Origin of the sequence: Macrococcus sp. S115 (assembly GCF_030067655.1) — a bacterium.
GTDB classification, from domain to species: Bacteria; Bacillota; Bacilli; order Staphylococcales; family Staphylococcaceae; genus Macrococcoides; species Macrococcoides psychrotolerans.
Genome location: NZ_JASJES010000007.1, coordinates 57,322 through 112,695, shown reverse-complemented (window position 1 = coordinate 112,695; position 55,374 = coordinate 57,322). Strand labels below are relative to the sequence as shown.

General features: G+C 36.2%; 67 protein-coding genes and 2 riboswitches (2 of these 69 cut by a window edge). Of the genes, 29 read left to right on the top strand and 38 right to left on the bottom strand.

The features are described 5' to 3' along the window. Positions 1-975, bottom strand: the 5' portion of a protein-coding gene (locus tag QNJ52_RS09290) for an FAD/NAD(P)-binding protein (RefSeq protein ID WP_283722399.1). 477 nt of this gene lie to the left of the window's left edge; only the first 975 of its 1,452 coding nucleotides appear in the window; its start codon is at positions 973-975; the stop codon falls past the left edge of the window. A gap of 115 nt (positions 976-1,090) precedes the next feature. On the opposite strand from QNJ52_RS09290, the gene QNJ52_RS09285 reads away from it, so the two are divergent. Genes QNJ52_RS09285 through QNJ52_RS09265 form a run of 5 tightly spaced genes read left to right on the top strand, consistent with a single transcriptional unit; the run spans position 1,091 to position 5,260 of the window. Then, complete coding sequence (locus tag QNJ52_RS09285) at positions 1,091-2,221, top strand: betaine/proline/choline family ABC transporter ATP-binding protein (protein WP_219492814.1); 1,131 nt, start codon at positions 1,091-1,093, stop codon at positions 2,219-2,221. A gap of 1 nt (position 2,222) precedes the next feature. Continuing rightward, positions 2,223-2,867 (top strand): ABC transporter permease, encoded by a 645-nt coding sequence (locus QNJ52_RS09280; RefSeq protein WP_101141559.1) that lies wholly within the window; start codon positions 2,223-2,225, stop codon positions 2,865-2,867. Beyond that, complete coding sequence (locus QNJ52_RS09275) at positions 2,868-3,767, top strand: osmoprotectant ABC transporter substrate-binding protein (protein ID WP_219492816.1); 900 nt, start codon at positions 2,868-2,870, stop codon at positions 3,765-3,767. After that, positions 3,767-4,456, top strand: a complete 690-nt coding sequence (locus QNJ52_RS09270) for an ABC transporter permease (protein WP_283722398.1) — start codon at positions 3,767-3,769, stop codon at positions 4,454-4,456. Before QNJ52_RS09275 ends, QNJ52_RS09270 begins: the two co-directional genes overlap by 1 nt. Positions 4,457-4,477: 21 nt before the next feature. Beyond that, on the top strand, positions 4,478-5,260 hold the full coding sequence (locus QNJ52_RS09265; protein ID WP_283722397.1) for a hypothetical protein: 783 nt from the start codon (positions 4,478-4,480) through the stop codon (positions 5,258-5,260). 36 nt (positions 5,261-5,296) lie between these two features. On the opposite strand, the gene QNJ52_RS09260 is transcribed toward QNJ52_RS09265, so the two are convergent. Together QNJ52_RS09260 and QNJ52_RS09255 are read right to left on the bottom strand one after the other, a co-directional pair. Beyond that, positions 5,297-6,124: an N-acetylglucosaminidase gene (locus tag QNJ52_RS09260; RefSeq protein ID WP_283722396.1), complete on the bottom strand. Its 828-nt coding sequence runs from the start codon at positions 6,122-6,124 to the stop codon at positions 5,297-5,299. Continuing rightward, entirely contained in the window at positions 6,125-6,325 is a 201-nt protein-coding gene (locus QNJ52_RS09255) for a DUF6440 family protein (protein ID WP_219521079.1), read from the bottom strand. 160 nt (positions 6,326-6,485) lie between these two features. Between QNJ52_RS09255 and QNJ52_RS09250 the strand changes: the two genes are divergently transcribed. Next, positions 6,486-7,019 carry a GNAT family N-acetyltransferase gene (locus QNJ52_RS09250; protein ID WP_283722395.1) on the top strand — a complete coding sequence of 178 codons (534 nt, stop codon included), beginning with the start codon at positions 6,486-6,488 and terminating at the stop codon, positions 7,017-7,019. A 48-nt stretch (positions 7,020-7,067) separates the two neighbouring features. Here the strand turns inward: QNJ52_RS09250 and QNJ52_RS09245 are convergent, their stop codons facing one another. Then, positions 7,068-7,865 (bottom strand): thermonuclease family protein, encoded by a 798-nt coding sequence (locus QNJ52_RS09245; protein ID WP_283722394.1) that lies wholly within the window; start codon positions 7,863-7,865, stop codon positions 7,068-7,070. Positions 7,866-7,989: 124 nt separating this feature from the next. Here QNJ52_RS09245 and QNJ52_RS09240 point away from each other — a divergent pair, with 124 nt between their 5' ends. Both QNJ52_RS09240 and QNJ52_RS09235 read left to right on the top strand, forming a co-directional pair. Continuing rightward, positions 7,990-8,190: an ABC transporter gene (locus QNJ52_RS09240; protein ID WP_101144287.1), complete on the top strand. Its 201-nt coding sequence runs from the start codon at positions 7,990-7,992 to the stop codon at positions 8,188-8,190. Beyond that, on the top strand, positions 8,187-8,435 hold the full coding sequence (locus QNJ52_RS09235; RefSeq protein ID WP_283722393.1) for a hypothetical protein: 249 nt from the start codon (positions 8,187-8,189) through the stop codon (positions 8,433-8,435). Before QNJ52_RS09240 ends, QNJ52_RS09235 begins: the two co-directional genes overlap by 4 nt. A 122-nt stretch (positions 8,436-8,557) precedes the next feature. On the opposite strand, the gene QNJ52_RS09230 is transcribed toward QNJ52_RS09235, so the two are convergent. Beyond that, positions 8,558-9,088: a hypothetical protein gene (locus QNJ52_RS09230; protein ID WP_283722392.1), complete on the bottom strand. Its 531-nt coding sequence runs from the start codon at positions 9,086-9,088 to the stop codon at positions 8,558-8,560. Positions 9,089-9,186: 98 nt separating this feature from the next. Then, positions 9,187-9,288, top strand: a riboswitch (SAM riboswitch). Positions 9,289-9,361: 73 nt separating this feature from the next. Here QNJ52_RS09230 and QNJ52_RS09225 point away from each other — a divergent pair. Further along, positions 9,362-9,592: a hypothetical protein gene (locus tag QNJ52_RS09225; protein ID WP_283722391.1), complete on the top strand. Its 231-nt coding sequence runs from the start codon at positions 9,362-9,364 to the stop codon at positions 9,590-9,592. 70 nt (positions 9,593-9,662) lie between these two features. Here QNJ52_RS09225 and QNJ52_RS09220 read toward each other — a convergent pair whose 3' ends face one another. The 4 genes from QNJ52_RS09220 to QNJ52_RS09205 all read right to left on the bottom strand — a co-directional run bounded on the left by QNJ52_RS09220 (position 9,663) and on the right by QNJ52_RS09205 (position 13,204). Then, positions 9,663-10,973, bottom strand: a complete 1,311-nt coding sequence (locus tag QNJ52_RS09220) for a hemolysin family protein (RefSeq protein WP_283722390.1) — start codon at positions 10,971-10,973, stop codon at positions 9,663-9,665. A gap of 37 nt (positions 10,974-11,010) precedes the next feature. Further along, a complete protein-coding gene (locus tag QNJ52_RS09215) occupies positions 11,011-11,349 on the bottom strand; it encodes a MerR family transcriptional regulator (RefSeq protein WP_481817298.1) in 339 nt (112 codons plus the stop codon). Between the two features lie 301 nt (positions 11,350-11,650). Continuing rightward, a complete protein-coding gene (locus QNJ52_RS09210; RefSeq protein WP_283722388.1) occupies positions 11,651-12,802 on the bottom strand; it encodes a zinc-dependent alcohol dehydrogenase in 1,152 nt (383 codons plus the stop codon). Between the two features lie 180 nt (positions 12,803-12,982). After that, positions 12,983-13,204, bottom strand: coding sequence for a hypothetical protein (locus QNJ52_RS09205; protein ID WP_283722387.1), 222 nt, complete (start codon positions 13,202-13,204; stop codon positions 12,983-12,985). 305 nt (positions 13,205-13,509) lie between these two features. Between QNJ52_RS09205 and QNJ52_RS09200 the strand changes: the two genes are divergently transcribed. Together QNJ52_RS09200 and QNJ52_RS09195 are read left to right on the top strand one after the other, a co-directional pair. Continuing rightward, positions 13,510-13,989, top strand: a complete 480-nt coding sequence (locus tag QNJ52_RS09200) for a hypothetical protein (protein ID WP_283722386.1) — start codon at positions 13,510-13,512, stop codon at positions 13,987-13,989. Between the two features lie 9 nt (positions 13,990-13,998). After that, the gene (locus QNJ52_RS09195; protein WP_283722385.1) at positions 13,999-14,211 is read left to right on the top strand and encodes a helix-turn-helix domain-containing protein; all 213 of its coding nucleotides are present in this window, start codon (positions 13,999-14,001) and stop codon (positions 14,209-14,211) included. Positions 14,212-14,229: 18 nt separating this feature from the next. Here the strand turns inward: QNJ52_RS09195 and QNJ52_RS09190 are convergent, their stop codons facing one another. After that, positions 14,230-14,730, bottom strand: coding sequence for a DUF3885 domain-containing protein (locus tag QNJ52_RS09190; protein ID WP_283722384.1), 501 nt, complete (start codon positions 14,728-14,730; stop codon positions 14,230-14,232). Between the two features lie 227 nt (positions 14,731-14,957). On the opposite strand from QNJ52_RS09190, the gene QNJ52_RS09185 reads away from it, so the two are divergent. The 3 genes from QNJ52_RS09185 (at position 14,958) to QNJ52_RS09175 (ending at position 17,046) form a co-directional block, all read left to right on the top strand. Next, positions 14,958-15,539, top strand: coding sequence for a TetR/AcrR family transcriptional regulator (locus tag QNJ52_RS09185; protein WP_283722383.1), 582 nt, complete (start codon positions 14,958-14,960; stop codon positions 15,537-15,539). 5 nt (positions 15,540-15,544) lie between these two features. Beyond that, the gene (locus QNJ52_RS09180; protein WP_283722382.1) at positions 15,545-16,087 is read left to right on the top strand and encodes a hypothetical protein; all 543 of its coding nucleotides are present in this window, start codon (positions 15,545-15,547) and stop codon (positions 16,085-16,087) included. Positions 16,088-16,611: 524 nt separating this feature from the next. After that, complete coding sequence (locus QNJ52_RS09175) at positions 16,612-17,046, top strand: Hsp20/alpha crystallin family protein (protein WP_283711473.1); 435 nt, start codon at positions 16,612-16,614, stop codon at positions 17,044-17,046. 173 nt (positions 17,047-17,219) lie between these two features. Here QNJ52_RS09175 and QNJ52_RS09170 read toward each other — a convergent pair whose 3' ends face one another. Next, on the bottom strand, positions 17,220-17,456 hold the full coding sequence (locus QNJ52_RS09170; RefSeq protein ID WP_283722381.1) for a hypothetical protein: 237 nt from the start codon (positions 17,454-17,456) through the stop codon (positions 17,220-17,222). Between the two features lie 259 nt (positions 17,457-17,715). Between QNJ52_RS09170 and QNJ52_RS09165 the strand changes: the two genes are divergently transcribed. After that, the gene (locus tag QNJ52_RS09165) at positions 17,716-17,943 is read left to right on the top strand and encodes a helix-turn-helix domain-containing protein (protein WP_283722380.1); all 228 of its coding nucleotides are present in this window, start codon (positions 17,716-17,718) and stop codon (positions 17,941-17,943) included. Positions 17,944-18,052: 109 nt separating this feature from the next. Here the strand turns inward: QNJ52_RS09165 and QNJ52_RS09160 are convergent, their stop codons facing one another. The 3 genes from QNJ52_RS09160 to QNJ52_RS09150 form a co-directional block, all read right to left on the bottom strand. Further along, positions 18,053-18,286 (bottom strand): DUF3139 domain-containing protein, encoded by a 234-nt coding sequence (locus QNJ52_RS09160; protein ID WP_283722379.1) that lies wholly within the window; start codon positions 18,284-18,286, stop codon positions 18,053-18,055. Between the two features lie 377 nt (positions 18,287-18,663). After that, positions 18,664-19,512: an HNH endonuclease gene (locus QNJ52_RS09155; RefSeq protein WP_283722378.1), complete on the bottom strand. Its 849-nt coding sequence runs from the start codon at positions 19,510-19,512 to the stop codon at positions 18,664-18,666. A gap of 113 nt (positions 19,513-19,625) precedes the next feature. Beyond that, positions 19,626-20,033: a very short patch repair endonuclease gene (locus tag QNJ52_RS09150; RefSeq protein ID WP_283722377.1), complete on the bottom strand. Its 408-nt coding sequence runs from the start codon at positions 20,031-20,033 to the stop codon at positions 19,626-19,628. Positions 20,034-20,214: 181 nt separating this feature from the next. Between QNJ52_RS09150 and dcm the strand changes: the two genes are divergently transcribed. The 3 genes from dcm to QNJ52_RS09135 all read left to right on the top strand — a co-directional run bounded on the left by dcm (position 20,215) and on the right by QNJ52_RS09135 (position 23,577). Next, positions 20,215-21,456, top strand: a complete 1,242-nt coding sequence (dcm, locus tag QNJ52_RS09145; protein WP_283722376.1) for a DNA (cytosine-5-)-methyltransferase — start codon at positions 20,215-20,217, stop codon at positions 21,454-21,456. Between the two features lie 77 nt (positions 21,457-21,533). Further along, the gene (locus tag QNJ52_RS09140; RefSeq protein ID WP_283722375.1) at positions 21,534-22,211 is read left to right on the top strand and encodes a hypothetical protein; all 678 of its coding nucleotides are present in this window, start codon (positions 21,534-21,536) and stop codon (positions 22,209-22,211) included. Positions 22,212-22,242: 31 nt separating this feature from the next. Further along, positions 22,243-23,577 (top strand): Sau3AI family type II restriction endonuclease, encoded by a 1,335-nt coding sequence (locus QNJ52_RS09135; protein WP_283722374.1) that lies wholly within the window; start codon positions 22,243-22,245, stop codon positions 23,575-23,577. Positions 23,578-23,645: 68 nt separating this feature from the next. On the opposite strand, the gene QNJ52_RS09130 is transcribed toward QNJ52_RS09135, so the two are convergent. The 3 genes from QNJ52_RS09130 to QNJ52_RS09120 are packed head-to-tail and all read right to left on the bottom strand — an operon-like array spanning position 23,646 to position 28,186. Next, positions 23,646-26,216 carry an SNF2-related protein gene (locus QNJ52_RS09130; RefSeq protein ID WP_283722373.1) on the bottom strand — a complete coding sequence of 857 codons (2,571 nt, stop codon included), beginning with the start codon at positions 26,214-26,216 and terminating at the stop codon, positions 23,646-23,648. Beyond that, positions 26,216-27,487 (bottom strand): RNA polymerase subunit sigma-70, encoded by a 1,272-nt coding sequence (locus tag QNJ52_RS09125; protein WP_283722372.1) that lies wholly within the window; start codon positions 27,485-27,487, stop codon positions 26,216-26,218. Before QNJ52_RS09125 ends, QNJ52_RS09130 begins: the two co-directional genes overlap by 1 nt. 12 nt (positions 27,488-27,499) lie before the next feature. Continuing rightward, positions 27,500-28,186, bottom strand: coding sequence for a PDDEXK family nuclease (locus QNJ52_RS09120; RefSeq protein WP_283722371.1), 687 nt, complete (start codon positions 28,184-28,186; stop codon positions 27,500-27,502). A gap of 181 nt (positions 28,187-28,367) precedes the next feature. Between QNJ52_RS09120 and QNJ52_RS09115 the strand changes: the two genes are divergently transcribed. Beyond that, positions 28,368-29,153 carry a putative hydro-lyase gene (locus tag QNJ52_RS09115; protein WP_283722370.1) on the top strand — a complete coding sequence of 262 codons (786 nt, stop codon included), beginning with the start codon at positions 28,368-28,370 and terminating at the stop codon, positions 29,151-29,153. 77 nt (positions 29,154-29,230) lie between these two features. Here QNJ52_RS09115 and QNJ52_RS09110 read toward each other — a convergent pair whose 3' ends face one another. The 7 genes from QNJ52_RS09110 to fmdA form a co-directional block, all read right to left on the bottom strand. Then, a complete protein-coding gene (locus QNJ52_RS09110; protein ID WP_283722368.1) occupies positions 29,231-29,869 on the bottom strand; it encodes an ABC transporter ATP-binding protein in 639 nt (212 codons plus the stop codon). Then, the gene (locus QNJ52_RS09105) at positions 29,866-30,639 is read right to left on the bottom strand and encodes an ABC transporter permease (RefSeq protein ID WP_219521119.1); all 774 of its coding nucleotides are present in this window, start codon (positions 30,637-30,639) and stop codon (positions 29,866-29,868) included. The genes QNJ52_RS09110 and QNJ52_RS09105 overlap by 4 nt, the downstream gene beginning before the upstream one ends. Beyond that, positions 30,636-31,085 carry a nitrous oxide reductase accessory protein NosL gene (locus QNJ52_RS09100; RefSeq protein WP_283722367.1) on the bottom strand — a complete coding sequence of 150 codons (450 nt, stop codon included), beginning with the start codon at positions 31,083-31,085 and terminating at the stop codon, positions 30,636-30,638. Before QNJ52_RS09100 ends, QNJ52_RS09105 begins: the two co-directional genes overlap by 4 nt. Further along, positions 31,082-32,173: a right-handed parallel beta-helix repeat-containing protein gene (locus tag QNJ52_RS09095; RefSeq protein WP_283722366.1), complete on the bottom strand. Its 1,092-nt coding sequence runs from the start codon at positions 32,171-32,173 to the stop codon at positions 31,082-31,084. Before QNJ52_RS09095 ends, QNJ52_RS09100 begins: the two co-directional genes overlap by 4 nt. Then, positions 32,136-32,738, bottom strand: coding sequence for a nitrous oxide reductase accessory protein NosL (locus tag QNJ52_RS09090; protein ID WP_219492861.1), 603 nt, complete (start codon positions 32,736-32,738; stop codon positions 32,136-32,138). Before QNJ52_RS09090 ends, QNJ52_RS09095 begins: the two co-directional genes overlap by 38 nt. Before the next feature lie 289 nt (positions 32,739-33,027). After that, positions 33,028-33,297 carry an FmdB family zinc ribbon protein gene (locus tag QNJ52_RS09085; RefSeq protein WP_086039041.1) on the bottom strand — a complete coding sequence of 90 codons (270 nt, stop codon included), beginning with the start codon at positions 33,295-33,297 and terminating at the stop codon, positions 33,028-33,030. After that, positions 33,297-34,484, bottom strand: coding sequence for a formamidase (fmdA, locus tag QNJ52_RS09080; RefSeq protein WP_283722365.1), 1,188 nt, complete (start codon positions 34,482-34,484; stop codon positions 33,297-33,299). Before fmdA ends, QNJ52_RS09085 begins: the two co-directional genes overlap by 1 nt. A gap of 198 nt (positions 34,485-34,682) precedes the next feature. On the opposite strand from fmdA, the gene QNJ52_RS09075 reads away from it, so the two are divergent. The 3 genes from QNJ52_RS09075 to arsC are packed head-to-tail and all read left to right on the top strand — an operon-like array spanning position 34,683 to position 36,702. Continuing rightward, positions 34,683-35,000: an ArsR/SmtB family transcription factor gene (locus QNJ52_RS09075; RefSeq protein ID WP_101143039.1), complete on the top strand. Its 318-nt coding sequence runs from the start codon at positions 34,683-34,685 to the stop codon at positions 34,998-35,000. Next, positions 35,000-36,289 carry an arsenite efflux transporter membrane subunit ArsB gene (gene arsB, locus QNJ52_RS09070; protein WP_283722408.1) on the top strand — a complete coding sequence of 430 codons (1,290 nt, stop codon included), beginning with the start codon at positions 35,000-35,002 and terminating at the stop codon, positions 36,287-36,289. Before QNJ52_RS09075 ends, arsB begins: the two co-directional genes overlap by 1 nt. 17 nt (positions 36,290-36,306) lie before the next feature. Beyond that, positions 36,307-36,702 carry an arsenate reductase (thioredoxin) gene (arsC, locus tag QNJ52_RS09065; protein ID WP_283722364.1) on the top strand — a complete coding sequence of 132 codons (396 nt, stop codon included), beginning with the start codon at positions 36,307-36,309 and terminating at the stop codon, positions 36,700-36,702. A 58-nt stretch (positions 36,703-36,760) separates the two neighbouring features. Here arsC and QNJ52_RS09060 read toward each other — a convergent pair whose 3' ends face one another. The 9 genes from QNJ52_RS09060 to QNJ52_RS09020 all read right to left on the bottom strand — a co-directional run bounded on the left by QNJ52_RS09060 (position 36,761) and on the right by QNJ52_RS09020 (position 47,147). Further along, a complete protein-coding gene (locus QNJ52_RS09060; RefSeq protein WP_283722363.1) occupies positions 36,761-37,969 on the bottom strand; it encodes an NRAMP family divalent metal transporter in 1,209 nt (402 codons plus the stop codon). Positions 37,970-37,990: 21 nt separating this feature from the next. Further along, entirely contained in the window at positions 37,991-38,743 is a 753-nt protein-coding gene (locus QNJ52_RS09055; RefSeq protein WP_283722362.1) for a LamB/YcsF family protein, read from the bottom strand. Position 38,744: 1 nt separating this feature from the next. Beyond that, the gene (gene accC / locus QNJ52_RS09050) at positions 38,745-40,097 is read right to left on the bottom strand and encodes an acetyl-CoA carboxylase biotin carboxylase subunit (protein WP_283722361.1); all 1,353 of its coding nucleotides are present in this window, start codon (positions 40,095-40,097) and stop codon (positions 38,745-38,747) included. Between the two features lie 9 nt (positions 40,098-40,106). Then, the gene (locus tag QNJ52_RS09045; protein ID WP_120786861.1) at positions 40,107-40,538 is read right to left on the bottom strand and encodes an acetyl-CoA carboxylase biotin carboxyl carrier protein; all 432 of its coding nucleotides are present in this window, start codon (positions 40,536-40,538) and stop codon (positions 40,107-40,109) included. Between the two features lies 1 nt (position 40,539). Beyond that, positions 40,540-41,511: a 5-oxoprolinase subunit C family protein gene (locus QNJ52_RS09040; protein WP_219492871.1), complete on the bottom strand. Its 972-nt coding sequence runs from the start codon at positions 41,509-41,511 to the stop codon at positions 40,540-40,542. After that, complete coding sequence (pxpB, locus tag QNJ52_RS09035; RefSeq protein WP_283722360.1) at positions 41,508-42,218, bottom strand: 5-oxoprolinase subunit PxpB; 711 nt, start codon at positions 42,216-42,218, stop codon at positions 41,508-41,510. Before pxpB ends, QNJ52_RS09040 begins: the two co-directional genes overlap by 4 nt. Before the next feature lie 202 nt (positions 42,219-42,420). Next, positions 42,421-45,951, bottom strand: coding sequence for a S8 family serine peptidase (locus tag QNJ52_RS09030; protein WP_283722359.1), 3,531 nt, complete (start codon positions 45,949-45,951; stop codon positions 42,421-42,423). Positions 45,952-46,044: 93 nt separating this feature from the next. Next, complete coding sequence (locus QNJ52_RS09025; RefSeq protein WP_283722358.1) at positions 46,045-46,239, bottom strand: hypothetical protein; 195 nt, start codon at positions 46,237-46,239, stop codon at positions 46,045-46,047. Between the two features lie 197 nt (positions 46,240-46,436). Next, the gene (locus QNJ52_RS09020) at positions 46,437-47,147 is read right to left on the bottom strand and encodes a transaldolase (protein WP_099483776.1); all 711 of its coding nucleotides are present in this window, start codon (positions 47,145-47,147) and stop codon (positions 46,437-46,439) included. 134 nt (positions 47,148-47,281) lie between these two features. Between QNJ52_RS09020 and QNJ52_RS09015 the strand changes: the two genes are divergently transcribed. The 3 genes from QNJ52_RS09015 to QNJ52_RS09005 are packed head-to-tail and all read left to right on the top strand — an operon-like array spanning position 47,282 to position 48,281. Next, positions 47,282-47,578 (top strand): hypothetical protein, encoded by a 297-nt coding sequence (locus tag QNJ52_RS09015; RefSeq protein ID WP_099483777.1) that lies wholly within the window; start codon positions 47,282-47,284, stop codon positions 47,576-47,578. 38 nt (positions 47,579-47,616) lie between these two features. Continuing rightward, on the top strand, positions 47,617-47,952 hold the full coding sequence (locus QNJ52_RS09010) for a fluoride efflux transporter FluC (RefSeq protein ID WP_101140918.1): 336 nt from the start codon (positions 47,617-47,619) through the stop codon (positions 47,950-47,952). Then, complete coding sequence (locus QNJ52_RS09005) at positions 47,949-48,281, top strand: fluoride efflux transporter FluC (RefSeq protein WP_283722357.1); 333 nt, start codon at positions 47,949-47,951, stop codon at positions 48,279-48,281. Before QNJ52_RS09010 ends, QNJ52_RS09005 begins: the two co-directional genes overlap by 4 nt. A gap of 157 nt (positions 48,282-48,438) precedes the next feature. Here QNJ52_RS09005 and QNJ52_RS09000 read toward each other — a convergent pair whose 3' ends face one another. Next, a complete protein-coding gene (locus tag QNJ52_RS09000; protein ID WP_283722356.1) occupies positions 48,439-49,353 on the bottom strand; it encodes a nuclease-related domain-containing protein in 915 nt (304 codons plus the stop codon). A gap of 217 nt (positions 49,354-49,570) precedes the next feature. Here QNJ52_RS09000 and QNJ52_RS08995 point away from each other — a divergent pair, with 217 nt between their 5' ends. Continuing rightward, positions 49,571-49,732 (top strand): hypothetical protein, encoded by a 162-nt coding sequence (locus tag QNJ52_RS08995; RefSeq protein ID WP_283722355.1) that lies wholly within the window; start codon positions 49,571-49,573, stop codon positions 49,730-49,732. A 41-nt stretch (positions 49,733-49,773) separates the two neighbouring features. Here QNJ52_RS08995 and metK read toward each other — a convergent pair whose 3' ends face one another. Continuing rightward, a complete protein-coding gene (gene metK, locus QNJ52_RS08990) occupies positions 49,774-50,964 on the bottom strand; it encodes a methionine adenosyltransferase (RefSeq protein ID WP_219492882.1) in 1,191 nt (396 codons plus the stop codon). 91 nt (positions 50,965-51,055) lie between these two features. Beyond that, positions 51,056-51,166, bottom strand: a riboswitch (SAM riboswitch). 187 nt (positions 51,167-51,353) lie between these two features. Here metK and pckA point away from each other — a divergent pair. Further along, entirely contained in the window at positions 51,354-52,946 is a 1,593-nt protein-coding gene (pckA, locus tag QNJ52_RS08985; RefSeq protein WP_219492884.1) for a phosphoenolpyruvate carboxykinase (ATP), read from the top strand. A 50-nt stretch (positions 52,947-52,996) separates the two neighbouring features. Here the strand turns inward: pckA and QNJ52_RS08980 are convergent, their stop codons facing one another. Further along, on the bottom strand, positions 52,997-53,755 hold the full coding sequence (locus QNJ52_RS08980) for an alpha/beta hydrolase family protein (protein ID WP_219492886.1): 759 nt from the start codon (positions 53,753-53,755) through the stop codon (positions 52,997-52,999). Further along, positions 53,745-54,212 carry an RNA deprotection pyrophosphohydrolase gene (gene ytkD / locus QNJ52_RS08975; protein WP_283722354.1) on the bottom strand — a complete coding sequence of 156 codons (468 nt, stop codon included), beginning with the start codon at positions 54,210-54,212 and terminating at the stop codon, positions 53,745-53,747. Before ytkD ends, QNJ52_RS08980 begins: the two co-directional genes overlap by 11 nt. 37 nt (positions 54,213-54,249) lie before the next feature. Here ytkD and QNJ52_RS08970 point away from each other — a divergent pair, with 37 nt between their 5' ends. Beyond that, positions 54,250-55,008 (top strand): hypothetical protein, encoded by a 759-nt coding sequence (locus QNJ52_RS08970; protein ID WP_219492889.1) that lies wholly within the window; start codon positions 54,250-54,252, stop codon positions 55,006-55,008. 9 nt (positions 55,009-55,017) lie between these two features. Next, positions 55,018-55,242: a membrane protein insertion efficiency factor YidD gene (gene yidD, locus QNJ52_RS08965; RefSeq protein WP_219492891.1), complete on the top strand. Its 225-nt coding sequence runs from the start codon at positions 55,018-55,020 to the stop codon at positions 55,240-55,242. A 37-nt stretch (positions 55,243-55,279) separates the two neighbouring features. Here yidD and QNJ52_RS08960 read toward each other — a convergent pair whose 3' ends face one another. Beyond that, positions 55,280-55,374 carry the end of an enolase C-terminal domain-like protein gene (locus QNJ52_RS08960; protein ID WP_283722407.1) on the bottom strand. It continues 865 nt past the right edge of the window, so the window shows 95 of its 960 coding nt (coding positions 866-960); its start codon lies beyond the right edge, outside the window; it ends in the stop codon at positions 55,280-55,282.

Genomic DNA, 55,374 nt, shown 5'->3' with positions numbered 1-55,374 from the left:
TGCTGCTTTATCTTCTCGTGTCATAAATGGCCATATATACGATGCGATATGGACTATTTCAAGGACGAATGACTGCATCAGCCCGACCTCTTCTGGATGACTCAAGTCAAATTTTAATGCTCGTACTGGATTTGAACGATTAATACGTAGTTTCTCTACATCTAAGCCAAGTCCATCAAGCTCTTTTTTGAACCTTTCTACTAATTCCTCCAATGGAATATAACCATGATGCGCCACTTTAATTTTCTCAAGTTTCTTATGCGTTATATATTTAAACTTGACCTCCTGCATCTTACCACGGACCGACTGTACCTTACCATCACGGCTGATAAGTGCTAACTTGTTCGTACTATGTGCGATAAAGTAACGCACAATATCGAGACTCGAAAGGCCTGTCCCAATAACCGCATAATCTTTGTTCGCTTCAATGCTCTTCTCATGCAGTGGATACGGCCATTTATAATAGCCCGTTGTTCCTTCAAGCTGATAAGGATCCATCGGTCCAAACTGGCCTGGAGATAAAAATATAGCATCAAAATAATATTTCTCATGCTGAGTGGAAACGACATATTCCTGACTAATAAACTCAACATTTCGTGCATGGTCTGTTATAATAGATACGTTCTTCTTGTTCGCAAATTTCTCAAAGTGTTCTTGCATGTATTTACCGAATAATTGTCGAGAATAATAACGATTGGCTGAAGTGTTCTCCGCTTCATCGAGATGAATCTCTTTGTTTACGTTGCTTTTTTGGATCCAGTCGATGAAGTCTCGTTGCTTATTAGGTTTCATACTGATGAGATTTCCAGGATAATTCATCAGCAGTTCGGGGTCGTCGTACTGAAATGCACGTCCACTCCCCATATACTTCTTATCATCAAAAACTGTAATCTCAGCTCTCAGTTTTTTTTCTTTATGCAGATACTTCAACACAGATATGCCACCAACGCCTGCACCTATAATTGCAATTCTCATTATATCCACTCCCTTACCTATATATTATCAAAAAATTGGGTAAACAAACTTATAGTATATAATTTTTATATTTATATAAAACTTATTCACAAAAAATATTTTATGAGGTGAAGACATGTTAGAAATGAATAACGTCTCGAAAGTTTATAAAGGCGGTAAAAAAGCAGTATCAGATTTAAACATTTCAATCAAACAAGGAGAGTTTATCGCGTTCATCGGTACGAGCGGCTCTGGTAAGACAACTGCGATGCGTATGATCAACCGTATGATTGAGCCAACTAGCGGGACGATCACTCTGGACGGGAAGAATATCAAAGAACTGAACCCCGTACAGCTTCGCCGTAAAATCGGCTACGTCATCCAGCAGATTGGATTACTGCCTCATATGACTATTCGTGACAACATCACGCTTGTACCGAAATTGCTGAAATGGTCAGAAGTGGACAAGAACAAGAAAGCTGAAGAACTGATTCAGCTCGTCGATCTTCCATTATCCTATCTTGACCTCTATCCCTCTCAGCTCTCAGGTGGACAACAGCAACGTATCGGTGTCGTACGTGCACTTGCTGCAGATCAGGATATCATTCTGATGGACGAACCTTTTGGTGCACTGGATCCACTTACACGTGATACTTTGCAGGATCTAGTGAAAGAGCTACAGGTCAAATTCAATAAGACTTTCATCATGGTCACGCATGATATGGACGAGGCTATCAAATTAGCAGATCGCATCGTCATTATGAGTAATGGTGAAGTCGTACAGCTTGATACACCGAACAATATATTAAGACGTCCAGCAAATGATTTTGTGCGCGATTTCATCGGCGAAAACCGTCTGATCCAGACGACGCCTAACGTTAAAACAGTTGATGAAGCAATGGTCAAACCCATCTCTGTTACAGCTGAGAAGTCAATAGGTGAAGCGATACAGATTATGCGTGAGCGTCGTGTAGATACATTGCTCATCACAGACAATGATAATGTCTTAGTCGGCTACGTCGACATTGAAGACTTATCTGAAGCAGCAAAGAAATCATTAAGCCTGTCTCGCATCATGAACCATAATGTCTATTTCGTGCGTTCTGGTGTGTATCTTCAAGATACAGTGCGTACCATCCTTAAGCGTAATATTCGTCTTATCCCAGTGCTTGATAAGCACGATAGACTGCTCGGCGTCATTACTCGTGCCAACTTAGTAGATATCGTCTATGACACTATCTGGGGCGAAGAGTTAGAGGAGGTATAATATGTTAGCATTCTTACAGGAAAACCAGGCCGAACTACTCGAGAAGACGTGGGAGCATATCTCCATTTCACTGCTCAGCCTACTTGCAGCAATCATCGTTGCAGTACCGCTCGGCATTGTGCTGACAAAATCTGATAAGCTAGCAAAGGTTGTACTCTCTATAACGAGCGTGCTACAAACCGTACCTTCGCTAGCGATACTTGCGATGATGATCCCCTTCTTTGGGATAGGTACACTACCCGCTGTTATCGCACTGTTTCTCTATGTGCTGCTTCCGATACTCAATAACACTTATCTCGGCATACAGTCTGTTAACAAAAATGCACGAGAAGCAGGTCGTGCAATGGGCATGACTCAGAACCAGCTATTACGTATGGTTGAGCTACCGCTTGCAGTCCCGGTCATTATGAGCGGTATCAGACTTTCTGCTGTCTATGCCATTAGCTGGGCGACGCTTGCTTCATATATTGGCGCCGGGGGACTTGGAGACTTTATCTTTAATGGGCTCAATCTCTACCAGCCGAAACTGATTATCGCGGGTGCTGTCGTTGTAACACTTCTCGCGCTCGTTACAGACTTCGCATTAGCATATATAGAAAAGATTACGACCCCACGTGGATTAGTTGTGTCGAAGGGGGAAAAATAAATGAAGAAATTACTCATACTATTATCCTGTCTACTCGTGCTTAGCGGCTGTGGACAGAACACCCAAAAAGAAACTGTCAAGATCGCCTCAGTATATACGACCGAAAGTCAGATCCTTGCGAACATGATCAAGCTTCTTATAGAAAAAGAGACTGATCATCCTGTAGAACTGATCAATAACCTCGGTTCAGGAACAGTAGTACACCAGGCGATGATGCGTGGCGATGCAAACGTCTCTTCTGCCCGTTATACCGGCACAGATTTAACAGGTCCACTCGGTAAAGAGCCGATCACAGATCCAGACAAAGCAAGAAGTGTTGTCGTCAAAGGGTTTGAAGAAATGTTTGACCAGCACTACTTTGATTCTTACGGCTTCGAGAATACATACGCTTTCATGGTGACAAAAGAGACAGCGAAGAAGTATAACCTGAAGACGGTCAGTGATATGAAAAAAGTTGCACAAAACTTACGTGCTGGCGTAGATTCATCGTGGATGAAACGTAAAGGTGATGGGTTTGATGCATTCAAAAAAACTTATGGCTTTGACTTTAAAGACACTAAGCCGATGCAGATTGGACTTGTCTATGAGGCAGTGAATGCAGGCAAGATGGACGTCGTCCTTGGATATACAACGGATGGACGTATCCAGAGTTATAACCTTGTCGTACTAAAAGATGACCTGCAGTTCTTCCCGCCTTATGATGCGAATCCAGTGGCGACTAATGAACTGCTTAAGAAAGATCCAAAGATTAAAAAGCTGCTAGAATCGATGAAAGATCAGATTTCAACAGAACAAATGCAAAAGCTCAACTATGAAGTTGATAATAACCTGAAAGAACCTGCAGTAGTAGCAGAAGCCTACTTAAAATCACATAATTACTTCAAAGGAGGTGCGAAATAATGGAGAATCTTAATACATTCGAACAGTTCATCCATTACTTCCAGGATAATGCAGGATACGTCTTCCAGCTTTTTCTTGGGCACTTTCTAATCAGTATATACGGTGTACTGTTAGCAGCCATAGTAGGTATACCAATCGGTATATGGATCGCCAGACATAGACGTCTTGTAACACCTGTAATCTCGATTGCGAATATCATACAAACAATTCCTGCCATCGCTTTACTTGCACTACTCATGCTGGCGATGGGGCTTGGTAAGAAGACTGTGATTATGGCCGTATTCCTCTATGCCTTATTGCCTATTATTAAGAACACATATACAGGTCTCAAAGCGGTTGACGAACATATCGTCGATGCTGGCCGTGGCATGGGGATGACAAAACGCCAACTGCTGACCATGGTAGAGTTACCCCTCAGCCTCTCAGTCATCATCGCAGGTATCCGTATCGCGCTCGTTATCGCAATCGGAGTCACTGCTATCGGCTCATTTATCGGGGCACAAAGCTTAGGTGACATCATCATCCGCGGAACAAACGCCACAGATGGTACATCAATCATCCTAGCCGGTGCGTTACCGACTGCGCTGATGGCTGTGCTTGCAGACATTATACTGGGTCTTATCGAACGTAGACTGGACCCGACAAAACGCAAGAAATTAAGTCAGACTGCACCGAGTGCAGACGAATAATCATATCCCTTGGAGGTCTTTATGCAATTTAATAAAATTTTAGCTTCAATACTAATTTCATCAATAGTATTAACTGGATGTAATACAGAAGAAAAAAATGACTCTCAAAAAAACGAAGAAACAAAAAATACAAACCAATCATCAACACATTTGAATGCTTCTAATATAATAGAAAAAGCAAATGAAAAAGCAAAAACTATCAAGAGCTATAGAGTCGATAAACAAATCTCTATCCAATCTGGTAATGATAAGGAAACTCAATCAGAAAGCATGATAGTTGATAAAAATAACACAATAAAATTAACAAATAAAGTTGGATCAAAAAAACAAGATATTTACATTTTCGATGATAAATATATAGTTTCTCCAGATGGTCAAAACTACTTCGATGCTAGTGAATCTTTGGATGACAATTCAAAGAAACAACTAAAAAACCAAAAATTTGAAACTCAATTTAATTTTAATGGTTACGATGATGCTACAGCTAAAAGTACTAAGAATGGCTATGAAATCTCAAAGCATTATAAAAACTTTGATGGGTATAAAAAATTAATTAACAAGACTGGCTCGAACCCTATTTCAAAAAAAGATGAGAAAGACATTCAGTCTTATAGTGGAGTTATTAGTTTTACTTTTGATAAAGACTATAAATTATTAACCTCTAAAGTAAAAGATAATATTAAAAGTAAAGATAAAGAATTTGTTAAAATTCAAAGTGTCGATTATAGCAAACATAATAAGGTCAGTGATATAGAAATTCCAAAAGAAGCTAAAAATCCTCAAAAACTAGAGGTATCTAAATAATAATAAAAAGTGATCCAAATCTTCGAATGATTTGGATCACTTTTTATATTCATAAGTTGTAAAGTATTTTCCTTTAAGCTTCAGCTTCTTATAATCGTCTGCAATGCTGCGTGCATTATGATGTGCCCATCTGACGTCTGTTGCATACTGATGTTGTCCTGGATTTACAGGGTTAAAGCGCATACCATATAATGTGGCCTGTGCTTCATCATTTAAGAACTCTGTCTTGATAAACTTTGCCCCACCGACTATTGCTTTTTCTGGTGTGTCCCAACCATGTCTAAATGCATATTTAGCCGCTTCATTCACAGGATCATGGTCGTAGGCTCCGATACCAAAGAAATTATAATATTTCTTATTCCCTTTACCAACCCTTCCTTTGGCGTCAACAGCGACACCTTTGGCAAGCTTACTCTTACCCTTACCTGTTTCCAGTAGTGCATGGTTGATCAGATAGATTTCGTTAACATCATGCAGCCTGGAAGCTCTTGCGAAACTTGTTCCTTCGTTATTAAGAATCTCCTTGCCTTTTAACAGCTTATCCAATGTGGCGGGATGAATCTTCTGCGTCTTACTCAGATTTAAGAACTGATATTGCTGGGCGCTGTCTTCTGTTAATTTATCGATATTCATATACGTGTCAATCTGTTTACGTGTAGCAGCTTTCCATACGACTCCATTTGAATACATCGCCTGTGCTTTCATCTGTTTATCAAGTGCTTCTTTATAAGTATGCGACACATCAATGTGACGATTTTTAAGTGCATTGTCTTCTGTCTTCTCACTGATCATAAGCGCGATAAACCCTAAAATAATCGTAGCGCATAACCCCAGTCCAACTAATGATTTATTCTTATCATTCATCTATTTATAACCATCAGCAAGTAGCGGCTTCCCGTCTTTGTCGACCAATACTGTCATACCACCACTGTATCCCATCGCCGAAAATAGATATTGTACACCTGTCTGTTCATCGACGACAATATAATTAGACATCATCTTAGATGGTTTACCAGATGCAGCGTTATAGTTAGTAAATCGTTTTTCTTCTTTATTCCCAAACATATAAATCACCCTTTAATATTTAATTACTTTAGATTACCCTCTTAAAGGATAGAATAACATTTAACAGCGACACTGTAGCTATAAAATCTCTTATGTGATTACAAATTTACTTCTTCCTTTCTGTTAATGTATAATCATAAAAAAGAAGGAGGGATGTCAATTGCCAGAACTTCAGCTCGTAAAACCGTCAATTGAATACAAGACAGATATCATGCGATATCGTGCAGATTTCGCAGTAAATAATGAGATCATTCATGGCTCATCGTCACTTCATAATTTTGATACCTTTGATCACTGGTTTGAACGTATTCAAGATGAGGAGATTCTAGATCGACTCCCAGAAGGATTTGTACCTTCTACACAATTTCTATGTATCAATGAAGATCAGAAGATTGTGGGTATGATTCATATCAGACATTATTTAAATGACTATTTAAATAATGTCGGGGGGCATATCGGTTATTCAGTAAGACCGGATGAAAGACGACAAGGTATTGCAAAGTGGATGTTGCATCAAGCACTGCTATTCCTTCAAACTAAAGGAGTGAAGAAGGCTCTTGTGACTTGTGACCATAATAATATTGCTAGTAGGAACACCATTCTAGCTTGTCGTGGCGTCTACGAGAATAGCATACATGATACACATGATGATATTGATGTAGACCGTTACTGGATCAATCTACAAAAAATTTAACATTCATTAATATAACCCACAAAAAAAGCAATCCGCTCAGGATTGCTTTTAGTTATTCTTCATCCATGGCTGGTATGCCACGTTTGAGGCTTCACAAGCGAGCTTGTCTTTATCACGATCATGTTTCTTGTTATAAGAGATATGATGAATTGTCACGCCATATGGATAGTATTTTTTCATTGCCGTACAATTTTTAAATGTCTTCGGTGCACCTTTACGATATTTTGAAGTTGGATAGCCAGCTTTTGTTGCAGGCTGTTTCGCAACTGGTTTTGCAGCTGGCTTTGGTGCTGGTTTTGGTGCTTGTTTAACGACGGGCTTCTTCGGATTATAGATAAATCCTTCACCACGTGTATTCACATACCCAGGAATCGACCAGATACGAAGTTTCTTAGCCTTCGCAACCGACTCGGTTTTCTTAAGTGCATTTAGATAATACTTCTGAGAATAGACGTAGCCTATACGTGCATATCCTGAACGTACCATTTCATCATTGACTAAACGATTGTTGGCATATAGATATACAAGATGACGGCCATAACGGTCTGTCTTTTGATTGTTATCATACTGCATCGAAAGCTTCGCATAACGTAAGTAGCTATCCAAATACTTCCCCGCTTCTACCGCATATGGCTGGACAGGTTTCTTTGGATCCTTTGATTCAGGTGTATCAATAAGCAACAAACGTAGTGTGATTGCTTTGTTACCTTGCTTAACGCGTACAGTATCACCATCAACTACTGATACAAACTTCACCGGAATTTTCTTTGAAATGGCGTGTGATTGAGTAGCTGGGTAAAAAGAAAACAATAATAATAAAATAGTAAAAATTTTAATACGCTTCATTTTTTCCTCCAGAATAATTTATTTTACTATTATTATAATCAACCTGTACGAAAAAGATAGACTAAAATTTAATATTTTTTATTTTTTTGTTAAAATATAGAAAATACTGTTAGGAGGCTTCATAATGGCGATTAAAGTCTTATTCTTGTTCAACTTTATTATCATACCCATCGTTTGGGTCGCTGGCAGCTTGATATTTGCAGCGATAGGAAATAGAAGTTTATCAGAAGCATATGTCGATGGGCTCGGTGTATGTGCATTTTACTACTTCTTCTTAAGCGTGTTTGTATATATATTCTATATTAGAAAGAAGGTTCGGGAATGAATGAGGAGCAGAAGAAAAATAAAATTGAAGTGGTACAAAGTATATTCCTAGGGTTATTAGGACTTGGTTTAATAATTAAGATATTTATCCCTGTATTTGGATATGTTATGGACATTGCAGCAGTTGGTTTAGTGACTACACTGCTTTATAAAGCAACGCTGGAAAAACATACAGGTAAAGCCTTTTTATATTCATTGCTGTTAATTTTAATATTTATATTAATGTTTACGCAACGTATGAATTAAAATAACCATCCCATAAGTTATTCATGGGATGGTTATTTTTCACATATATCCACGCAATAATGCCAGACACGATACAGAGTACAATTATACTCTATGCGATAATAATTTAATTGTCTTATTCGTTACTCACCATACCACTCTGCTTCCGATATCACTTCATCGATATCGAAGTCTTGTGCATATTCTCGTTCAAACTCACGCTTGATCCATTCAATGACTGATGTATCTTCAGAGATGACATCAATATAGAATGGACTGAGTCTAATGAAAGTCTGCTCGTTATACAAATAACTGATAAATGGATGGTTTTCTTTAACTTTCGTATATTTGATATAGTTTACCACATCTGATTGACTCAGATGCTTAATATTCGCCATCATCATAACTAGATCATCGTGCTTCTGTTCTATGTTATATTCCTGATAATTTGTAATATTCATTACCGTCCATAACCTGAAATTACATTTATTGTAGGCACTTGATAAATATAATAGATTAACATCTCCACCAAAGATATGACCCACTAATCTTCGATATTTAAAATACGTTAAATGCGATTTGTAAAACCTCACGCGATGTTCATTCTTAAACTGCATGAACGGCGATAGCTGTTTATTTAAAATATCATATCCTGCACTAATAATAGATGACATGGTATTACTCCCTCCATTATAATCCATGTTTTAATAATATATATAATTTTCAACTTTAGCAAAGTATGTTATAATAAATATACAAAAAAATAGCTCGTATCTTATTTAGAGTAGGTGGAGGGACTTGGCCCTATGAAACCTCAGCAGCAGGCTTATGCACTGTGCTAATTCCAACAAGATGTAATCTTGAAAGATAAGAAGTTCTTAACAAAGCTCTTCTTACTTTAAGATGAGCTTATTTTTATTGTAATCATTTTATAAGGAGTGTTTTGTATGAGAACAAGAGCAGATGTATTAGCAGAATTAAACGAACAAAGACAGATTAAGCCGAACAGTTATTCGTCTAACATGATTAAGGTCCACAAGATCAGAGAACTGGAGCTCGAATTAGGTAAGATTGAGGCTGAGGCTAATTTTACTAAAGTACAAAACAAAGAACACGCGCAGCAGAAAAAGTTAGAGTTCGTTGTCGATGGCTTTAAGATTACTGTAGAACGTTGTTAAGTATAATACAATTAAAAAAGAAGGTATCTGAATTCATAATACCTTCTTTTTTAAATATTAAACTCCATCATTACGAATCAATAGGCATATCAGATTCGAACACTTCAATTTCCTCGATATGATTTCCATCTCTTTTAATAATTTTAAATAGATAGTTATCATGATAGATCTCTTCTTTACTTTCACTGATAAATGATAACATCCAGCCACCGATAGTGTCGACATTGTCTACATCAAATTGAACACCTAATAGTTTTTCTACATCACTTATTAATACACTTGAGTGTATCTTGTAATGATTGTCATCTATTTTGATTATCTTTTCTTTCTCATCAGCATCGAATTCATCACGTATTTCTCCGACCAGCTCTTCGATAATATCTTCTATAGTAACTAATCCACTTGTACCACCATACTCATCCATCAGAATTGCTAAGTGTACACGATTTGCTTTCATCTTATGCAGAAGTTTAGTTAAAGCTACTGTTTCAATTTCTCTCATCACTGGGTGCATGTAATCACTTAATTGCTTTTCTTGAACAAAATGAATATCTTGTAATGTTAAATCTATAAAATCTTTGATATGAACATCCCCTACAATATTGTCTTTATCAACTTCATATACTGGGTATCTTGTGTAACGTTCCTGCTGTATCAATTCAATAACGTCAATAATATTAGCGTTGATATCGAATGCAATAATTTCATTTCTTGGTGTCATCACTTCTCTAGCAACTTTATCATCAAATTCAAAAGCATTATTGATGACTTTTAATTCATTAATATTAATTTCGCCAGATTGATAACTATCGGCAAGTAACATCCGTAATTCTTCTTCAGTATGTGTTAATTCATGTTCACCAACTGGTTTTATACCAATTGCTTTCAATAATAATCTTGCTGATCCATTTAATAACCAGATAAACGGATAAAGTATTCTATAGAAGAACATAATCGGTTTACTGAATGCTAATGTCACTGCCTCAGCTTTCTGTATCGCAATCGTTTTCGGTGCCAGTTCACCAACAACTACATGTAAAAAAGTGGCGATAATAAATGCGGTCACTAAAGTAAAAATATGAATTAAATCAGTTGGTATTCCCATCATTTCAAACATAGGATGCAGGATAAATTCAAAGGTCTTCTCTCCAACCATACCTATACCTAATGCTGTAATTGTAATCCCTAACTGACAAGCACTTAAATATTCGTCTAAATGATTTACTACTTTACTAGCAGATAAAGCGCCTGGCTTGCCTTCATTAACAAGTTGATTTAATCTAGAATGTCTTACCTTGACGATTGCGAATTCTGTTGCAACGAAAAATGCTGTTAAAATAATCAGTATCGTAAAAATAATTAAATTTATAGTTGTTTCCAATAATATATTCTGTCAATAGACAGAATATTCACCTCCGTTAATTTTGTATAAATAAAAGTAATGCTTTAATTAAAGCTAAGTCTTTTTTAGCTAAAGATCTTGCTTCGGCTAAATCTTCTGACTGTGCAATATGCTTAATATCATGTTCTAATTGATTGATCTTTAACCTTAGATCTTGAATATCAATTACTTCATGTGATGTAAATTTATTTTTAATTTCATTTAGATGCATACCTTCTTGCTTAAGCTGCTCAATTTCTTTAATTCTGTCCACCATTACGTTTGAATAATATCTATAGTTTGATTCACTTCTGTTAAATTCTAATAATCCAAGATTGGTGTAATAGTCTACGGTTCTATTCGTTACCCCTGCCAATTTAGCAAGTTCACCTATTTTTAATTTATCCTTCCCAATTAGCTCTCCTCCACCCAAACCATCACGTGATAGTTTTTATATTAAAGGATTTATATATTTATTACAATAATAATGTATATATTTCACTATATTTGTTTGAGAATTGTGAAAATTTTAGACATATTTTGCACTTATAATTAAATATACTCGTAGACAGATTATTAAACTTAAGATATCTAGAATTATATACTTGTTTTAATTAAAAAGATGCATAATAACAGCAGCAGATGGATATCATCTGCTGCTGTTATTTATTTTTATTCTATTCAGGCTTAAGTATAACTTTGATATTGTTGTCTTTCTTCTTATCGAATACTTTATAAGCTTCATCAGCTTTTTCTAGCGGGAAAGTATGCGTGATGATCTCTGTAGGATCAAATACTTCGTCTTTAATCATCTGATAGAGTTTAGGCATTAAGTGGATTACAGGTGCTTGTCCACTTGTCACCTTAACGTTACGGTTAAAGATCAGATCAACCGGGAAATTATCTGCAGGAGTACCATAGATTCCCGTAAGCTGGATTGTACCGAACTTTCTTACAGATTCAGCAGCTGTAATGATCGGGCTAATTGTGCCGCGTTGCTGAGAACGTCTTGATAACTTCGGTTCTGGACTTGATTGTTGTCCGTCCATACCCACACAGTCAATGACAACATCTGCGCCACCTTGTGTCTTTTCTTTAAGCAACTTTCCGATTTCCTTTTCTTCATCGAAGTTATACACTTCAGCACCGTTATACTTTTTCGCATGATCAAGACGGTGTTGTACATTATCGATTGCAATAACTCTTTCAGCACCTTTTAACTTTGCAAACTTCTGTGCCATTAATCCAATAGGACCACAACCTAACACAATTACAGTGTCTCCTGGTTTAACGCCTGCATGTTCTACACTCCAGTATGCAGTAGGTACAACGTCTGATAAGAATAATACCTGCTCATCCTTTAAGTTGTTATCTGGCACCTTAAATGAAGAGAAATCAGCATGCGGTACTCTTAAATACTCTGCCTGCCCTCCCCAATGATTACCATGAAGGTTACCGAAACCAAATAATCCGCCGTTATCTAACTTCCAGTTAGCAGGCGTCTCATTAGAATTATCACATTGAGATTCCATATCATGCTGACAGTAGAAACATTCACCACAGCCAATATTAAACGGAATAACGACACGATCACCCTTCTTCAGGTTCTTTACATCCTTACCTACTTCTTCTACAATCCCCATAGGTTCATGTCCGATAACAAAACCAGGTTCCATAAATAAGTCACCTTGGTGATATAAATGTAAATCTGATCCACAAATACCTGAAGCTGTTATCTTGATAATCGCATCAGTGGATTCGATAATCTTAGCATCTTCGACTTCTTTCGTTACCATCTTCTTGTGTCCTTGGTAAGTTACTGCTTTCATATATAGAAACCCCCATCTAGTACAAATTTTGAATCTGTTACTATATACCTCTCTTACATATTTCCAAACATGTATTTTATGAAAGCGTATGCCTAATCAAGAAGACACATAGAAGAGAGACAGTGGCGGAGTAAGTAATGAAATTTACAAATAAGGATTACTGCTACTATCATAATATCTTTATTTCTTTGAATTCCTACCTTCATCTCTATTAATGAAGATATTCGCAATTCTTCCGAGTATGCCATCATTAAAATCAGCTCCACCAAAGGCCGCTTTTGCATAAGTTTCGTCTTCTCTCCCCTTTAGACCCGATGCATCAAAATCAGTATTACCCGTGCGGCCGGCAGGATTATGTTCACCATGATGCTTCGGTGGCCAGTTATTATTTCTCTCGGTCATAATAATTTCTCCTTTGCATTTAAAATGTATATTTCATATATTGTATTGAAAGTAAAAATTAAAACACAAATTGTAACTATCCTATATTTATTACATTAAATTAAATTTCATATTATACGATAATTTCAATATACAACAATGATTTATCAGCCATTTGTACAGTCCACCTAAATAGATAGTGCCATAAAGATATTCCCGCTTTCGATATCACATATATAATTTTTATCGAAAAACAATAAATTTATTGTTTTTCGATAAATATCATGTTATATTTTTTATTGATAAACAATAAAGGAGATATTTTAATGAATAAAAGTATCACATCTTTAAAATTCACAAAGTACTTTGTAATTTTAGCATTTATTGTCACACTGCTTACTTCTATAGTGACGATTTCAGAGTTCTTCTCAAATTCAATTAGTAATGATCTATGGCATTTTTCAAATCGAGGTTTATATTACCTTGTAGTCTATATTATTCAATGCATAATTTTATTAATGATTTTAATATTCACTTTTCAACTTATGCAAAAAGTGGATATTGCAGATTATTTTAATACAATCAATCATGATAAATTAATGCTCATTGCGATATTAACGATTGGCTATGGAGGTCTTAACTTAGCTAAGAAATATCTTAATGCATCTGTAGAATATTCAACATTATTAAATACTACAGTAGAAACAAATCTGTTATTATTTATTTTAGGTATAGTAATTCTTTCTTCACTATTTATATACGAAGAATCAAAAAAAATTAAAGAAGAAAACGACTTAACAATATAGGTGTATACTATGATCAAAATAAAGTTAGATGAAGTATTAAAAGAGCGAGGTGTTTCTTTAACCGAATTATCAAAGGCGGTTGATGTTACAATCGCAAATCTATCCATATTAAAGACTGGAAAAGCAAAGGCAGTTCGTTTTAGCACTTTAGAAGCAATATGTGACTATCTTGATTGTCAGCCTGGTGATATTATTGTCAATGAAAAGAAGGTAACTGAGTAATTTTCAGATACCTTCTTTTCATTTTTTATATATGACAACGCCCCGATCATCATAGGGGTAGTAAAATATATCTTCATCTAAATTTGTAATTATTGTTAAAATCGATGCTTTTCTAAAGGTTTGAGATTCATACGCAAAATCTTGATAACAAATATCTTTAACTAATTTTTGTAAATTCAAATCACTTTTGTTAATAATATATGCATATTGATGACAATTATCACTTAGTTCATTATGATAGAGACTAAAATTAAATCGTTCAAATTGCTTAAAATACTTTATTAAATTTAAACGATAATACCTATCTTTATATGCAACACAAAATATTATCTTTATCTGTTCAACATCTTTGAATAAAACATGAAAATAATCCGCCATTTCAAATCTTACCTGTTCAAATACAGCGTGATTGAGTTTATCATTATCTATAAAACGACTTTGATTTTTTACGAGTTCAATATGTTCAAACTCTAAATTTTGTTCGATAATATCTCTGGACATAAATTGATAGTAATCCATAAAGCCTCCAATGTCTGTTATGTTGTTACATATATATGTTAATTATATCTATAAGAGGCAGTTAATCAATTATAATCCTCTTATCAAACTGCAATATATCGTATTTTACATCCTCAACAAAACGTAATTCAACTGAACTTCATATCATATTATTTCCTTTTTTAATACAAGTGTATTAAAATAAGATTGTATTATTTAATACACTTGTGTTAAAAAGGAGATTGACGATGCCGAAAATAGTAAATCATGAAGAGAAAAAGCACCTAATATTAGAAATTGCTTATCGTAATATTCAGGATTTAGGTAAACAAGGTACATCTGTTAGAAGTATAGCCAACGCAGCGAAAATGACAACAGGACAAATCAGGTATTACTTTCCAAACCAGTCAGCATTACTTTCAGAAATACTAAATATGCTTACTGAATCAATTGAATCAAATATCAAATCAATATTTTTGGAACGAAACTTACCTCTTGAAAAAAGAATTGTCGATGCAATATTACTAACAATGCCGCTCGATAAGAAAAGGACTGCGGATATGATTGTGTGGTTAGCGGTGCAGGAGGAAAATAACGCAATAGATGAAAACACAATGAGTGATGAAATCTATATATTAGTACAAAGATCATTTGAACTGTTGCATCAAGCCAATAAGATTAATCAGTCAATTGACAAAGAAAAAGCCATCACAAAACTGCATGCTTTAATTGATGGATTAGCGTTACATAAACTTTATCAGCCGAAACAATTATCAAACACTTTAGTAGAACAAATCATAACGGAAGAAATTCAATCATGGATGGAGTGAGTAAAGTGAGTATCATCATAACATTAATCATTGCAGCTGAAATTCTATTTTGGATGTTCATAGTTCTCGGATTAGCAACAAGATATATATTTCATAAAGAAAAACTTAGTATGTCACTATTATCATGTACAATACTAGTTGACCTGTTTTTAATTATCGCTACAACATTCAATCTATACCAAGGTGGAACAGCAGAAATTGCACATGGTATCGCTGCTGTATACATTTCTATTTCAATTGTATTCGGTAAAGACTTTATCAATTGGGCAGATGAAAAATTTAAAGTATTATACTTAAAACAAACGCCTCCTCAAAAAATATACGGAAACCAATATGCAAAGCAATACTTAAAGAGCTTTTTTAAACACATCATTGCATTTCTTATCGCATATGGACTTATCTACCTGATGCAGGTTGTTGCAAACAATCCGTCGTCTCTGAATAATTTAATGGGCGTAATAAATATATGGAAGATTGTCCTCATCATCGATTTTATCATCACAATCAGTTATTTTATTTGGCCCAAGAAAGCGAAATTAGATACTTGATAATTATTGAAACAAAATAAATAACCGGATCAAATTTTTAAAGTATTTGATCCGGTTATTAAATTTACATTTTCCGCTACATTATCGCCAATTATATTAGAGGATAATACTAATGAAAAAAGAATTTAATCCATAGTTAAATGACTCAATTCTATAGAGTTAACCCCATTGGTTTCGTAGTTTGTCATACAGCATAATTTTAGTGCGATATAAACACACTAAAATTATGAATAAAAATTACACAAAGTATCTTGACCTTTTTTGACCAATTTGATATAAATATAAGTGTAAGATATATAGTTTGTTTAGGAGGCGATTATATGACATTAAATCTTAATCAAATTAATCATCAAGGCGGTGCACAAACGCACAAACGGTGTTAGTTTTAAACATGCATTGAATGATCCTATGAATTTTGTTGAGTTTGAAACACATAATAGCTGGAATGAGTACCTCAAATCTTTGGAACTGATTAAATCAATTAATTTAAAAGTAAAATAAAAAATTACAAGGAGTGGTTTTCTATGGCTTATGAATTAGATCGTTTTAATAACAGTTTATTAGATATGACACCAAGCTCATTATTCAGAGATTTTAGCAAGCAATTCTTTAATACTCTACCAGATATGCAAAGTATGAAGACTGACATCGAAGAAAAAGATGATCAATATGAAATGACAGTTGAATTACCTGGTTACACAAAGGACTCACTTGATATTTCGTATAATAATGGTTATCTAACAATCAAAGCAGAAAATAATATCATAAATGAATCAACAGATGACGAAGGTAAGATGATCCAGAAAGAAAGATCGTACAGCAACATGCAACGTGCGTATGCACTAAGTAATGTCGATAGCGACAATATCCAAGCTTCCTTTAAAGACGGTGTCTTAAAAATAACATTACCTAAAATAGAAAAGACTATTAAAAAATCCATTGAAATTAAAGAAGGATAGCTTTTAAAGGAAGTTTAGTTAAAATAACATGTAAACATCACTGAGAACATAATTCTCGGTGATGTTTTTTTGTATACAATTTCTAGATAACTGCATTCCTCTTGTGGCTATAGCTAAGGATAAATAATAACTTCTGCTTAGCGAATTCACTTAGTCTCCTACCCTGCTTAAAACTAAACCGCACCATCCAGGAAAGCAGTGATAAACAGTTCCCCTTTACGCGTTACAGAGATGCGCATAGACGGAGATAGTTCTGTACCGATGAAATAATCGATATGCAGTTCGATCATACACAGTTCAACAAGGAGACTAATAAGCTCAATATCCATCTGTGCGTTGAAGTAATTACGGTGTGCATTTGATTTCATTTCAATTAATAGCATATGTATATGATGCAGTGTATCGTCCATGGATGTCCTCCCTATGCTGTGGTGTAATTTTATAATATTTCGATTGTTGAAATATAAGTAAGAAGTTGCGAATTTGGAAAGTTTTCACATAGCGACCTGCATGCACGGTACAATAAATAATTAAGATTAAAAATACGAAACCAATAAACCCTATATTATATAACAAATGAAATGTATTGCGTCATTTATTGCCAACATCGCAACTATCCCCAAACACATAACAAATATTGATACTTTCACGTAAAGTGAAGGTGATCAGATGGACAATATTACAGTTGCTGAGGCACTGAGATGGCATAGAGAGAATCTGGATTATAGCGCGAAGGAAGTTGCCGCGCATATCAATGTGACCCCGTCGATCTATTCGAAGATTGAAAGCGGCAATCGCATCGTGACGGTCCCGGAGTTTAAACGTATAGCAGAATTGTATGGTATGACGATGGAAGAACTGTGCGTGATACCAAGCAGAAAGAAGAGACAGTCCTGAGCTTAGGACTGTCTCTTCTTAATTTTCGATATCAGTTCGAATACTTACCTCGTTCTTCACCATGTTTACCATATGCAATAGATAAAACTTTATCCTTAACATCTCTCATTCACATTTCATATTCTAAACCTGGTTCGTCTTTAAATACAACCTCTTCGTAAAATTCATTCAACTTCGAATCATAATGCGTTTCTCGTATTTTCACTTGTTCTACTGCATCTCTTTTTTCAAGAAATTCATCTACCGTTTGATGTAATGTGTATCGTTCATAAGCAATATATCCACCAATACCCATAGCTATAATAATAATTGCTGAAATGATGAATAATAGAAATTTCTTCATATACACACCTACTTTCAAAAATGAGTTTATCTTTTACGTTTTTTCTCAAAAATTAAAACGAAAAAATCAATGATATGCATAAATAATATTGAAATTAATTGCATAACACCATCTCCTATTCGCAATGATTACTATAGTTAATATTTTACATTTTTTAAATATTAATAAATATTTAGTATTGGATGAAGTTTAGTCAATTCAATGAGAATATGAGTCTATTTACTATATCAAATTTAAAGAAAAGACTGTCCTAAAATTAGGACTGTCTCTTCGTTATTTTCTCGATGATTAGAATGATGAAATCGATGAGGTGGAAGAAAATTGTGGTGAGAAGATGCATGATACACCCTTTCTATAATTAAATAATTTTAATGTGATTATTTAATATTATAAAATAATTCTAAATCATTATACTTAATATCTACCTTATAAGCCTCTATTTTCTCATGTCTTTCTTTATAAAACTTTTGTACCATTTCACTTTTATCTGATTTAACACCATAATGAATTCTGCGATGACAATTAGGACATAAACATATGATATTGTCAGCAAAGTCGATATTATACTTGAACAATCCTTGTGTCGCCATTGGAATTAAGTGATGTGCTTCGATATAAGGATTGTTATCAAAATTGTTTTCAAACGTTACATGCTTATTATCATATTCGCATAGATAACTAGCAAAATCTTTCGCTTTCCTAACTTCTAACAAATTTCTTCGATATCTCTTTATATTATTAACAGTAACTGGTTCAGGTCTTTTTTCAGGACTTTTAACATCATTTTCAATAAACAGCTTTGAATTATTAACAGTGTTTTGCTTGGAATCAATTAACTGTTCACTTAAGTTATCAATCTCTGTTTCTTGATCTATTAATATCTGAGATACAAAAGATAGATAATAATTTATTGAAGATTTAGGAAAATAAGATTCTGATTTATTATATGCTTTATAAGCTTCTAAATATGATAAATTTTCTACTAACTTAAAAGTATCTAAACTAACAGGATTTGATATTTTCACCTTGAAAATTTCTTCTATAAAGATAAATATTCTTACTAAATAACGATGATATGAAGGACCTTTCCCTGTATTTTTAGTGACACCTTTTGTATATCCTAGTTCGGTGTTTACAACAAAGTCCTCATAACTATTAAAAAAACTTCTAAAGCGTTGATTCATTTCATTGAACTTAGGATTTTTTGCAGAAATTTTTCGAAACATATAATCACCTTTTCAGAATAATCGTGTAACAAGTTTGAATATTTTATCTTTATTATACATTACAACCTATTATTTAAAATTGTTTAGAGAGAAAAATTAAAATATATTCTTATTTATAACTCATTAACAATCATCTCATATAATGCTTCCAATGTCTCTTCTCTTTCTAGTGGTTTAAGGCCACATTCCCACACAACTATAACGCGTATACCAAGTTCAGTTAATTCTTCGATATTGCGTTCGTCTCTTGAAACATTTCTATTAAATTTCTTCTGCCAGAATTCTTGGTTGCTCTTAGGCATAACAAATAAGTCACAGTTATGTACATGCCAAAAACAGCCATTTACAAACACCGCTGTTTTATATTTAGGTATATAGATATCTGGAGTTCCTGGAAATCTTTTATCATTCTTTCTGTACCTAATGCCTTTGGAGTATAAGAATTTACGAACGGTGTCCTCAGGTTTACTTTTCTTCTTTGAATTAGCTACCATCGTTTTATTAAGAGTATGTTCTTCCATAACAAACACCACCCCTTCATAATTATATATACCCACATCTTTCGAATAAAATGTAATGCTACATACTTTACAACACGAACGGTCGTTCGTATAATTAAGATGGTAATAAATTCGATATATCAATCAATCCAGATCTTTGATAAAATATAAAAGTTAATCATAATTTATAAGGAGGCCCACTATGGAGAAGATAAAAGTAGCGGAAATGTTTGCAGGTGTCGGTGGTTTTCGTATCGGTTTAGAAAACACTAACAATAATATGTTTGAAGTTACTTGGGCAAACCAATGGGAACCTTCTAGAAAAGTGCAGCATGCTTTTGATTGTTATTCACGAAACTTCAAAACAGGCATTCATAGTAATGAGGATATTACAGAAGTTCCAAATGCTGAACTTGCTGCGACGAATGTCGACATGATTGTTGGTGGTTTTCCTTGTCAAGATTATTCTGTAGCACGCTCATTAAATGGCGAACTCGGCATGCAAGGAAAGAAAGGTGTATTATTCTGGGAGATTACGCGATTCATACAAAACGTTGCACCAAAATACATCTTACTTGAAAATGTCGATCGTTTACTAAAATCTCCTTCTAAACAAAGAGGAAGAGATTTCGGAGTAATGCTTTCTACATTAAATGAACTTGGTTATGATGTTGAATGGCGTGTTATCAATGCAGCAGACTATGGTAATGCACAACGTAGAAGACGTGTATTCATCTTTGGATATAGACGCGAAACGAACTACGCTAAGTCAATACTCAAGAAAACACAGGAACAAATTGTATTTAAAGATGGATTCTTTGCGAAAGCATTCCCTATCACTGATGAAATAGTTAAGAATCGTGTTTCTACTACTTCACTTTCGAGTGATATTGTTAGTGTTTCTGATAATTTTTCTTATACATTCCATCCATCGGGTTATATGAAGAATGGAGAAGTTTATACAGCTCATACTGTACCGAAATACGAATCTCCAGCTACACTTGGATCTGTCCTCGTTGAAGAAGTCCCAGAACAATATTACCTTCCAGAAGATAAAGTTGAGAAGTTCAAATATTTAAGAGGCTCAAAGAAAATCGAAAGAATTACAGCAGATGGTCATAAGTATATTTATAGTGAAGGTGGTATGTCAGAAAGCGATGACATTAATTTACCTGCAAGAACGATGCTAACGAGTGAATCCTCAGTAAACAGAAGCACACATTTTATCAAAGAATCAGAAAATAAATTTAGAACACTTACCCCTGTTGAAGCTGAACGATTGAACGGTTTTCCTGATAACTGGACTGAAGGTATGCCAGAGAAGATGAGATTCTTCTGTATGGGGAACGCATTAGTTGTACCATTAATTACGAGAATGGGAAATCAAATTGAGGAAATCGAAAAACTCTATCCAGATGATATTACGCAATTAAATCTTTTTTAGTCTACCAATTGATGGTAGACTTTTTTATTTCAGAAAAATATACTTGTAATAAGTAACCTAGATAGGAGATGATTGATATGAGTAATTTTAATTTGGATATCTATATCGAGCATGAAATTAATAAGTATTTAGATACACATATATATCCCCTTCTAGAGAAAGAGTTTGGACTAGTATTTAATAGAGTTACAGATATGAACTTACAACACGCTGGAGTAGATATTGTTGGCAAACATAAATTATTTAATAAAAAATTGAATATAGATGAAAAAACAGCATCACATCATTTTGCTAATTCGATTAATGATACAGGTCTCCCTACTTTCGCTTTAGAACTTTCATACTTCAAAGAAGATGATGAGAAAGTTGGTTGGTTATTTAATCCTAAATATAGTAAAACAGATGCTTACTTATTCAGCTGGGGTTGGCGCAACTCTGAAGATAAAGATTGGAAGACCATAAAATATAATGATATCGTGCAAATGGAATCTGTATTGGTTTTAAAGAAAGACTTGATTAAATATTTGGATAAGCATTATGACTTTAATTTAACGAACTATGAGTCATTCATTGATAATAATTCGAACAGTAATAGTCATAAGTATTACATTAAAGAAAGTAAAGGACCATACATATATAATTCAGGCGAAAAATATAATGAACGTCCTATCAACTTAGTATTTCCAAAACACGAGCTTATTAAAATCTCTAAATTTCACACAATACATAAAATAGAAGGTGATCAAAATAGCTAAATTTGAATATGAGACAGTTAAAGATTTAATAATGTATGCCAAAGAAGCAGAAGGAAAATATTTGTATGAAATTGATAAGAAAGATATGTTGGAGAATACAAATGTAAAAGGCTCTGTGGGACATATTCTCGAAGCTAGTTATTTTGGTTATGAAATAAATTCAAATGCAGAACCTGACTTTGCAGATGTAGGAATAGAACTAAAAGCTACTGGTATCCAAAAGATGAAAAAAGGAGACCTGAAAGCCAAAGAGCGACTCGTATTAAATATAATCAATTACTGTGACGAAGCTACAGTTGAATTTGAGTCATCAAGCTTTTGGAAGAAAAATAAACATTTACTTCTCTTCTTCTATCAATATAAAAAAGATGAAAATAACAAAATGGATCGTAGAAACGCTCAAATAATTAAAGTTGAAGACTTCCAATTTCCAGAAGAAGACTTAAAAACAATAAAACAAGATTGGAATATAATACATAACAAAATCATCAATGGCGAAGCCCACCTACTTTCTGAAGGTGACACATTAATACTTGGTGCATGTACCAAAGGTTCCACTGCAGCAAAATCTTTAAGAAAACAGCCTAATAGTAATGTTTTGGCTAAGCAGCGAGCATATTCTATTAAGCAAGGGTACATGTCAAATCTTGTTCGAAAGTTAATTACAAAAGAGCACTTTGAAGCAATTACGACTGCAAAAGAGGTAAATGAAAAGTCTATCGATCAGATATTACATAATAAATTTAAGAATCACTATGGTAAATCTGATGTTGAAATAGCCGAACAATTAAATATCACTCTTAGTGATGGGAAAAATCGTATCGCACATCTGGTAAGTAATATGTTAGGTGTTAAGAAGAATGATTTAAGTAAAATCGAGGAATTTGAAAAGTATAGCATTAAATTTAAAACGATTACTTTAAATAATGAAGGTAAGTTGAAAGAACACATGTCTTTTGAGAACATTGATTTTGATGAGTATGCTACTTCCGAGTGGGATGATAGCCATTTAAAAACGATGTTCGAATCAACAAAATGGTTATTTGTTGTATTTAAAGAAGATGATAAACGTAATAAAATATTTCTTGGGTACAAGTTATGGAACATGCCAATGACTGATATCGAAGGACCGTTACAAGAGTTTTTCATGAAAACACAACGCATTCTTAACGAAGGTGTTATACTTACACAGACTTCAAGAGGTATACGTAATAACCTGCCTGGCGCAAAAGATAATCCAATTTGTCATATCAGACCAAAAGCTAGAAATGCTCAAGATAAAGTTAAACTTCCAGATGGACAATGTATTACTAAACAGTGTTTTTGGTTGAATAAGGGGTATGTTATCAAAATTATTTTGGAATAAATTTAATAGAAAAGCTAATTAATTAGAATGATATTGATAAAATATTAAGAAGTTAATATAATAACTTCTTAATATTTTCTTTCTGATTCAATAATATCTTTCATTACTTGAATTTCATCATCTTGGAATTCTGGAATTAAAAATTCCCCATCAATTGCTTCTTTCATAATTTTCTCTTTATAAACCAGTCGATTATAAATTTTTTGATCAATAAAATTATAGTAATCAAGGTTACTTTCTGTTATTAAATAATAGTATTTTGTTTTATCACTTTCTTTTAACCCTAATCTGTGAATTCTATCTCTTGATTGAAGCATAAAGGTTAAATTGTAGTTGAATTCAAAATATACAGCATTATGTGCAACTGAATGTAATGAAACCGATTCACCTAATGTGTTAGGATTTGATATTAGGACAGGTAATTCCATGTCATGTTGCAAAAATTTGTTGATAATTTTCTTTCTAGAATCTGTATCAACTGCTCCATAAACCACATCAGAACAAATACCTACATTTTGTAATTCTGAATTTATTAAAAGCAATGTATCCACAAATAATCCCCATATAACCACTTTCTCACCTTTTTTCACCAAATTAACAACAAGTTCGATCCCTTTTTCAAATTTTGGTGATTTTACTTTATTTAATTTATACTTTTTAGCATATTGCTCAAATTTATCATCCAAGCTATTTGATAAAAGAGTTAATGCTGATTTATTATAAATATTATTTTCACTATCTTCTTCATTTGAATATCCAAGTTCATTAAATGAAATTTTTTTTGACAATAATTTCGGATTAGTTGATAACTGTATCATCCTTATAATGGTAGCTAGTGGATTCTTTGCATTCAAATAAATTTCCTCAGCTATTTGTAATTGTTCATTTGATGGTAGAACTTTAATCAATATATCTTCTTCGGCCGGAGGTACATTTAAATCATCTTTGTTAATTCTCCAAAAATATGGACTTAGTTTTTCATTTATAATAGAAACATCATTTTTATTAGGGTTAATTAATTTTTTTTTATCAAAAGCAAAATGACTTTCATATTCATTATTAAATAATATATGCAAGAAATTATAAATGTCTAAATAACTATTTGGTATTGGAGTTCCTGTCAAAACATATTTATATTCTGTAAACATCGAAACATTTAATGCAGCAACGCCCCTTTTTGATTCTACACCTTTTACTCTATGAACCTCATCAAAAACCAACATTGTATGACTATCATTTTTAAGTAATTTAACTAGAGTACCTTCATACTTAGGTAATGACTCATAATTAATCAATATTAAATTAGAATTAAACCAAATATTTTCTAATTCATTACGTTGATTTATATTTTCTGTACTATTACATTTCAATTCTTTTTTATTTCCGAACACATTTTTAAATTCTATTCTCCATGGATCAAAAGCATTTTTAGGACAAATAACTAATATCCTTTCAATAGGTTGCCCTACTTGAAAAGAATTTAAGTACGCAAAGACTCCTAATAACATAGAAGTTTTTCCTGATCCTGGTACAGAAAAATTCGCTGCTCTTTTTTGAACTAACATATAAAATGCTGCATCTAGCTGTTTTGGTAGCAAAGGTCTATCTACTTCGAAATTTACTATAGATACGAAGTTTTCAAATTCTTCTTCCCAATTCTTCTTTCCATTCTTTAGTGTTAATCCAGATTTTCTAAATTCATCTATCGAATATCTCTGACTATTAATAAAATCAATTACATTTTTTGAAATTTCAAACTGTTCATTATTTCGTTCTACTTGTTTCTTAACTTTTTGAATCAATTTTTCAATTTCTTTATAATTTATATCTTCTTTAAGGTATGGGTAACCTTTTAAATCAGATATGTAATAAGTTAATTTGGATTTAAATGATGATTTGGACAAAATTTTACTAGATGTATTATCTATAAAATAGAATTGGTTATTATTATCCATCTCTAAAATTAGTGCACTATTAAATATATTCATTTTATTAATTTGTCCTGTATTATATTTCTTAATACTTTCATAAAGGATTTCATTCCCATTTATACATGTAATATTTTTATCAAGTCCTTGCCATACATTATCGAACTTTTCTCTTTTTTTCTTTATCTTCTCTTTGACATGTTTACTACTATCCCATGAGAAATCTAAGTCAAATGATTCATAATTTCTTTCTATTGCTCTAGCAGTTTCATTATTAGAGCCAATAAAATATATAGAATCTAAATTTCCATCTGTAAAAATCCCCCATTTTGAATGGAACAAACCATTTTCGACAAATCCAAATTTTACATCGGCTTTTCCTAGCGAAATCATGTAGGCTAAATTTCCAAGGGAAGCAATTTCTTTTTCAGTTAAATACATTTCATCATTTCTTAATTTGTAACCTAATTCAATTTCGTTGAAATCGTCATAGCTAATATCTAGAGAGATTAAAAGTTGTAAATACCCACCATTTTCACAAAATCTATCTAAACCACTAGAATACATTGACAAACTTTTAGATGAAAAATAGCAGCTTACACGCTTATAAATTTTTGCATTTTCTAGAATTGGATTATAAAAATCATTGATTATATCATCTTCCAATGAATCATAGCTACTCAATAATTTTTCTTCAATATTTTTAAACATTAGTTTATCTCTGATTCAATTTCTTTTATTTTATTAATTATTTTTACTAGTGGCTCTTTTAAAACTTCTTTTTGTAACAAATCCAGTGATTTAATGCTACTAATATCTATCGACTCTAATGATTTTAAGGCTTTGTTTATGAGCTCTTCAGGTTTATTTTTATTTTTAATATTTATTGCTGTCTCCGAATGTTCATAACTTACTTTTTTAACTTCTTTCAATGCTTTTTTCAGATTATCATCCTTGCCAATTCTTTCAAAAATTTCTATTTTATTTGAAATTTCTTCTCTTTCTGCAAAAGTATCAACAATTGTATCTGTAGTATCTTCCATATCTTCAATAAATGAATCTTGTTGACCTGTACCAATAACATTTTTAACGATATTTCTAAATTCTTTTTGAAAATTTTCATTATCAACTCTTATTTGAATAATCTTACTAAAAAGTGAATTTAATAATACCTCTTCCTCTTCAGTACCTTTAAATTTTTTATATTGTGGCTGTAAATCTTGTAAAGGTCCATCTAATTCTAATTCCTTGGCAATTGAATAGTTATTAGTTGGTGAATTAGTGAATCTTAAAAATTTTATTATCAGTTCTGCAACAGTGATTCTTTTTCTAACTTCGTTAATTTTTATATCAGAAAAATCAGCATATTCTTTTTCAGTCATAATATTATTCACTTTAATAGTTTTATAAGCATCTATCGCTCTATCTATCGGGTCATAATCTTCTTTCCCTAATTTTCCAAATTGAATTTGTAATTCTAATGACTTAATATCTTTTTGATCATTGTGATTATTTACATTTAAATCTTCTAATATCACAGCTTCAAAATATTGTGTCTCTGTAATATCTAAATCTTGTTGTAACATTCTTTTTGCTGTAAATCTTCTGTTACCGTCTATAACTCTACCATCAATTAATACATATCCAACTTCTTGTTGCCCTTTTTTATGTATATCTCTAACCAATATTTCCATATCCTTTTTTACTTTTTCATTATCTAAAGGATATAACATTTTCTGAACAATATTATTATATTCCTCCTTATGGCCTGGAACTAGAGTACCATTCTCACTTTCATACTGTGACAAAGCTACTCCAATTCTTCCATTTTGATTATTATAATAAAGGTAATCCAAAGGTATCATATAAGTTTGTCCATTATATTTAGTACCATTTGGTTTTTTTATAGGTACATTTACTATATGTGAACCTTCTTTTATAATTCCTTTTCCAATTAAGTCTAATAAATTTATATCTTCCATTTTTACACTCCTTTATAATCCAATGATTTCTTCAATATATGACTTATTAAACCAAAACTTTTGCTTTACTAATTTTTGACCTGTTGGCAAAACCTCTATATCTTTACCATCCTTTGCTCCTGGTCTAAGATGTCCTAAGTAATTAAATTTAGATGACGGTAGGTTATTTTTATTGATATATTTTCCATTACTTAATTTTTTTTGAGTTATGATTAATTTATTATTTTTTATTAATTCTCTTACATAAATCCATATATCTTTTAGACCATGGTTCAAATCATATTCTTCCATCTTCCAAATAGCTATATCTTTAAACACTATATTTTTCTCGCTTATAATTTTTTCAGATGTAAATTCTTGAAAGATAAAAAATGCAAAATAATTATTATTAAAATAATTATAAAGATAACTTTCTTTAAAACCTTTGTCTTCAGTCCATTCATCAAAATCAACGGGAATAAAGGACATTGATTGAGCTAATTTTCCATTTGCTTTTATTCTAACAGTTTTCATAATAATTGAAGTTTTATCAATATTAATTCTGTTATTACTTTTATTATTTAGTTGACCCAACATTTTTCTTGATAAATTTACATATAATACTCTATTCGAAGTAGACGACTCATTTAAAATGTCTCTCAACTCAAAAACTGTTTTTCCCTTATATTCTTCGATTATATTATTTATATCTACATACATAGTTACTCTGCCTCACCAATCATCTATACTGATTTAATAAATTAAACAACTTATCTATATTATGGTATTAAAATAATCCATTATCAATATTATTTTATAATTTACAAAATTATCTTACAATATACATAAAATATACTTCATAATAAAAACAATTACAAAATATGCAAAAAGGGGTGCTACTATGAATTTACAATCTGCTCTACCATCTGAAATTCGCGCTTTGATTCGCGATAATAAACTTATCCAGCATACGTCTGGCATGGCTAAGGGGTACATCCAGGCGAATGTTGTGATATTGCCTGAACGTTATGTTTATGATTTCCTTAAGTTCTGTTACCGTAATCCAAAGTCCTGTCCTTTACTTGATATTACTGAGGTTGGGGAATTTTCTTTTCCTAAGTATGGTCCTCATGCGGATATTCGCACTGATGTGGGTGAATACTATGTTTATCGTGATGGCGTACATGTTGAGACACGTCATGATATTAAGGATCTATATCGTGAGGATATGGTAGCTTTCATTATTGGCTGTAGCTTTACATTTGAGCATGCATTGCTTGATGCTGATATTCCTGTGCGTCATATAGAGGAAGGTCATAATGTACCGATGTATATTACGAACATTCCTACTGAACAAAGTGGTGTCTTCCACGGTCCTACAACGGTGAGTATGCGTCCGATGACAATGGCTCAGGCGATTCGAGCGTCTGAGATTACAACGCATTTCAAAGGTGCACATGGTGCTCCGCTTCATATCGGCAATCCTGCTGCAATCGGCATCAAAGATATTAATAACCCTGACTTCGGGGAAGCTGTAGAGATACGCGACGGCGAGGTTCCTGTATTCTGGGGATGCGGTGTAACACCTCAGTCAGTGTGTCTGAATGTTAAGCCTGAAATGATGATTACTCATGCGCCAGGGTACATGTTTATCACCGATATTAAAGAAAGTGAATTGCTGTATTAAAATAAGAGAAACCCATCACTTATTGTGGTGGGTTTCTCTAATTTTGAAATTGGCGCCATGCCAATTTCGCTCCCCTATCATATGCCACGATAGAGCTTAATCAGCGATTCGACATCCTCAAAGTGATTCTCAGATTGATGGACGATCAGCCCATCTCTCAGAACATACAGTTCATCTGCGATTGCCTGCGCAAAATCGAGTTGATGTGTCGTTATGAATAGCGTCTTCCCTTGTGCCTTTTGCTCACGAATTATATCCTCCAGCTTGAATATCCATAATGGATCTAAACCATTTGTCGGTTCGTCCATAATGATAAATGCCGCATCTCCAATTAAGCTTTGTGCGAGGTTGAGGCGTTGTCGCATGCCTTTAGATAATGATTTAACAAATTGTTCTCGATTATCATCTAGTCCAACTTGTGCTAATGCATCATTTGATGTGCTGTCTTTAATTCTTTGAAGCATCTTAATGATTTCGCTGATTTTCAAGTATGGTGGAAACTGCAGGTCATCAGGCATATAGTTGATTTGTTCTGGTACTTGCAATGAGCCTGTCTTCGCTTTCAGTTCACCGAGCATGAGTTTGATAAGTGTACTCTTTCCGGCGCCATTTTCTCCTATCATCACGTGCACTTTACCTGTGCCGAGGTGCATTGTGACGGGCCCGAATGTCTTCTGTTTATTATATTTGAATTGTAATTGCTGTATGTCTATCATTTGCTTCTCCTCACCCTTAACATCGTAATATAGCTCAATACGAGCGGTACACCAATAAATAACATAATATTGATATATAAGATGTAGTGACCAATGCCTTTCAGCCAGTTACTATAATTGTAGAATCCTGGTCCAAGTAGTGCGAGCTGATCTGTCCAGTAATAGTACAGCATGCGGATAAGGTCGACTGGATTGAGATGAATATTTGCTACTAACGCTTGAAAGAGCATCTGTCTGTTCAATTGATCATTCAATGCAATGATTGTAAATGGGATGATAAGTAGCCACAGCGTCCAGAAACAGAGTGCAATACCAATTGCGCTGAGTCGATTTCTTGAGATGATGCCAATCCATACTGCGATACTTGAGAATATGAGAATCATGATGAATGATAGTAATATGAAGACGAATTCCATATGTACACCGATAATGATACCCATCACGATACTGATGGCGAGCATCATTGTATAGAGCAGCACGATAGTAATATAGTGGCCAAATATATAGCTTCTATAACGCATCGGATAAGTCTTAAGTAACTTCAGCCATCCTGTTTCATTATGATGTGCTACAGTCATACTGCCGATAGCTAGAATGAATAATGGGACGATCAGCAGTTCAATACTGAGCGCATAGTTCATCTGAAATAAATTGGAGTGCTCTGTCCCTGTTTGAAATAAGCTTGCGAGTATAAATGTAATAATATAGATGATTGCTGTGATATAGAACACTGGATTACGCAGACTCTGCTTGAGTTCCATCCAGATCATGCGTGAATGCCCCACTTAAATGATTTCAGATCATTGAATTGCAGCTGTTTGCTATTTTTATACTTTTTCATAAAGGCATCTCTATCTGCTTCAGTTTCAAATGCTGCTACACCATAGTTCATCGGAGTCCAGATGTCTTTGTTGTAAATGTAGAATGCTTTCGTTGCGTCTATCCATTTATCTTTCTTGTAGTCTTTCACATACATCATACCGATATCGTCTTTATTCTCTTTATTATAATGTTCCATCATACAGCCGATATCATCAAAGATCAGATGATCTTCGTTGTTGTAGACCATCTGCGTTGCCTGCTCCGGATGATCGATCATCATATTGCATACGACACATTTATCTGTCTTCTGATTGATGTCACGCGGACTTAAGTCAGGTTTGCCACAACCTGCGAGCAGAATTGCTGTAATCAATAATGTAATGATATATTTCATCGTATCCTCCTTAATGTTAATAGAATGATTGCTAAGCTGCATAATAGAATGGGGAGCCAAATGTTAAGTTGTATATTGCGAGATAGCATTTGTGGACTTGTATCCTGATAACCGGATTCTAACGTAATACTCTTATCTTCTATCCATTGCAGCAGAATGTGAAGCGGGCCATTCTGAAAGAAATTTAATGTTGTATCCTTCACCATCGTCTCTCCTAATAAGTTGCTGAAACGCTTCGGTGTATCTCCTATGCCATCACCATCCAGATCCATTATAGATGGGTCGTCATACATATTATTGCGGAACTGATGCTGCTGTTCATCGATATTCGCAATCGATATATTATTGCTGAAACGATTGTCCTGTATCGGGATATCCGACTGATAAATTTCGATACTATTGAGATTACGTTCGAAATCATTTTTAGTAATATGACTCTTTGTCATCTCTTGTACGCTCAGAGCCGTACTGTTTTGAATGAACTGATTGTTCTTTACGTGTATATCCGTACTCTTATAGAGCGTCATCCCTGTTGCGTTCAATACTTGCTGATCCACAATCTTATTATGTGTAATCTTAATGTTGTCAGATACCATCAGCATAATACCTGTAACGTTATTGCGTACGACACTGCGCTCTAGTTCACCATGATTTACATACATGAAATGGATGCCATACCGATTATTTCTAGAAGATATATTGCGCATATTAACGCGTTCAACATGTTCAAGGTAGACGCCATCCTTTGTATGAGAGATATCTATATTATCCAGTTTTATTTGTGATGAATTCTCAATATGAATTCCATTTGCTTTTCCATTGCCGATTATCTTAATATTTTTTAGTGTAACGTCGCGGCTATTCGAAATGGTGATCGGTGGTGCAGAACCAGAATAACGTATCGTTACATCTTTAATCGTCGTATGATCCTTAGTAATATGAATTGGTTCTGTCACAATTTTCTCGCTATGCACGTTCGCATGTGCATCCATATGACACAGAATAATCGCAAGAAAGAGACAAATAAAGATTATCTGTCCCTTCGTTGTTCTATTCACTGTGATGTTCATGACTTTCGTGACTTTCATTCATATCTTTCATCTTTTTGTGCTTCTCCATAAAGCGCATCATCGCTTTCTGATCAACAGCAGCAAGCTGCTCTACTTCAGTATGATGCTCATGTGCGAATGCCTGTGCATCCTTATCTTCTTTAAAGCTCGCGATACCCACATTCATCGGTGTCTTAATCTCACCTTTAACAAACTTCGCATCGCTGACATTGATCCATTCTGATGTCTTGTGGTCACGTACAAACTTCGCTTTCATCTTCTTGTCCGACTTACGCTCATAGTTTAAGAGACAGAACAGGTCATCGAAGAAATAGTTCTTACCATCTTCTCCTATCGCTTGTGCTGAATATTTACCCATAGCATCAGACTTTTGATAGACTTTCATATCACACGCAGCACATTTTGTATCTTCTTTCGGCTCTTTTAAAGAATAGCCGTCTACTTTAGTCGTCTGCTGGTCCGCTTTAATCTGCTCAGTCTTAGCCGCCGTCTTCTCTTTCGTCTGTTCCGATTGTTTCGTTTCTGCATTACCACACGCCGCAAGTAGTAATGATGTTGCAAGTAGCACTGTTGTCTTTTTCATCTGTATTCCCCCTAATCAATAATTACAATGATAATTTTATAGGAAGGGAGATGCCTTATTTGTATATAAATGTGAATAAATCATGATGAAAGTAAGTCAAAATTTTAAAAATTAAAATCATCGCGTGTAAATTCATGATTTGTCTATGGACATTTGTAAAACTTAGAACAACACTAGGAATTAATGGAAGATCGGTTGAAATTGTTTTCTATCTTGAAATTAGCGTCGTGCCAAATTCACACCTTAATTCCTTACCAAAAAAACACCCCACATGTGTGAGGTGTCACAATTATACTGTCCAAGACATTGGATTCTTATTCTTATTCAAACTTTTAATATTACTCGTCGGTAAGTTTTCTCTTTTAACGACTTTCGGTGTCATGCCTGCGTTAATTCGATTATATAACTTCGGGTCCATATGGTTTGTTCTGAAACTCTTGAACACTCTCGATGTCACTTGAGAACATTCCGGACATTCATCCTCTTTCAAGTTGCTATTCATTGATTTCCACGTATCATATTGTCCGCATGCTGGACATTCAAATGTATACTTCGGCATTATTCATCAAGCTTCGGAATAATATTATTTGTAAAGATTTCCTTAGGCAGAGATAACGTACAGCATGCATTTGGAATATCTACGATGCCACCAATATTCCCTTGTACAGGTGCTGACCCAAGTAACATATATGCTTGTTCTCCTGTATAGCCACATGTCTTCAAGAATTCAATCGCATTTAAGCAGGCATTACGGTATGCAGTGTTGGCGTCAAGATAAAGCTGGTCTCCAGAGAATTCATTAACAGAGATTCCTTCGAATACGAGATATTCATTATAATGCGGCATTACTGGCCCTGGTTGGAATGCCGGGTTCTTCTTAATCTTATATTTCTCCATGCCACCTTTAATCACATGGACTTTAAGTTCAATCCATCCAGGAATTTCAATTCCTCCACAGAATGTAATCTCTCCATCACCTTGTGAGAAATGTAGGTCTCCTACTGATAGCTTCGCCCCACCAACGAATACTGGGAAATAGACGCGTGAACCTTTTGATAAGTTCTTAATATCACAGTTCCCACCGTTTTCACGAGGCGGCACTGTTCTCGCACCTTCTTTTGCTACGCGCTCGAAGTCCGCTCCTTTGAGTGTTCCGAGCACACATGAATCTGGATCTGGCAGCTCTGCAAGCGCTGGTACACGATTCGGGTTTGTGTCTACTAGTGCTTTTTCACGGCGATTCCATTCATCCAGCATCTCTTGACTCGGCGCAACACCCATTAATCCTGGATGAATAATACCTGCGAACTTAACATTCGGTACGTGACGACTCGTTGCATAGATTCCTTCAAAATCCCAGATAGATTTGGCAGCTTTCGGATAATGATCGACTAAGAAGCTTCCCCCATTTTCTTTCGCGAATATTCCATTGAATCCCCACTCATGTGCACTGAATGTTCCAATGTCGAGAATATCCACGACAAGCAAGTCTCCTGGCTCTACCCCATTGACATGTACAGGTCCGCTTAATACATGGACACGCTTTAAGTTTACCTTTTCAATATCTGAAGGGTCATCGTTATTGCTTATCTGTCCATCTGTCCAGTCCAGACATTCCATCTTGAAGACCTCACCAGGCTCTACCGAGAATGCTGCCGGAATATCAGGATGCCATCTGTTATGTCCAGGATGTTTTTGCTCATGCATTTTCTTCGTTAAGTCAATTTCAAAAATCTTTTTCGCCATACAAAATCCCCCTTAATTTTTAAAATTACACTTTTAGTTTACTTTAGTTTTCAGAATATTTCAAATTTAATAAAGAGTTTTTGAAATTACCGTCGTTCACAGCTAATACCCATTCATACCAACAATTTTCTAGATTTATATAGACATTCATCTATATAGATGTTAATCTATGTTTGTATTAAATCAAGGAGGTTTATTATGACTTATAAAGCTTTAGCAGCAACACTGAAAGTATTATCTGACGCGAGTCGACTTGAAATATTGGATATACTTTCTTGTGGTGAACGTTGTGCTTGTGATTTACTCGAACACTTCCAGTTTTCACAACCCACACTCAGCCATCATATGAAAACACTCGTGGACCAAGGTTTCGTGACGACATTTAAAGATGGTAACAAACGCATGTATCAGCTGAATCACGATAAGCTGAAGGATATTAACGATCACTTATCTTCACTGAACGCATCGCAAGAAGCATGTATCTGTAACACGATGAAAAGAGGTGCGTGCCAGTGATGACAGCAGTCGCGATTGCCATATTTCTTATTACGTTAGTCTTTATTATCTGGCAGCCGAAAGGTCTAGACATCGGTATTACAGCAGTTGTCGGTGCAATCGTTGCAATTCTTACAGGTGTCGTCAGTTTCTCTGACGTACTTGAGGTCACAGATATTGTGTGGAATGCCACGCTTACGTTTATCGCAGTGATCATCATCTCGCTTATATTAGATGAGATTGGTTTCTTTGAATGGGCAGCCATCCATATGGTCCGTGCCTCACACGGTAATGGTTTCAAGATGTTCGTCTATATTATGCTGCTTGGTGCTATTGTTGCTGCATTCTTTGCTAATGATGGTGCGGCACTGATATTAACACCGATTGTTCTCGCCATGGTGAGACGTCTCGGGTTCAATCAGAAGGTTATCTTCCCGTTTATTATTGCAAGTGGTTTTATCGCAGATACGACGTCTCTGCCTTTAATCGTCAGCAATCTCGTGAATATCGTCTCTGCGGATTACTTTAACATCGGATTTGTTGAATATGTCAGCCGTATGATCATTCCGAATCTCTTCTCACTTGTTGCAAGCATCGTTGTTCTATGGTTATATTTCAGGCAATCGATACCACGTACATTTAATACGGATAATATTGGGACACCTGAAAGTGCGATCAAAGATATGAAACTCTTCAAGATGTCATGGATTGTGCTATTTATTCTCTTCATCGGTTACTTAAGCAGTGAATTTATCAATATCCCTGTTTCACTGATTGCAGGAGTCATTACAATTATCTTTATTGTATTAGCAAGCAAATCCCCTGCTGTAGATACAAAGCAAGTTATTAAAGGCGCACCGTGGAACATCGTCTTCTTCTCTATTGGGATGTATCTCGTCGTCTTCGGGCTTAAGAACGTCGGTATCACGACCGTGCTAGCAGATGTGCTTTCTACGATTTCTACATATGGCTTGTTCAGCAGCATCATGGGTATGGGCTTTATCGCTGCATTCTTATCATCTGTGATGAACAACATGCCCACTGTGTTAATTGATGCCATTGCAATTGGTCAATCCGATGCAACCGGATTATTAAAGGAAGGCATGATCTATGCGAACGTTATCGGTTCAGATCTAGGCCCTAAGATTACACCGATTGGCTCACTTGCCACACTGTTATGGCTACATGTACTCTCACAAAAAGGTGTGAAGATTTCATGGGGAACATATTTTAAAACAGGGATTGTCATCACGATTCCAGTTTTATTCGTTACATTGTTCGGACTTTATTTAACATTAATATTATTTTAAAGATTTGAGGGATTTTCATGGAGAAGAAGACACTTTATTTTATTTGTACAGGAAACTCCTGTCGCAGTCAGATGGCTGAAGGATGGGGAAAGCACATTCTAGGAGATACATGGAACGTTTATTCAGCAGGAATTGAAACACATGGTGTGAATCCTAAAGCCATTGAAGTGATGAAAGAGGTGGAAATTGATATCTCTCATCATACATCAGACTTGATTGATCAAGATATTCTAAACAACTCAGACCTCGTCGTTACTTTATGTAGTGATGCAGATAATAATTGTCCAGTTCTGCCACCGAATATAAAGAAAGAACACTGGGGATTTGATGACCCTGCTGGTAAAGCCTGGTCAGAATTCCAGCGTGTCAGAGATGAGATTGGTCACGCAATCGAACAATTTAAATTAAGATAGCAAAATGACTGTGCTTGTTATAAGCACAGTCATTTTTTAGCTATATTATCCTAAATATTTAGCTATTCCATAGATCAATCAATGCCTGGATTGAGAAGAACCCAGCACCGATTGTTGCAAGTACTGCAATTACACCGAGGACAAGTAGCCACGTTGGATGTTTGTAATCACCAACGATACGTTTATTTTTAGATGCAATCAAGATTGCTGATAATGTAATCGGTAAGATTAGTCCATTGAATGCGCCTGCTAAGATTAATAATTTAACAGGTTTACCGATTGTTACAAATACGATTGTAGAGAATACGATAAAGATAATGATTACAATATTGTTATATTTCGAGAATACCGGATGAAATCCTTTCAAGAATGATGCACTCGTATAAGCAGCACCAATTACCGATGTTAATGCGGCTGCTAATAATACTAATCCGAATATACGTGGTCCAATTGGTCCTAATGCATGCTGGAATGCTGATGCTAGTGGGTTATCAGGGTTTAATGATACACCTGTTGCCACTACACCTAATACTGCTAAGAATAAGAAGAAACGCATCACACCTGTTGTAATAATCCCTAAGTTTGCTGCACGTGATACGAATGGTAAGTTCTTCTGTCCCACCATGCCGTCATCAATCAGGCGATGGGCACCGGCGAATGTAATATATCCTCCTACTGTTCCACCAACGATTGTAATGATCGGCATAATAAGTGCTGCTGGATTATCCGGCATCACCATCTTTGTCACTGCTTCTCCATATGGCGGTTGTGTCTTAATCATTACGAATGCTACTGTCAGTAACATGAGTACACCCAGAATTTGAGTGATGACGTCCATGATTTTAGCGCCACTCTTACTTGAGAAGATGATAATTGCAAGGATTGCCGTGATCACTGCACCGAGACGTACATCAATGCCAAATAAAGCATTGAACCCAAGGCCTGCTCCAGCGACATTCCCGATGTTGAATGCAAGTCCGCCCATCACAATCAAGATTGCAATGAAACTTCCGAGTCCTTTAAATACTTCGTTTGCAATATTCTGGCCACGTTTCCCTGTCACAGTTAAGACGCGCCAGATGTTAAGCTGCGCACCGATGTCAATGACAATACTGATCAGGATGGCAAAGGCAAAGCTTGCAAGATGCTTTTCAGTAAATACAGTTGTCTGCGTTAAGAATGCCGGCCCGATTGCTGATGTTGCCATCAGGAAGATTGCACCGAAGAGCAGACGCTTCTGTGCTGCTGTCATGTTTTGTTTTTCCATAGTATTTCCCCTTTGATTATGTTATATGGTTTGAATCTTGATTCCTTCGGTCTGTAATGCTTCGATAATTGCCTTTACAAAGGCTAATGCTTCTGGTCCGTCACCATGCACACAAATGGAGTCAGCCCGTAAATCGATAAGCTTTCCTGTTTCTGTCTTCACCTTGTTATCACGCACCATTCGTAATACATGTTCAACAGCAGCTTGTTGCTCATGAATCATCGCATTATCTTGTTTGCGTGAAACTAATGTCCCTTCATCTGTATAATTACGATCTGCGAATACTTCATTGATTGCAGTCATGCCTTTCTTTTCTGCTGCTTTAACGAGCGTACCACCTGAGATGCCCATGACCTTAAGTTCCGGGTTAAAGTTGTAGATGGCATTGACGATAGCATTTGCCAGTCCTTCATCACCACTTGTCGCATTATAGAGTGCACCATGGGGTTTAACATGGTTAATAGTAACACCATGTTTCTTACAGAATGCGTCGATGGCACCGAGTTGATAGGTGATTAAGTTTTCTACTTCATCATACGTCATATCTAGGTTACGTCGACCGAACCCTTGCAGGTCTGGATATCCTGGATGTGCACCGATACCTGTACCATGTGCTTTACAACGTTCTATCGTCTGATTTAATACATTAAAGTCACCTGCATGCATCCCACAAGCAATATTTGCTGAAGTAATCAACGGAATAATCGCTTCATCATTGCCTATCTTATAGTTACCGAAACTTTCGCCTAAATCCGCATTTAAGTCAATGAACATATTATCCCTCCAGGAAGTGATTTTTCTCTAAGAATTTAATATCAACTAAGTTTTCATGATATCTTGGATGCTGTACGATACGATACTGGTAATCTAAATTCGTCTCGAATCCCGCAATAACTGTTTCATCAAGTGCGGCAAGCATCTTCTTGATTGCGCGGTCACGTGTCTTATCGAATGTAATGAATTTACCGATCATCGAATCATAAAATGGAGATACCATACAGTCAGGATATAAGAATGTATCGATACGTACCCCTGGTCCTGCAGGAAGATGTAATGCAGTTACTTTCCCTGGACTCGGTCTAAAGCCATGATTCGGATCTTCGGCATTAATACGGCATTCCATACTAAAGCCCATGATTTGAATGTCTTCTTGTTTCAGATCAAATTCATCATATAATGCAATCTTGAGCTGTGCTTCAATGATATCAACGCCAGTGATCATTTCCGTTACGGTATGTTCTACTTGAACACGCGTATTCATCTCAAGGAAGTAGTATTCTTGTATTTCTTCTACATATAAGAATTCAAGCGTACCTGCGCCGCGATAGCTAATATTTTTCGCAGCGTTAACAGCATCTGTCGTCATGCGTACGCGTACTTCGTCCGGCACGATAACAGCAGGTGCTTCTTCAATTAGCTTCTGGTTGTTACGCTGAATCGAACAGTCACGATCATAGAGATGTACAGCATCTCCATGACCGTCACCAATGACCTGAACTTCGATATGACGTGCTGTACGAATGAATTTCTCGATATATATACGGTCATCACCGAATGCTTTCTTTGCTTCGTTCTTTGCAGCATGGAATAAGTTATCGAAATCTTCTTCACGACTCACGATACGCATCCCTTTACCACCACCACCGGCAACCGCTTTAATCACAAGTGGCACTCCGATTTCACGCGCTTTTTCACGAGCTTCTTCGATCGTTGGAATGACATCTTTAGAACCTGGAATAACTGGGACACCTGCAGCAATCATTGTCTTACGTGCCTCTGCTTTATCACCCATTTTGTCGATAGTCTCAGGCGTCGGTCCGATAAAGACGATGTCATGCTCAGCACAAAGGCGTGCAAACTTAGAGTTTTCCGCTAAGAATCCATATCCTGGATGGATGGCATCTGCATGTGTAATTTCTGCAGCGGCAATAATATTATTCATATTAAGATAACTTTCTGTTGAACTCGCAGGGCCTATACAAACCGCTTCATCTGCAAGTGCAACATGTAAGCTGTCAGCGTCGGTATTAGAATAAACTGCAACCGTCTTGATGCCGAGTTTCTTACATGATCTGATAATACGAATCGCGATTTCCCCGCGATTCGCGATAAGAACTTTCTTCAACATATTTCCCCCTTACTTCTCTTTAATACGTACAAGTGGCTCGTCATATGCAACAGCAGTACCGTTTTGTACGAAGATTTCTTCGATTGTACCGTCAACATCTGCAAAGACATCATTCATCACTTTCATTGCTTCAATAATACCGATGCGATCACCTTTTTCCACTTTATCTCCTACACGAATAAAAGGTTCCTTCGATGTTTCATCCTGCATATTATAGTATGTTCCGACAAGCTGAGATTTTTGTACATGATCGCCTGGCGTTTCTCGTTCAGCTTGAACTTGTGATTGTGGTACTCCTGCAACAGGTGCTTGTGGTACGTATTGTACTTCTTGCACCGCTTTTTCTACGTAATACTCATCTTTCCCTGACTTTACTTTAATGATCTTTAAATCATTGTCGTTCATCATATCGATTAACTGCTGTAACTTTTCTGAATTCATTTTACTCCGCCCTTTGTATTAATTTTTGGATTCTGCCACTCGTATGTCTTACATCATACGCATGTAGGCCAACTTCATTAATAATGCTCATCATTTTCTTCTTCTCTTCAATCGCTTCTTCAAGCGTTCCTTCTACAAGGCGTACTTCACTGCCAGGTGCTTTTTGTACAAGTGTCGGGATATCTGCAAAGTATACCGTCCCAATCTTCGCATAACCACCGACAGTCTGACGATCATTCAATAAAATAATCGGCTGCCCGTCAGATGCAACTTGTATGCTACCCAATTGGACAGGTTCTGAAATAATGTCATAGTTCGTCTTCACTTGAAGCGGTTCACCTTCTAGACGCATACCCATACGGTCAGATGTATTTGAAATTTCATAAGTGTTCAGCAATGTTTCATGAACATCTTTAAAACGTTTATACTGACGACCAGGTATAAAACGGATCGTACTCACCTTATCGATAAAATGTGTCGCTAAGCGCTGCGTCTTGCTATGCTCAGGCTTATTGAACTCGAGAATATCATCTTTACGTAATGTACGCCCTTCAACACCACCGATACCAATCTTAGTGTGTGTTGCATAACTATTATTCACCTTGTCCAGCTTAAAGCCATTCTTTACTGTTAAATACGTTCTATAGCCGTTCTTCACTGCTTTGAATGTTAAGATATCTCCGGCTTCAGCGTTATGTACAGCACGATTTTCTACAGGTGTATCATTAAGTTCCGCAAGCATATTACCTCCTGTAATCACAAATGCACATGCTTCTTCAAACTTAAATATCCCCCCTTGCATCGTCATCTCGATACTCATAAATTCATCATTGCCTAGGAGTAAATTACCAAGCATGACTGCACGATAATCCATTCCGCCAGAAGGACTAAGACCGATATTCTGATAGCCGAATCGACCGAGATCTTGAATGGTCGTGAACAACCCTGGATTAATAACCTGTAATCCCATCATTTCTCCTCCTTCACTTGTATCTCATACGTACCCGCTTCAACTTGACGCTTAATCTCGTCAAACTGTTCAAGCGTAATCGGTTCGTATTTAATATAATCACCCGCTTCATAATAAACGACAGGATTTCTATTTGGGTCATAGAGTTTCAGTGGTGTCTGCCCGATAATATTCCAGCCTCCTGGTGACTGAAGTGGATACATTCCTGTCTGATTCGCAGCGATACCGACAGAACCTGCTGGAATCGCTTTTCTAGGAGATGACCTACGCGGCGTCGCGATACGCTCATCCAGACCACCAAGATACGGGAACCCCGGCATAAATCCTAGCATATAGACTAAGTATTCATTTTCAGAATGAATCTGAATCACTTCTTCTGTCGTTAATTCATGTGCTGCTGCAAGTTCTTCCAGATCAAGCGCATACTTTTTGTCATAACATACAGGTATTACAAACGTACGCTTCTTTTCAGTATTACTGTCAGCTATCTTTAATTCTGAAATGTGCTTCTTTAGTTCATCATGTGTTGTTATATCATCATTAAAATATATTACTAAAGTGTTATATGAATTGACCAGTTCAGTTATCCCTTCAATCTGTGCCTGTTCGATCGCTCGACTTAGAGCAATCACAGATTTGTTAATATCAGGTGCGATTTTTTCGTTAAATACGCAGCTAATACAATTTTCACTAACATCGAAAAATTTCATCATGTAACCCCTTTCTTTACAACATTAATATGTTACCATAATTTTCTGATTATTAGAAACTATTTTCTATCATTTAACGCGTTAAGGCGACTATATAGAGGCACAAGGGGGATGCGAATTTGGCACCATGCCAATTTCATACATCAATTCTCTCCCCTTTAAAACAAAAAACCCTCCCGACATAAATTCGGGAGAGCTTATATTACTTCAATCCAAATGTATTAAATTGTGTAACCTGGATACCATATTGTCCAAGCTTCTTATCGTACTTACTTGCGACGCGTTGGTTAGCGTCTGCATTATATACATTCAGTCCTCTGTTTCCTTTAATATATAACGCATAAGGTCGTACTAATGATTTCACTTCTGAATCTCCAGCTTTAACCAGTACTTGAACTGCATTCTGATATGTGCTGTCTACTTTTTTAATCTGTATCGTTACATCTCCATATTTGCTCAGTTCATTCATGTTTGCTGAATTTAAACTGACAGCGTGCAGCGATGTATTTAATACGATACTTTTATTCTTCTTCATCTGTGAAAGTTTAGCAAGCTGTGATTTAGTAAAGGTTACAGCTTTGTCACCTTCCACTGTTAATACTTTTTGCTTTCCGTTAACAAATTGATTGACTTCGCTGTCTGTTAACGTCTTAGCTTCATCAACTGGTGTCCCAGTGTTATCTTTGATGTCTTTGTGTCCTTCTGAGACCTCATTCGTATTCGTGTTCACCGTATACTTAAAGCTGGCTTTATTTCCTGCAACATCCTCAACGTTTAATGTGAGATGATATTCACCTTTATCGTTGATATCGATCGTTCCTTCACCACCATCAGATATTACGACTTCACCTGTTTTATTATTGCTTAGTTCATAGCTAGCTTTTAGAAATTCAGAAACATTGTAGTTGATATCATAACTTGCAAGTGTTTCTTTAGCATTGATGTACAGGTCATCAAGTTTAAATGATAGCTTTCCATTATTTAAAGCTAATGATTTTATTTCTGCTGGTTTCGTCTTAACAAATAATGGATAGTCATCTGCTGTGGCATTTCCATTATCACTCGTCGTAATAGCATCTACTGCATATACACCGTCTGCAAGCTTCCCTTCAACGCGATTTGAGCCCTCAATATTGTACAGCTTACCGTCCAGCACAACTTCTTTCTCTCCATCTAAACCAGAGAATAGATCAATACTTCCTACGTAACCGTCACCTGCTGGTCCACTCTTCTCATTCAGTAAATCATAATATTTTAACAGCGTTAAGTTTTGTTTATTATATACTTTCATGTGTACTGAAGAAGCGTCATTATTACCATCACCGTTTGGTGACATATGGTAGTTTGTCAGGGCAAATTTTTCAAAGCCTTTCTTCTTCACTTCAGATAAGTTCGCTGCAAATGGCAGAGCATAGGAACGATTGCCTTTAAAGTGAATATATCCTTGAATTTCGTCACCTTGAACAGGTGTGCCTGCTGGAATATTTAAGTTTACAGTAACTTTACCTGACTGGATTGATTGCACATCTGTAGTTACTGTTGCACCAGATTTTGAAGGTCGTGTTGTTTCAACTTCAATTGCATAGTTATCATCAGATGATAACTTCTGTACATCAATAGTCTTCGTAATTACTTGTGCTTTACTTGTCGGAACTTGGTTACCAAATGCAATCGTTCCACGTGTATGTGTTTGTTTCACGCCATTTACTTCTGTTTCATGCGCCACTTTGAAAAGTGATGTTGCAGTTGCAGCTTCAAGTGGCTGAACTAGACCCGCACCTTGACTGAAGACGTCAAATTTAGATTTATCAAGATGTTTCGCTGTATTGCTCAGTGCACTCTTAATATCAAATGGTGTCCATTCTGGATGTAATTCTTTCAATAGGGCACTCACCCCAGAGATATGTGGTGTAGCCATCGATGTTCCTGTGTATTGTGCGTATGCCTTACTATAGTTATCGCCTACTGCAAACGAAGGAATTGTCGACAAAATATTTGTTCCAGGTGCACTCACGTCAGGCTTAATATCAAAGTTTGGCAATGATGGTCCACGAGAAGATGAGTCATTCACGTCATCTCCTGGTGTCGTCGTAACGTTGAATTTAGTGAAATCAATCATCACCTTCTCTTTTTCAAGCTTCGCTTTCAGTGCTAAACCTTGTGTGCGGTCCATATCAACAGTCGGGATATAATCGAATGAAGCACCCACGAAAATATCTGCCGGTCCTGGGCTATTTGACCCTGTCTCTGAATTGTAAACAATAACCGCCTTTGCACCTGCATCTTTTGCATTTTTAATCTTCTCTACAAATGCAATTTCACCACGTTCTACAAGTGCAACTTTATCTTTCACATTCACTTGCGCAAAATCTTCTTTCTTTCCAAGTCCTGGTATATTTACAAGTTCATATTGATCCTTTAACGTTGTTTCTGGATTATTTCCAAACTCATACGCCATCAACTTGTAATTCTTTGTTTCTTCACCTAGCTTTAAATCAACATCTATACGTTCTTCAGGTAGTGTTGTATTACCTACGCCGATTCCTAACGGACTCGTTGCCGGTCCACCAATTGTTGAACGCTCTGGTCCGGAATTTCCTGTTGCAACGTTCGCCGTTACACCAAGGAGCATCGCATTGTTCACTGCCATCGAGTTCGCTTGATTTTCTTCTGGACTTGAATTACCTAGCGATAAGTTGATGACATCCATATCATCCTTCACCGCATCTTCAATGCCACCAACAATCCATGACGTACTTCCACGACCGTACGCTCCAAGCACACGATATGCATATAAATCGACATTCGGTGCGATACCATACATTCCGAATTCATTCTTACCTTGTGCAGCAATCGTCCCTGCAACGTGTGTTCCATGAGTTGTATAATATTCGCTGCCGCTTTCATTGACTTCCGGCAGGTGGCCTGGACGTTCTTCCGGTTTCGTTTCATAAGGGTCATCTGCATTACGCTTCGTATTGTAGTCACCACCACCAACATAGTTGCGGCCACCCTTATAGACATCCTTTAAATCTGGATGGTTATAGTCGATTCCTGTATCAATTACTCCGACTTTAACACCCTTACCTTTATTACCTAGCTCCCATACTTTATCTACCTTCAAATGTGTGATACTCGGAATCAGCTTTAAGTTCAGCTCATCTCCCATCGTATCTTTGGCCACATCTTGTTGTTTTGAAGCCTGCATTTCAGAAGGATCGATTTGGATGACATCATCTTTTTCGACGAGTGCGACATCTTCAATTTGAGCAATCTTTTCAATATCTTTAGCATCAACCGTCATTGCCTCAGCGTTAATTACCGTTTGATATGAATGATTCTTCTTATATTTGATGCCTTTATTCTGCATCTTGCTGTTTGCCTTCTGCTGCTGTTTTGCAATCTTTTCTTTAACCTTTTCATCTGAGAGCTTTGACCATTTCTTGCTCTTGGTCTGTTTTAACCCTCGTTCCAGTCCGACAGAGGGTTCATCATAGTGTACGATAACATTGACTTGTCCGGAAATCCCCTTTAAGTCATTATCAATTGCCCCTTGTTGGCTCAATACTTTCAGCTGACTGTCAATCGCTTCATTTTGGGCAATGTTTGTACTATTTAACTTTGGTGTTCGAGGTTTCTTGGTGTCAAATTCTGCACCTTGAACAGGTGACACCAGTGTTGTTACAAGTCCGATCGATAATAATGCCGCTTTTAGCTTAAACTTCTTGGTCAATGAAATTCCTCCGAATCATATAATAGTCTGAAAATTTTGTATGTTTATTATATTATATCGATTTTCGAAAGAAAGCAATACCTTTTTTTTATTTTATAAAATTGTGTTGTCATCATGATCACGTTCAATATGCAGAACATAAGGATTTTGAATAAGGAGGCTATAGTCTTCCTCATTCAACTCTACTAAATATTGCTGCATCATTTCGTAATGACGAATGACGTCTATATATGCTTCTTCAAAAAAAGAGTCTTGTGCGTCAGGATGGAGCTGCACTAAATATTTCATAAAATCACCTCACTTGTAAAAAAAGTCTGAGACGAGAATGTCTCAGACTACTGTTATTTTGTGCGAGTGGCCGTTTTTTGGACACTCAGACGTATTTGGGTACGCGAGTGGCCGTTTTTTGGACACTCAGATGTATTTGGGTGTGCAAGTGGCCGTTTTTTGGACACTCACCACATCACCTACTCATCACAAATCAATTATAAAATACTCAAGCCGCTCGCTTTAATATCTTTTTCGAATCCTTTTACAGTATCTACTGAAAGTTCATTAATGTCACGCCCGATGTTCGGGATCTTGTTTACAACATCTGCCGGACACGTAATAATATCACAGCCGATTTCATCTGCCTGAATAACATTGTACAACTCACGACAGCTTGCCCATAATAACTTCACGCCGTCTTTACTGTGACAAACTTCAACCGCCTGTTTCATTAAAGGCATCGGATCTACACCTGTATCCGCGATACGTCCAGCAAATACTGATACGTATGACTCAACGCCCGGTTTAATCGCATCCACAATCGCTTCTACTTGTTCAATCGTATATACCGCAGTGATATTCAGTTTAATATCTTGTTCAGATAAGCGTTTGATAAGCGGAATCATTGACTCTCCCTTTGTGTTCACTACAGGAATCTTAACAAATACATTTTCACCGAATGACTGGATGATGGCTGCTTCTTTCTCCATCATCTCCATATCATCACCGAACACTTCAAATGAAATCGATGCATCAGGAATTGCTTCTACTGCAGCCTTTGCAAATGAATTATAATCTTCTACACCTGCTTTAGCCATTAATGATGGGTTTGTCGTAAACCCATCTACCGTCTTGTTCTGATACGCCTCTTTCATCTGATTGATATCGGCACCATCTGCGAATACTTGAACATTTAACTTAGTCATAATTGACCTCCTCTTAATTGATATCTTTATTATAACAATTTCTTTCGTGTACGCTACATTGACAACTTATAAAAAAACAATACGGAACAATATAAATATGATAAAATATAAGAATTAAAATATGGAGGTTTATTATGAAAGGGAACAAATACGTCTATCTGTCCATATTCTTCGTCCTTTTAAGCATTATCTGCAATGGCTACAATCCTTTGATGTCTATGCTATTTGGTTCTTTAAAGTCTATCGTCTTATTCACAGGTATCTCCAACTGCATTATGCTGATCATCAGTATCATAATGATTGATAAAGGGTTAAAAAGTGAACTCTCTTCAGGCATTCGTAAAGTTGCAAAAGTATGGCCATTTGTCATACTGATCGTTATTTTATTACAATTATTAAGTATTTTGATATTATTCGGCATTCTAGGATAGGACTGAGGTCCTGTCCTTTTATTATAGGAGGTTGAAATATGCTATTTATCGTGATGAGCATGCTCGGTGCCGCGAGCAGATATGGGCTCAGCTTAATATTCGAAAATATATGGGCTACACTGATCGTCAATGTTATCGGTGCTTTCTTAATGGGTTATAGTTCCACTGCGTTAAAAACACGCTTAGAGCCCCATCATTATAAAGCAATTACGACTGGGTTCCTTGGCAGCTTCACAACATTTTCCACGATGAGTAAAGAGACGTATGTATTATTGTCAACAGGCGCGTATAGGATGCTAATGCTTTATCTAGTGCTTACCATCATTGGTGGATTTCTGCTCTGCCTTCTCGGTGTAAAGGCAGGTGCGCGATGATCCTTGTAATGCTTGGTGCTCCAATCGGGGCTTATTTAAGATTATTACTCAGCAAATATAACGATGCATATCCGACAGGGACGCTCATTACGAACCTGCTCGGGTCATTGCTGCTCGGACTATGTGCGGCATTAAGCGATGGCTGGAGTTTATGGATATGTGTCGGTATTTTCGGCAGCTTCACGACATTTTCTACACTTAATCTTGAACTTGTTGCACTGTGGCAGTCGCATAAACGAAAATGTCTTACCTATGCGCTTTCAAGCTATATATTCGGACCCTTACTGTTTACAGTCGGCTATGTTTTAATACATATTACAAAATTGTAATTTTTTTGTGAAGACAGTAGTAAACATGATAGAAGCATTGACGAAAGAAAGTACCAGATTAATCGATAATCTGGTACTTTCTTTTTGTTTTTTATAAGTTTCTTTACGTAAGCACCAGAAAACGCAATAATCTGGTACTTGCGCATCTGAATTCACTCTACGGATTCAAATGTTCAATTGCTGCACGTACTTCTTCTAATTCTTCAACTTTATACTGGAATCTGCCGTGGAAGACAAACTTCTCGAAGAAATGTTCCAATTCTTTCTCACCGACAATTACCTTCACACTATTATCGCGAGAGTAGTTCGTAATATGCTCGCTTCCTACTCCTTCTGCATTGTAGTAAGCAATCGGTGTAACCGGATATGGTAATTCGAATACTTTCTCTAATCGTTCTGCCTTTAGCTTCAGTTCTTCTATCGAATGTTTGTATGACCTGAACTGTGCTGAACCGTCTTCTCCCTTATCGAGACAGATTGTCTGTTCAGATTTCGAATCTAGTTCTAATATGTTGAATACTGTTTCAAATATCGGTTCCCCATCAAACTGCATCTCACTAATACCGTGGTATAGATGTCCTGTCCAGTAGTTAGAATCGATTACGTAAATTCCTGTACGTGTTAAAATAACGTGATCTAGCTTATCTGTACTTTTCACACGTTTTCCTGGAATATAGATATTCGCTAATACGTGCATATCTTCTGGACGGATGCGTTCTTGTGCGACAAGATTATCTTTAAGGTTAATCAATGTTAAATCCGTTAAATATTCTCCCTTATCTCTAGAAAATAATTTCAGTGAATCAATCTGTGCATTTTGTGTCGATAACTGTGTTTCGTATGTATCTTTCTGTTCAGCAAGTTCCTTCTTAAACGTTAATCTTGATTTTTCACTAGATTCCTCGTAGTTACTTTTCATTTCTGAACGTTCTTTGTTCAGTGCTTCTTCCTTTGCACGTATTGCTTTCTTCTTGCTCGATAGTGCATATATAAAGAGCACGATGAATAACAACAGTGCTACTGCTAATCCAAGTGCGATATAATGCATGGGCTGTAAATTTGATAAAGACATAGCTCTCACCTTTCTAATGTTTAATAGTTTCATTATAAAGAAAAAGAGACACAACTTCATTGTTTTAGATAAATTAATTTAAAAATAAAACTGCTTTTCACATCTTAATAGAAATTTCACACTATTTTATAATAGATTAACAATACCTTAATATCTAAATGGAATACTTGCAGTGTCCATACCTATACTCGGACAAACTACATTGGAGGTTTTGATAATGGCAAAGTACAAACAAATGTTACTGGCAGGATCATTCGCGTCAACTCTACTACTAGGAGCTTGTGGTAATGAAGAGAAATCAGATGATGCTAAAACTGAAGATGAAGCAAAAGAGGAAAGCACTGAAGAATCTACTGAAGAAGAGACAACTGAAGAATAATAATAAAAGCTGTAAACCTCATTGGTTTACAGCTTTTATTATTATGATAAATTGGCTTTTAATGTATCGACGCGATCTGTCGCTTCCCACGGTAAGTCAACATCAGTACGACCGAAGTGACCATACGCTGCTGTCTGTTTGTAGATTGGACGACGTAAGTCTAACATCTGGATAATTCCTGCTGGACGTAAATCAAATGTTTTACGTACCGCTTCAACAAGCTGCTGCTCCGTGTAGTCTGAAGTACCATAAGTTTCAACAGAGATAGATACAGGCTGTGCTACACCGATAGCGTAAGCTAACTGTACTTCACACTTATCCGCAAGACCTGCTGCTACGATATTCTTCGCAACGTAACGTGCTGCATATGCACCACTACGGTCTACTTTAGTAGCATCCTTACCACTGAATGCACCGCCACCGTGACGTGCATAACCACCGTACGTATCTACAATAATCTTACGACCTGTAAGACCCGCATCCCCTTGAGGACCACCGATTACGAAACGACCCGTTGGATTAATGAAGTATTTTGTTTCATCGTCAATTAAATCCGCTGGAACAACCGGCTTGATCACGTGTTCTTTAATATCTTCCTGAATTTGTTCAAGTTCAATCTTCTCATGGTGTTGAGATGAGATAACGATCGTATCGATACGTTTCGGTTTCCCTGCTTCATCATACTCAACAGTAACTTGTGTCTTACCGTCTGGACGTAGATAATCTAACGTACCGTCTTTGCGTACTTCTGTTAAACGACGTGCAAGTTCATGTGATAAAGAAATTGGTAATGGCATTAAGCTTTCTGTTTCGTTACAAGCAAATCCGAACATTAAACCTTGGTCACCTGCACCGATTGACTCAATATCAGAATCCGTTAATGAATCACGATCTTCTAACGCTTTATCCACACCTTGAGCGATATCTGGTGACTGCTCATCGATTGCCGTCAGCACTGCCATCGTCTGGAAGTCATAACCAAACTTTGCACGTGTATAACCGATTTCTTTAACTGTTTCACGCACGACTTTAGGAATATCAACATACGTTGACGTTGTGATTTCACCTGCGATTAACGCCATACCTGTTGTTACAGATGTTTCACAAGCAACACGTGCTTTAGGATCTCCTTTTAGGATTTCGTCTAAGATAGCATCACTAATCTGGTCAGCAATCTTATCCGGATGTCCTTCTGTTACTGATTCTGATGTAAATAATTTACGGTCTGTCATATATATTACACTCCTTGAATTTAATTACGGGACTATAAAAAAATAGCCTTCTCTCCTAGTAAGAGAGAAGGCACAATAAACGACCATTCTACTCTTATCGTTCAGAAATTAATCTGCAAACGGTTTGGCACCTTACTTAACACATTGTTAAGGGTTGCTGGGCTTCAAAGGGTCCATGTCCCTCCACCACTCTGGATAAGAGAATCCGCAAGTTAGATATTACTAAACTTTATGTTCACTGTCAACAATACCGCATATATCAGAAATTTTCTGAATAATTTCGAATATAAAGATTATACATAATTTATATGAAACCTTCAAATTGATATGTTATACTATTTCATGAAACTGCTTACAAAAGCAGAACAATAACTTTTTGGAGGCTGACCATGGGGGAAAATACTCAAGTAATTGAGCAACTGAGCAAATTAAACACTGGAAATCTAGAACGTCAATTATCAAGAACACAATTGATTACGGAAATTCTATTCAACGGTGAAGGTGTGTTAACAGAATCCGGTGCGGTACGTAGCGAAACCGGTAAATATACTGGACGCTCACCGAAAGATAAGTTCATCGTGCGTGAAGCTGAAACTGAAGATAACATCGACTGGGGTACAATCAACCAGCCTATCGAAGAAGAAGTATTCTTAAACTTACTGGATAAAGTGACAGACTACTTAAGCAAAAAAGAAAAGATCTATGAATTCCAAGGCTATGCAGGTGCTGATAAATCATCCCAACTACAACTACGCGTTGTGAACGAACTTGCTTGGCATAACTTATTTGCACGTACAATGTTTATCCGTCCTGAAACAACGGAAGAAGGACTAAACATTACACCTGACTTTACAATTATCTCTGCACCACACTTTAAGGCTGATCCATCAGTTGATGGAACGAAATCTGAAACATTCATCATTACAAGTTTCCGTCATAAGATCATCTTAATTGGTGGTACAGAATACGCCGGCGAAATGAAAAAAGGTATCTTCGGTGTGATGAACTACTTATTACCGACACAAGGCATTATGAGCATGCACTGTTCAGCAAACGTCGGTGAGAATAAGGACGTTGCGTTATTCTTTGGATTATCTGGTACTGGTAAGACGACACTATCTGCAGATCCACAGCGTAAACTTATCGGTGATGATGAGCACGGATGGAATGACAACGGTGTGTTTAATATCGAAGGCGGTTGCTATGCGAAGACGATCGACTTATCTCGTGAGAAAGAACCTCAGATCTACGACGCAATTCGTTACGGTGCCATCCTCGAGAACGTTAAGGTCGATGAAAAAGGTGTGCCGGACTACACGGATAAATCTTTAACTGAAAATACTCGCGCAGCTTATCCAATCGATAATATCGATAATATCGTTCTACCATCAATTGCAGGACACGCGAATACAATCATCTTCTTAACTGCTGATGCGTTCGGTGTGTTACCTCCAATCTCTAAATTAACGAAAGAACAAGCGATGTATCACTTCTTAAGTGGATTTACATCTAAATTAGCAGGAACTGAACGTGGCGTAACAAGCCCACAACCGGTATTCTCTACATGCTTCGGCTCACCGTTCTTACCGTTACATGCGACAGTATATGCGAACATGTTAGGGGATCTAATCGATAAACATGATGCAGCAGTTTATCTTGTGAATACAGGATGGACTGGCGGAGAGTATGGTGTCGGTAGCCGCATGAACTTAACGCATACACGTTCTATGATTCGACGTGCGATTAGCGGCGAACTGAAGACAGTTGAGTATCATCAGGATGAAATCTTCGGACTTAATATTCCGAAGCATGTACCAGGTGTACCGGCAGAGATTCTGTATCCCCGTCATGCATGGGTATCCAAAGATGCTTATGATGAGAAAGCAAAAGACTTGGCATTACGCTTCCAGGAGAACTTTAAGAAGTTTGGTGAGAAGTCCGCTGAAATCGAAACTAAAGGTGGATTTAATTTTAGAGGATAGCACAAAAAAACGTCGCTTTTTTTAAAGTGGCGTTTTTTTCATCTACTATATTATGATTTTATTTCCCTTTCCACTTCTTCCATCCACTTTTCAATTTCCTGTAATACATAGCGTTCATTGTCTGGACGCATCACATGCTGCTCCCCTTCAATAAATAACACTTTATGCTTAATTCCGAGCTGTTTTAATTTATCGATCAGCATATATGCATGCTCTATACTGACAAGTTTGTCTTCTGTACCATGTACAATCATGATTGGCGGGCTATCTTTCGTTACGAGATTAATCCCTTCTCGTCGGTCATACGCCGCTTTGTTACTGATTGGTCCGACAAGGCGTTTCAGCATACTGCGAAGATCTTGTCGTTCATCATACATATAGTAGATACTCGACACTCCTCCCCATGTGATAAAGGATGTCACGTCAGCTTCCTGATACGTTACTAACCCTTGTATTCCGCCTCTCGAAAATCCAACGAAGTGTATCGGTACGTCGTACTGTGCTCTTAACAGTCTTACAAGTGCATAGACGTCTTCTCTATCTGCACCTGCGAATTCATCTTGACCATTCTGGTGTGTACCGCGATAATAAGGTGCTGCAACCAGTGTGTCCTTATACGCAAACTGCATCAGTCTCGCTGGTCTAACCGTTCCGACTGCACCTTTCCCGCCTCTTAAGTAGATGACGATGCGTTTCACGTGTTTCGGTTCATAGATCATTGCTTTAACGATATAGTCATCTGATTGATAGTCAAACGTCTCAAAAGGAATGCCACCGAGTTGTGCGTTAATCTTCGTTCTATTGAACATCATATTCCCCATCTTTCTGTAATATCCCTACGATATAGTTGACGCAGTCGTCTTTTAATATAAAGCTTTTATCGCTCTCTGCCACTTCATCAAGTTTTGTCACGATCACTGGCCCGTTCGTTTCCATATAATCGTCTTGTTCTTCTATATGTTTAATTTGTGCATAGTACACGTCTTTCTTAAATGGCTTCCCTGCATAAACAGTGTATGTCCCAATATAGCGTATCGTATCGATTATTCCGCCTGTCTCTTCATACAGTTCGCGCTTTGCCGCTTCTAGTGACGTCTCCTCTTGTTCAACTTTGCCACCTGGAAACTCCACACCACGAAATTTATTATGCGTGAGTAAGTATTTCCCGTTATAATTTGTTATGATAAGTACATGTTTATTATCGCTATCCGGCTGATCATTTAAAGTCAGTAAGACTTTATTTCCGGCATGGTCATGAAATTCCATAGCAGTCTCCAATCTATTATTATTAAGAGGTTATTTGATGAAGAAATTTTCTGTAGTTATATTTATTTTAGCATTAATTCTCGCAAGTTGTTCAACGAAAGAACAAGAAAAGAAGCTGACGAACGATGAACTATTAACAAAGCTTCAGCAGCGTGTTAAGAATACAGAAAGCTTAACACTTCATTCTGAGAATGAAACGATTGCGATGTATGATAAGTTCACGACAAAGTTTACACAGACGACTGACTCTGAATATGATTCCATCAATGAAAGTGCGCTCAAGATAGACGCTAAGTCTAATCATGCGAAATATGATGTGAAATCTGTTATCTTTAATTTAGATAATGGAGATGTTACAACATATCCGAAAGCGAAGTATTTGAATTATCGTGCACGTCAGGCAGATAATGATTACTTCTCAGGTGTGCAGTCACAGATTGTAAATATTACGCACCTACTACAGGATGTCATAAAACCAACGATTGATAATGTAAAGCAAGAGGACAATAGATTAACCTATAAGGGTAAGTCTAAAGCGCTGTTAGCCCTTTATCAATATGGGTTTCATCAATCAAGTATGAACCAGATTAAAGTATTTAATGATATTACTGACTTGACTGTTGAGAGCGGCAGCTATGACATAACGTATAATGCGCAATATGATCCAGAGACCCTCAACTTCAAATTGAAAGTGAGTGGCAAGCATGGGAATAAACCTATTGAGATCATAATGGAGCAGACGACAGAATATTCGAAACTTAATGAAACGAATGTGCAGATGTACAGTGAAGAATAGAGGAATGTTATGAAACAACTATTATTAACCTTGATTAAGTTTTATCGTAAGTTTATATCGCCGATGACACCCCCTGCGTGTCGCTTCCATCCAACATGTTCTCAATATGGATTAGAAGCAATAGAAACACATGGTGCAATGAAAGGTGGCTACTTAACCGTGAAGCGCATTCTCAAATGTCATCCCTTCCATCCAGGAGGATTTGATCCGGTACCACCGAAGAAAGAACGTTAGAGTAAAACGCTCACTACATCATTGTAGTGAGCGTTTCTTATAGTTGTGTTAATTGTTCTTTCTGTACTACGGGCGGTGTCATTGTTAAACAGCCGTCTGATACTGCTTCATCGTACGTTGTAAAATCATGCT

What these genes read in the sequence shown, in the direction of transcription:
- QNJ52_RS09245 (WP_283722394.1), bottom strand. Translation starts at nt 7,865, where the DNA reads ATGAAGCGTATTAAAATTTTTACTATTTTATTATTATTGTTTTCTTTT.
- QNJ52_RS09085 (WP_086039041.1), bottom strand. Translation starts at nt 33,297, where the DNA reads ATGCCGAAGTATACATTTGAATGTCCAGCATGCGGACAATATGATACG.
- QNJ52_RS09265 (WP_283722397.1), top strand. Translation starts at nt 4,478, where the DNA reads ATGCAATTTAATAAAATTTTAGCTTCAATACTAATTTCATCAATAGTA.
- QNJ52_RS09055 (WP_283722362.1), bottom strand. Translation starts at nt 38,743, where the DNA reads ATGTTCATTGACTTAAATGCGGATTTAGGCGAAAGTTTCGGTAACTAT.
- QNJ52_RS09125 (WP_283722372.1), bottom strand. Translation starts at nt 27,487, where the DNA reads ATGGAAGATATAAATTTATTAGACTTAATTGGAAAAGGAATTATAAAA.
- QNJ52_RS09100 (WP_283722367.1), bottom strand. Translation starts at nt 31,085, where the DNA reads ATGAAATATATCATTACATTATTGATTACAGCAATTCTGCTCGCAGGT.
- QNJ52_RS09160 (WP_283722379.1), bottom strand. Translation starts at nt 18,286, where the DNA reads ATGAAGAAATTTCTATTATTCATCATTTCAGCAATTATTATTATAGCT.
- QNJ52_RS09090 (WP_219492861.1), bottom strand. Translation starts at nt 32,738, where the DNA reads ATGAAAAAGACAACAGTGCTACTTGCAACATCATTACTACTTGCGGCG.
- QNJ52_RS09005 (WP_283722357.1), top strand. Translation starts at nt 47,949, where the DNA reads ATGATCCTTGTAATGCTTGGTGCTCCAATCGGGGCTTATTTAAGATTA.
- QNJ52_RS08995 (WP_283722355.1), top strand. Translation starts at nt 49,571, where the DNA reads ATGGCAAAGTACAAACAAATGTTACTGGCAGGATCATTCGCGTCAACT.
- QNJ52_RS09110 (WP_283722368.1), bottom strand. Translation starts at nt 29,869, where the DNA reads ATGATAGACATACAGCAATTACAATTCAAATATAATAAACAGAAGACA.
- QNJ52_RS09165 (WP_283722380.1), top strand. Translation starts at nt 17,716, where the DNA reads ATGGACAATATTACAGTTGCTGAGGCACTGAGATGGCATAGAGAGAAT.
- QNJ52_RS09175 (WP_283711473.1), top strand. Translation starts at nt 16,612, where the DNA reads ATGGCTTATGAATTAGATCGTTTTAATAACAGTTTATTAGATATGACA.
- ytkD (WP_283722354.1), bottom strand. Translation starts at nt 54,212, where the DNA reads ATGGAATTTCATGACCATGCCGGAAATAAAGTCTTACTGACTTTAAAT.
- arsC (WP_283722364.1), top strand. Translation starts at nt 36,307, where the DNA reads ATGGAGAAGAAGACACTTTATTTTATTTGTACAGGAAACTCCTGTCGC.
- QNJ52_RS09135 (WP_283722374.1), top strand. Translation starts at nt 22,243, where the DNA reads ATGTATGCCAAAGAAGCAGAAGGAAAATATTTGTATGAAATTGATAAG.
- QNJ52_RS09155 (WP_283722378.1), bottom strand. Translation starts at nt 19,512, where the DNA reads ATGTTTCGAAAAATTTCTGCAAAAAATCCTAAGTTCAATGAAATGAAT.
- QNJ52_RS09195 (WP_283722385.1), top strand. Translation starts at nt 13,999, where the DNA reads ATGATCAAAATAAAGTTAGATGAAGTATTAAAAGAGCGAGGTGTTTCT.
- pckA (WP_219492884.1), top strand. Translation starts at nt 51,354, where the DNA reads ATGGGGGAAAATACTCAAGTAATTGAGCAACTGAGCAAATTAAACACT.
- QNJ52_RS09230 (WP_283722392.1), bottom strand. Translation starts at nt 9,088, where the DNA reads ATGTCATCTATTATTAGTGCAGGATATGATATTTTAAATAAACAGCTA.
- yidD (WP_219492891.1), top strand. Translation starts at nt 55,018, where the DNA reads ATGAAACAACTATTATTAACCTTGATTAAGTTTTATCGTAAGTTTATA.
- fmdA (WP_283722365.1), bottom strand. Translation starts at nt 34,484, where the DNA reads ATGGCGAAAAAGATTTTTGAAATTGACTTAACGAAGAAAATGCATGAG.
- QNJ52_RS09170 (WP_283722381.1), bottom strand. Translation starts at nt 17,456, where the DNA reads ATGGACGATACACTGCATCATATACATATGCTATTAATTGAAATGAAA.
- QNJ52_RS09275 (WP_219492816.1), top strand. Translation starts at nt 2,868, where the DNA reads ATGAAGAAATTACTCATACTATTATCCTGTCTACTCGTGCTTAGCGGC.
- QNJ52_RS09270 (WP_283722398.1), top strand. Translation starts at nt 3,767, where the DNA reads ATGGAGAATCTTAATACATTCGAACAGTTCATCCATTACTTCCAGGAT.
- QNJ52_RS09185 (WP_283722383.1), top strand. Translation starts at nt 14,958, where the DNA reads ATGCCGAAAATAGTAAATCATGAAGAGAAAAAGCACCTAATATTAGAA.
- QNJ52_RS09120 (WP_283722371.1), bottom strand. Translation starts at nt 28,186, where the DNA reads ATGTATGTAGATATAAATAATATAATCGAAGAATATAAGGGAAAAACA.
- QNJ52_RS09260 (WP_283722396.1), bottom strand. Translation starts at nt 6,124, where the DNA reads ATGAATGATAAGAATAAATCATTAGTTGGACTGGGGTTATGCGCTACG.
- QNJ52_RS09140 (WP_283722375.1), top strand. Translation starts at nt 21,534, where the DNA reads ATGAGTAATTTTAATTTGGATATCTATATCGAGCATGAAATTAATAAG.
- QNJ52_RS09000 (WP_283722356.1), bottom strand. Translation starts at nt 49,353, where the DNA reads ATGTCTTTATCAAATTTACAGCCCATGCATTATATCGCACTTGGATTA.
- QNJ52_RS09025 (WP_283722358.1), bottom strand. Translation starts at nt 46,239, where the DNA reads ATGAAATATTTAGTGCAGCTCCATCCTGACGCACAAGACTCTTTTTTT.
- QNJ52_RS09045 (WP_120786861.1), bottom strand. Translation starts at nt 40,538, where the DNA reads ATGAATTCAGAAAAGTTACAGCAGTTAATCGATATGATGAACGACAAT.
- QNJ52_RS09285 (WP_219492814.1), top strand. Translation starts at nt 1,091, where the DNA reads ATGTTAGAAATGAATAACGTCTCGAAAGTTTATAAAGGCGGTAAAAAA.
- pxpB (WP_283722360.1), bottom strand. Translation starts at nt 42,218, where the DNA reads ATGAAATTTTTCGATGTTAGTGAAAATTGTATTAGCTGCGTATTTAAC.
- QNJ52_RS08970 (WP_219492889.1), top strand. Translation starts at nt 54,250, where the DNA reads ATGAAGAAATTTTCTGTAGTTATATTTATTTTAGCATTAATTCTCGCA.
- QNJ52_RS09235 (WP_283722393.1), top strand. Translation starts at nt 8,187, where the DNA reads ATGAATGAGGAGCAGAAGAAAAATAAAATTGAAGTGGTACAAAGTATA.
- QNJ52_RS09130 (WP_283722373.1), bottom strand. Translation starts at nt 26,216, where the DNA reads ATGTTTAAAAATATTGAAGAAAAATTATTGAGTAGCTATGATTCATTG.
- QNJ52_RS09210 (WP_283722388.1), bottom strand. Translation starts at nt 12,802, where the DNA reads ATGAAAGCAGTAACTTACCAAGGACACAAGAAGATGGTAACGAAAGAA.
- QNJ52_RS09150 (WP_283722377.1), bottom strand. Translation starts at nt 20,033, where the DNA reads ATGGAAGAACATACTCTTAATAAAACGATGGTAGCTAATTCAAAGAAG.
- QNJ52_RS09240 (WP_101144287.1), top strand. Translation starts at nt 7,990, where the DNA reads ATGGCGATTAAAGTCTTATTCTTGTTCAACTTTATTATCATACCCATC.
- QNJ52_RS09190 (WP_283722384.1), bottom strand. Translation starts at nt 14,730, where the DNA reads ATGGATTACTATCAATTTATGTCCAGAGATATTATCGAACAAAATTTA.
- QNJ52_RS09105 (WP_219521119.1), bottom strand. Translation starts at nt 30,639, where the DNA reads ATGATCTGGATGGAACTCAAGCAGAGTCTGCGTAATCCAGTGTTCTAT.
- QNJ52_RS09115 (WP_283722370.1), top strand. Translation starts at nt 28,368, where the DNA reads ATGAATTTACAATCTGCTCTACCATCTGAAATTCGCGCTTTGATTCGC.
- metK (WP_219492882.1), bottom strand. Translation starts at nt 50,964, where the DNA reads ATGACAGACCGTAAATTATTTACATCAGAATCAGTAACAGAAGGACAT.
- dcm (WP_283722376.1), top strand. Translation starts at nt 20,215, where the DNA reads ATGGAGAAGATAAAAGTAGCGGAAATGTTTGCAGGTGTCGGTGGTTTT.
- QNJ52_RS09075 (WP_101143039.1), top strand. Translation starts at nt 34,683, where the DNA reads ATGACTTATAAAGCTTTAGCAGCAACACTGAAAGTATTATCTGACGCG.
- QNJ52_RS09255 (WP_219521079.1), bottom strand. Translation starts at nt 6,325, where the DNA reads ATGTTTGGGAATAAAGAAGAAAAACGATTTACTAACTATAACGCTGCA.
- QNJ52_RS09225 (WP_283722391.1), top strand. Translation starts at nt 9,362, where the DNA reads ATGAGAACAAGAGCAGATGTATTAGCAGAATTAAACGAACAAAGACAG.
- QNJ52_RS09015 (WP_099483777.1), top strand. Translation starts at nt 47,282, where the DNA reads ATGAAAGGGAACAAATACGTCTATCTGTCCATATTCTTCGTCCTTTTA.
- accC (WP_283722361.1), bottom strand. Translation starts at nt 40,097, where the DNA reads ATGTTGAAGAAAGTTCTTATCGCGAATCGCGGGGAAATCGCGATTCGT.
- QNJ52_RS09200 (WP_283722386.1), top strand. Translation starts at nt 13,510, where the DNA reads ATGAATAAAAGTATCACATCTTTAAAATTCACAAAGTACTTTGTAATT.
- QNJ52_RS09095 (WP_283722366.1), bottom strand. Translation starts at nt 32,173, where the DNA reads ATGAAAGTCACGAAAGTCATGAACATCACAGTGAATAGAACAACGAAG.
- arsB (WP_283722408.1), top strand. Translation starts at nt 35,000, where the DNA reads ATGACAGCAGTCGCGATTGCCATATTTCTTATTACGTTAGTCTTTATT.
- QNJ52_RS09020 (WP_099483776.1), bottom strand. Translation starts at nt 47,147, where the DNA reads ATGACTAAGTTAAATGTTCAAGTATTCGCAGATGGTGCCGATATCAAT.
- QNJ52_RS09040 (WP_219492871.1), bottom strand. Translation starts at nt 41,511, where the DNA reads ATGATGGGATTACAGGTTATTAATCCAGGGTTGTTCACGACCATTCAA.
- QNJ52_RS08980 (WP_219492886.1), bottom strand. Translation starts at nt 53,755, where the DNA reads ATGTTCAATAGAACGAAGATTAACGCACAACTCGGTGGCATTCCTTTT.
- QNJ52_RS09205 (WP_283722387.1), bottom strand. Translation starts at nt 13,204, where the DNA reads ATGACCGAGAGAAATAATAACTGGCCACCGAAGCATCATGGTGAACAT.
- QNJ52_RS09060 (WP_283722363.1), bottom strand. Translation starts at nt 37,969, where the DNA reads ATGGAAAAACAAAACATGACAGCAGCACAGAAGCGTCTGCTCTTCGGT.
- QNJ52_RS09010 (WP_101140918.1), top strand. Translation starts at nt 47,617, where the DNA reads ATGCTATTTATCGTGATGAGCATGCTCGGTGCCGCGAGCAGATATGGG.
- QNJ52_RS09280 (WP_101141559.1), top strand. Translation starts at nt 2,223, where the DNA reads ATGTTAGCATTCTTACAGGAAAACCAGGCCGAACTACTCGAGAAGACG.